Origin of the sequence: Flavobacterium agrisoli (assembly GCF_016522065.1) — a bacterium.
Lineage (GTDB): Bacteria > Bacteroidota > Bacteroidia > Flavobacteriales > Flavobacteriaceae > Flavobacterium > Flavobacterium agrisoli.
Genome location: NZ_JAEHFV010000003.1, coordinates 461373 through 503439 on the forward strand (window position 1 = coordinate 461373; position 42067 = coordinate 503439).

General features: G+C 33.3%; 33 protein-coding genes and 2 pseudogenes. 25 read left to right on the forward strand and 10 right to left on the reverse strand.

Annotation, left to right across the window (positions count from 1 at the left end; all coding sequences use genetic code 11):
- Window positions 1-2 precede the first annotated feature (2 nt).
- The gene (locus I5M07_RS10220) at window positions 3-383 is read left to right on the forward strand and encodes a response regulator (RefSeq protein ID WP_200106338.1); all 381 of its coding nucleotides are present in this window, start codon (window positions 3-5) and stop codon (window positions 381-383) included.
- Between the two features lie 16 nt (window positions 384-399).
- Here I5M07_RS10220 and I5M07_RS10225 read toward each other — a convergent pair whose 3' ends face one another.
- Together I5M07_RS10225 and I5M07_RS10230 are read right to left on the reverse strand one after the other, a co-directional pair.
- Entirely contained in the window at window positions 400-3114 is a 2715-nt protein-coding gene (locus I5M07_RS10225; RefSeq protein ID WP_200106339.1) for a PAS domain-containing protein, read from the reverse strand.
- 17 nt (window positions 3115-3131) lie between these two features.
- Window positions 3132-3512: a response regulator gene (locus tag I5M07_RS10230; protein WP_200106340.1), complete on the reverse strand. Its 381-nt coding sequence runs from the start codon at window positions 3510-3512 to the stop codon at window positions 3132-3134.
- Window positions 3513-3709: 197 nt separating this feature from the next.
- Here I5M07_RS10230 and I5M07_RS10235 point away from each other — a divergent pair, with 197 nt between their 5' ends.
- Window positions 3710-4279: a DUF6642 family protein gene (locus I5M07_RS10235; protein WP_200106341.1), complete on the forward strand. Its 570-nt coding sequence runs from the start codon at window positions 3710-3712 to the stop codon at window positions 4277-4279.
- A gap of 159 nt (window positions 4280-4438) precedes the next feature.
- Here the strand turns inward: I5M07_RS10235 and thrC are convergent, their stop codons facing one another.
- The 3 genes from thrC to thrA all read right to left on the reverse strand — a co-directional run bounded on the left by thrC (window position 4439) and on the right by thrA (window position 9233).
- Window positions 4439-5737 (reverse strand): threonine synthase, encoded by a 1299-nt coding sequence (gene thrC, locus I5M07_RS10240; protein ID WP_200106342.1) that lies wholly within the window; start codon window positions 5735-5737, stop codon window positions 4439-4441.
- A gap of 38 nt (window positions 5738-5775) precedes the next feature.
- Entirely contained in the window at window positions 5776-6696 is a 921-nt protein-coding gene (locus I5M07_RS10245) for a homoserine kinase (RefSeq protein WP_200106343.1), read from the reverse strand.
- An 89-nt stretch (window positions 6697-6785) separates the two neighbouring features.
- On the reverse strand, window positions 6786-9233 hold the full coding sequence (gene thrA / locus I5M07_RS10250; RefSeq protein ID WP_200106344.1) for a bifunctional aspartate kinase/homoserine dehydrogenase I: 2448 nt from the start codon (window positions 9231-9233) through the stop codon (window positions 6786-6788).
- A 633-nt stretch (window positions 9234-9866) separates the two neighbouring features.
- Here thrA and hutH point away from each other — a divergent pair.
- From hutH to I5M07_RS10275, 5 genes are all read left to right on the forward strand, one after another.
- Complete coding sequence (hutH, locus tag I5M07_RS10255; RefSeq protein ID WP_200106345.1) at window positions 9867-11381, forward strand: histidine ammonia-lyase; 1515 nt, start codon at window positions 9867-9869, stop codon at window positions 11379-11381.
- A gap of 59 nt (window positions 11382-11440) precedes the next feature.
- Entirely contained in the window at window positions 11441-12085 is a 645-nt protein-coding gene (locus tag I5M07_RS10260; protein WP_200106346.1) for a DUF47 domain-containing protein, read from the forward strand.
- Window positions 12086-12115: 30 nt separating this feature from the next.
- On the forward strand, window positions 12116-13450 hold the full coding sequence (locus tag I5M07_RS10265; RefSeq protein ID WP_200106347.1) for an inorganic phosphate transporter: 1335 nt from the start codon (window positions 12116-12118) through the stop codon (window positions 13448-13450).
- Between the two features lie 82 nt (window positions 13451-13532).
- A complete protein-coding gene (locus I5M07_RS10270) occupies window positions 13533-14387 on the forward strand; it encodes a DMT family transporter (protein ID WP_200106348.1) in 855 nt (284 codons plus the stop codon).
- A gap of 101 nt (window positions 14388-14488) precedes the next feature.
- The gene (locus I5M07_RS10275; protein WP_200106349.1) at window positions 14489-15565 is read left to right on the forward strand and encodes a BamA/TamA family outer membrane protein; all 1077 of its coding nucleotides are present in this window, start codon (window positions 14489-14491) and stop codon (window positions 15563-15565) included.
- A 70-nt stretch (window positions 15566-15635) separates the two neighbouring features.
- Here I5M07_RS10275 and I5M07_RS10280 read toward each other — a convergent pair whose 3' ends face one another.
- Complete coding sequence (locus tag I5M07_RS10280; protein WP_200106350.1) at window positions 15636-15980, reverse strand: heavy-metal-associated domain-containing protein; 345 nt, start codon at window positions 15978-15980, stop codon at window positions 15636-15638.
- Window positions 15981-16299: 319 nt separating this feature from the next.
- On the reverse strand, window positions 16300-17388 hold the full coding sequence (locus tag I5M07_RS10285) for a M42 family metallopeptidase (protein WP_200106351.1): 1089 nt from the start codon (window positions 17386-17388) through the stop codon (window positions 16300-16302).
- A 413-nt stretch (window positions 17389-17801) separates the two neighbouring features.
- On the opposite strand from I5M07_RS10285, the pseudogene I5M07_RS16125 reads away from it, so the two are divergent.
- From I5M07_RS16125 to I5M07_RS10345, 13 genes and pseudogenes are all read left to right on the forward strand, one after another.
- Window positions 17802-18595, forward strand: a pseudogene (locus tag I5M07_RS16125) (IS982 family transposase); the annotation flags it as partial.
- 460 nt (window positions 18596-19055) lie between these two features.
- Window positions 19056-22103: a SusC/RagA family TonB-linked outer membrane protein gene (locus I5M07_RS10290; RefSeq protein ID WP_200106352.1), complete on the forward strand. Its 3048-nt coding sequence runs from the start codon at window positions 19056-19058 to the stop codon at window positions 22101-22103.
- 11 nt (window positions 22104-22114) lie between these two features.
- Window positions 22115-23560 (forward strand): RagB/SusD family nutrient uptake outer membrane protein, encoded by a 1446-nt coding sequence (locus I5M07_RS10295; RefSeq protein WP_200106353.1) that lies wholly within the window; start codon window positions 22115-22117, stop codon window positions 23558-23560.
- A 24-nt stretch (window positions 23561-23584) separates the two neighbouring features.
- Window positions 23585-25237, forward strand: coding sequence for an arylsulfatase (locus I5M07_RS10300; RefSeq protein ID WP_200106354.1), 1653 nt, complete (start codon window positions 23585-23587; stop codon window positions 25235-25237).
- A 47-nt stretch (window positions 25238-25284) separates the two neighbouring features.
- Window positions 25285-26001 carry a rhodanese-like domain-containing protein gene (locus tag I5M07_RS10305; RefSeq protein ID WP_200106355.1) on the forward strand — a complete coding sequence of 239 codons (717 nt, stop codon included), beginning with the start codon at window positions 25285-25287 and terminating at the stop codon, window positions 25999-26001.
- A 405-nt stretch (window positions 26002-26406) separates the two neighbouring features.
- Window positions 26407-27693 (forward strand): Glu/Leu/Phe/Val family dehydrogenase, encoded by a 1287-nt coding sequence (locus I5M07_RS10310; RefSeq protein WP_233622022.1) that lies wholly within the window; start codon window positions 26407-26409, stop codon window positions 27691-27693.
- A gap of 114 nt (window positions 27694-27807) precedes the next feature.
- Complete coding sequence (locus I5M07_RS10315) at window positions 27808-28674, forward strand: sulfite exporter TauE/SafE family protein (protein ID WP_200106356.1); 867 nt, start codon at window positions 27808-27810, stop codon at window positions 28672-28674.
- Window positions 28675-28800: 126 nt separating this feature from the next.
- On the forward strand, window positions 28801-29643 hold the full coding sequence (locus I5M07_RS10320; protein WP_200106357.1) for a restriction endonuclease: 843 nt from the start codon (window positions 28801-28803) through the stop codon (window positions 29641-29643).
- A gap of 557 nt (window positions 29644-30200) precedes the next feature.
- The gene (locus I5M07_RS10325; RefSeq protein ID WP_200106358.1) at window positions 30201-30866 is read left to right on the forward strand and encodes a DUF2461 domain-containing protein; all 666 of its coding nucleotides are present in this window, start codon (window positions 30201-30203) and stop codon (window positions 30864-30866) included.
- Window positions 30867-30972: 106 nt separating this feature from the next.
- Window positions 30973-32238: a putative DNA modification/repair radical SAM protein gene (locus I5M07_RS10330; RefSeq protein WP_200106359.1), complete on the forward strand. Its 1266-nt coding sequence runs from the start codon at window positions 30973-30975 to the stop codon at window positions 32236-32238.
- The gene (locus tag I5M07_RS10335; protein ID WP_200106360.1) at window positions 32235-33002 is read left to right on the forward strand and encodes a TIGR03915 family putative DNA repair protein; all 768 of its coding nucleotides are present in this window, start codon (window positions 32235-32237) and stop codon (window positions 33000-33002) included. The genes I5M07_RS10330 and I5M07_RS10335 overlap by 4 nt, the downstream gene beginning before the upstream one ends.
- A 125-nt stretch (window positions 33003-33127) precedes the next feature.
- Complete coding sequence (locus I5M07_RS10340; protein WP_200106361.1) at window positions 33128-34024, forward strand: AraC family transcriptional regulator; 897 nt, start codon at window positions 33128-33130, stop codon at window positions 34022-34024.
- 104 nt (window positions 34025-34128) lie between these two features.
- Window positions 34129-34869, forward strand: a complete 741-nt coding sequence (locus I5M07_RS10345; RefSeq protein ID WP_200106362.1) for a DUF429 domain-containing protein — start codon at window positions 34129-34131, stop codon at window positions 34867-34869.
- Window positions 34870-35036: 167 nt separating this feature from the next.
- Here the strand turns inward: I5M07_RS10345 and I5M07_RS10350 are convergent, their stop codons facing one another.
- On the reverse strand, window positions 35037-35816 hold the full coding sequence (locus tag I5M07_RS10350; RefSeq protein ID WP_233622023.1) for an SDR family NAD(P)-dependent oxidoreductase: 780 nt from the start codon (window positions 35814-35816) through the stop codon (window positions 35037-35039).
- A gap of 120 nt (window positions 35817-35936) precedes the next feature.
- Here I5M07_RS10350 and I5M07_RS10355 point away from each other — a divergent pair, with 120 nt between their 5' ends.
- From I5M07_RS10355 to I5M07_RS10370, 4 genes and pseudogenes are all read left to right on the forward strand, one after another.
- Window positions 35937-36521, forward strand: a complete 585-nt coding sequence (locus I5M07_RS10355) for a TetR/AcrR family transcriptional regulator (RefSeq protein ID WP_200106364.1) — start codon at window positions 35937-35939, stop codon at window positions 36519-36521.
- A gap of 187 nt (window positions 36522-36708) precedes the next feature.
- Window positions 36709-37509 carry an SDR family oxidoreductase gene (locus tag I5M07_RS10360; protein ID WP_200106365.1) on the forward strand — a complete coding sequence of 267 codons (801 nt, stop codon included), beginning with the start codon at window positions 36709-36711 and terminating at the stop codon, window positions 37507-37509.
- A 6-nt stretch (window positions 37510-37515) separates the two neighbouring features.
- Entirely contained in the window at window positions 37516-38520 is a 1005-nt protein-coding gene (locus I5M07_RS10365; protein WP_200106366.1) for an NADP-dependent oxidoreductase, read from the forward strand.
- Between the two features lie 18 nt (window positions 38521-38538).
- Window positions 38539-39486: pseudogene (locus tag I5M07_RS10370) on the forward strand (NADP-dependent oxidoreductase).
- Between the two features lie 91 nt (window positions 39487-39577).
- Here I5M07_RS10370 and I5M07_RS16005 read toward each other — a convergent pair.
- Together I5M07_RS16005 and I5M07_RS16010 are read right to left on the reverse strand one after the other, a co-directional pair.
- Window positions 39578-40039, reverse strand: a complete 462-nt coding sequence (locus I5M07_RS16005) for a universal stress protein (protein WP_233622024.1) — start codon at window positions 40037-40039, stop codon at window positions 39578-39580.
- Between the two features lie 15 nt (window positions 40040-40054).
- Window positions 40055-40384 carry a universal stress protein gene (locus tag I5M07_RS16010; RefSeq protein WP_317191321.1) on the reverse strand — a complete coding sequence of 110 codons (330 nt, stop codon included), beginning with the start codon at window positions 40382-40384 and terminating at the stop codon, window positions 40055-40057.
- Between the two features lie 667 nt (window positions 40385-41051).
- Here I5M07_RS16010 and I5M07_RS10380 point away from each other — a divergent pair.
- Window positions 41052-41741 carry a DUF4294 domain-containing protein gene (locus tag I5M07_RS10380; RefSeq protein WP_233622027.1) on the forward strand — a complete coding sequence of 230 codons (690 nt, stop codon included), beginning with the start codon at window positions 41052-41054 and terminating at the stop codon, window positions 41739-41741.
- The last annotated feature ends 326 nt before the right edge of the window (window positions 41742-42067 follow it).

A 42067-nucleotide genomic window follows, 5' to 3' on the forward strand; every position in this document is an offset into this window, starting at 1 on the left:
AAATGACAGTATTTATAATTGATGACGATCAGGACGACAGAGAGCTATTTCAAGAAGGATTAGAGTCTTTAGATATGGGATTGCATTTTATGGAAGCCAAAGACGGAGCTGATGCCTTAGCAAAACTGAACGACCCGAAATTACAACGCCCCGACCTTATTTTTTTGGATTTGAACATGCCTGTAATGACGGGTGAGGAATTTTTAGCCGAGGTCAAAAACCATAGTTCGTTTAAAGATATTCCGGTAATCATTTATTCTACAGCACCTCAAGTCGAAAAATCGCCTGTACTTAAAATGGCAGAAAAAATCATGACCAAAAAGAGTTCTTTTAATCAATTACGTTCTGATTTGGAACTGACTATAAAAACCTATTTAGTATAATTCTTGTACTTACGATTTAAATGGGCAAAATTATCGTAAAAACAGCACCACCATTTTGCCCGGGTTTTGCAGAAATATCGCCTTGGTGATTGTACACAATTTTTCGACACAAGGCCAACCCAATTCCGGTACCTTCATATTCGGTTTTGCCATGCAAACGTTGGAAAATTTTGAAGATGCGTTCGGCTTGATGCTCATCAAAACCAATTCCGTTATCGGCAAATGTAATGCAGTGATAGTGTTGATTTTCAAGCAATCCTTTTTCTTTAATTTCATTTTTAGATAAAATCCTGCTGCTAATGTCTATTCGAGGATGTGTGTTTGTCTGCGTGTATTTTAAAGAATTGGACAATAAATTACTAAACAATTGCAACATTTGAGTGGGAATTGCTGGTAGAGTAGGCAATCCTTTATAAGTGATTATAGCACCTTTTTTTTCAATCTGCAATTCGAAATCAATTTCAATTTCTTGGAGAAGTTGCTGTAAATCGACCATTTCCATCGAATCCAAATGATGGGATACTTCCGAAAAAGCCAAAACATCGCGAATAAGAGCGCTCATTCGTTCAGCCGAAATACTAATTTTGTCCAGATACATTTTGGCTTTACCATCGATAGTTTCGCCGATTTTAATTTCCAACATATTGGCATAGGTACTAATTTTCCGTACAGGTTCTTGTAAATCGTGCGAAGCAATATGAGCAAATTGTTCCAAGGCGGAGTTAGAGCGTTGCAAATTGTTGTTGGCCTCGGCTAATTCTTTGGTTCTTTGAGTAACGGCAGCTTCAATTTTCTTTCTAATTTCGACCTGATGTGTAACTTCAAAAGCCATTACGATAACTTTAGAAACCATTTGGCTAGCGTTAAGAATCGGAATGTATTCAAAAGTCAAGAAAATAGTTTCTTCAATTCCGTCGCGAATAAGCATCATTTTATGTTCCTCAGTGGTGTAGCGATTTCCGGTTTCAAAAACACGATTCATTTCCGACTCGAATAAATGTGCTACTTCCTCTAAAGTTTCCCAATAGGGCATCTCGTCATATTGTGCTCTTGTTTTGCCCGAAATATGTAAAAAGCGTTCATTTACTTCAACAACTTTAATAGGAGATCCTGTCACCACACAAATTCCGATAGGAGAAGCATTAATTAAATCACGTAGTTCTTTTTCACTGGCTTCTAATTTCTGGTTAGCAAGCACGTTTTCAGTAACGTTATAGGCCATATCCATGATGCCGTAAACCGCTCCATTTTCATCAAACAAAGGTTTGTAAGTGTAATTGTAATACGAAACTTGTAATTCACCATCAATTTCTAAAGTGGCGGGTGCTGCCGACTCGCTATAGGCTTCACCAGTAGCGAAAACCTGATCTAGAAGTCCTAAAAAGGGTTGTCCTATCAACTCAGGCACGGCATCTTTAAATGGTTTTCCTATTACAGAGGCATCTTTGCCCCATTCTTTTAGCATCATATCATTGGCAATAACCACCTTCATTTCGGGTCCCATAAAAAGACAGGTGGCTACTGGAGCTTCTTCTATAAGCGAACGAAAACGGTGTTCACTCTCTCGAAGTGAAATTTCTATTTGTTTACTTTTGGTAATATCAGTGGCATGCACGATAATACCTAAAATTTCTCCTTTTGTATTAAAATGTGGCGTGTATACAATGCTCAACCATCGTTGGGGACCAATTCGAGAAGGCGCAGTCATTTCATATTGCACGTTTTGCCCTGCATAGGCTTTTCTAAGTTGAGGCATTACTTTTTTATAAGCATCAGGACCAATAAATTCTAAAACCGTTTTACCAATGGCTGTTTCCGAATCGACTTTATACCATTCCATAAAAGTACTGTTGTAGGATTGGTAGCGCTGTTGGTTATCCAGATAAAAAATCATGGCGGGTACTGTATCACGCAAAAGTTCCAAATGCGCTTCACTTTCTTCAAGTGCTTTCCGGGCTAAAACTTGTTCGGTAACATCCATAGCCGTTGTCATCACTCCATTGATGTTACCGTTGGAATCTCGTACCGCTTCGTAAATAAAATTGAAATATCGAAAATTAGCAGTACCAGTTGGATTTAGATTCACACCAAATTCATCGCTTGTAAAAGTATTTCCACTTCGTATTACTTCTTCAATAATAGGAGCAACTGTTTCTTTTATTTCGGGTAGCGAATCAAATAAAGGTTTACCCAAAAATTCATTTTTACTTTTCCCAACAATAGGAAAATAGGCTTCATTTGCAATTTCGGCGATCAAATTTTCACCTCGAAAAACCGCTATCGGAAAAGAAGAATTCAGAATTAATTTGGTAAACTTAATTTCTATTTCTTCGAGTTGCTGGTTTCTGTTTGCTATTTCTGTTGCTAAGTGTTTGCTATCCTCAATATCCATAGCAGTACCCACCCAAAAGGATATTGTGCCTGCAGCATCTTTAACGGGTTCAAAATAATTGCTAAACCAGCGGTAAGTGCCATCTAACTGAAGGTAACGGTTTTCGATTTCAAAAATTTTTCCTTTATGAATTTGTTTCAGAAACTGCGTGTTAGAGTTTCGTAAATCTGTAGGATGTGTAATTTCTTTGGGTGGCCATTCTTTCCCTTCTACCAATTTTGCACCTGTATATTGGTTCCATTTTTTATTATAAAAAAGAACCTTTCCATCAGGCAATGCAATAAAAACCATATTCGGTAGATATTGTAATAAATCAAGGTGAGGATGAGAAACTATCATGTGAGTAAGGCCGTTTTTTAGGTCAATATTGGAGTGAGGCTTGCTACTAAAAGATGCAATCTGTTGGGTTTTGTAATGAAATCAGAAGCACCTAAATCGAATGCTTTTTGCATGGTTTGTTGGTCTGATGAAGTTGAAAAAATAATAATCGGAACATTTTCCATTCCCGAAATTGATTTTAGCTGCATTAAGATTTCATAACCGCTACTTCCCGGTAAATTCCAATCCAAAAAAACGACATCTACTTCAGTTTGATTTTCCTGTAGTTGCCTCAAAGCTTCATCCGAATTATGGCAAATAATACACTTCAACTCACTAGAAATTTCCTCCACTGCCAAGACAAAAATTTCTTGATCATCCAAGTCATCGTCAATAAGCAAAACCTTTTGGTACTTCATTCTATAAAAATATACAAAAAAGGGATGATTGTATGGAAAAGGGAAGAGTATTTTTAAATAAATTGTTGTTGTATTAAGAGGTTGATTATGGTTTTATGAGCTATACTAAATGCTATTACAAATTTATTTTTTAAAATAGATTTAAATAAAAAAACCAACATTTGTTTTATTTTTGAACGAAAGTTGAAAAGCGTTTTATGGAGGAAGAGAAATTTATATATTGTTTAGAAGCAGTTTCCGATGTTGATGAAAATATACAGACCGCTGTTCAAACGAGTTTAGAAGAATTGGCCATGCAATTCGGAATTGCCAGTATTCACAAAACCTGTGATACTATTGAAGGTTTTGAAGAAAGTTTAGGCGCCTTAGTGTATGATGACCACCATTTTAAGGACTACGAAATTATTTATTTGGTAATGCCGGGACAGCACAATTCCATTTGTTTACACGATTATTTTTATAGTTTGGAAGAAATTGCCGAATTGTTTGAAGGCAAATTAAAAGGGAAAATCATCCATTTTGCCAATTTGAAAATTTTAGATTTAACTTCTGAAGAAGCGCAGTTTTTTTTAGATGTTACGGGAGCTAAAGCAATTTCGGGTTACGGTTTGGCCTTGCCTGCAAAAGTGAAAAGTACGGCTTTAGATAAAGTTTTTTTTAGTTTGTATCAAGAAGAAGAAGATGTTATAGAAGTTGTGGAATTGATGCATCAAAAATGGTACACGGCTTGTAAAGCATTGGATTTTAGATTGTATTATACCGCTTAACAAAAATATTTTAACATTTGTTAAAGAAATATATAACGAATCCTTACCAACTTCAATCGTATGACTGACGTATCTTTGTAGAGTAATAAACTGGTTATTTATTATTTTGGTTTGGTTAGGTTATAAAAAGCCGGAGATTTTTAAATCCCCGGCTTTTTTTTATGCTATCGAATTCAAAAAGGCTTTTAATTCCTCGTATGTAGCAATTTTGGTACTTTCTTTTTCTTTCCCTAAAACGCTTTCTATTTGTGTCGGAATTGGTAACGTAATATCTAAAGCAGGTTCTACCACATCTAAAAATTTAATCGGATGAGCCGTTTCTAAAAACACACCTACCCCTCCATCAAATCGTTGTAACTCTTTTTTCAAACCTAAATAACCCACAGCGCCATGAGGTTCGGCTATGTAGCCATCCGTTTTGTAAATGGTTTTCATTGCTTCTAAAGTGTCTGCATCAGTATAGCTATAGGAAGAAAAATCTTTTTCAAATGCTTTTAAATCGTTGTTGTACAATTCCTGAATTCGGATAAAATTACTCGGATTTCCAACATCCATCGCATTTGAAATAGTGGCAATAGAAGGTTTTGGCTCGTATTGTCCTTTTTCTAAAAATCGTGGAACCGTATCGTTTACGTTTGTCGAAGCCACAAAATGAGCGATAGGCAATCCTAATTTTTTTGCCATAATACCTGCGCAAATATTCCCGAAATTACCACTCGGACATGAAATTACCAGCGGTTTGTTTTCTTTTTTCAAAGCTTTATAGGCAAAGAAAATATAAAACATTTGGGGCAACCAACGTGCAATATTAATCGAATTGGCAGAAGTAAGGTTTTTGTGAGTTAACGAAGGATCCAAAAAAGCCTTTTTTACCATATCCTGACAATCATCAAAAACACCATCCACTTCTAGGGCTTTTACATTTTGTCCCAAAGTCGTCAACTGTTTTTCCTGAATGTCACTTACTTTTCCCGAAGGATATAAAATAACCACATCAACGCCTTTTACGCCTAAAAATCCACTGGCAACCGCACCACCAGTATCGCCCGAGGTAGCAACCAATACCGTGTTTTTGGCATCTTTATTGTCTTTGTTGAAATAACCCAAACAACGCGACATAAAACGGGCACCGACATCTTTAAATGCCATGGTTGGTCCGTGAAATAATTCTAATGAATAAATGTCTTTTTCGACTTTTACCACCGGAAAATCAAAACAAAGTGTTTCGTTAATGATGTTTTTTAATTCAGTTTCCGGAATTTCATCACCTACAAATTGTTGAATAGCGGCAAAAGCAATTTCTTCGTCACTCAAATTTTCGATATTTTCAAAAAATTCGGGTGCAAGCGGATGGATTGATTCTGGAAAATACAACCCGCGATCACTGGCCAACCCCTGTATTACAGCCTCTTTAAAAGAAGCCTTAGGAGCATTATGGTTTAAACTATAATATTTCATTTTTCTTTTTTAACATTAACAACTTTAGATTTTTCACCTTATAAAACGCGCATTCCTTCATCATTCACTTTACAAACGTGAATTTCGTAAGGTAAATGAATTTCATCATACACAGCACACATGGCTTTGGCGATATTTTGGGCATTTTCTTTGCCTTTACTCAAAGCAAAAATGGAAGGACCAGAACCCGAAATACCCGAACCTAAAGCACCACTTTCATAAGCTGCTTTTTTGATCAAATCAAATCCCGGAATCAAAACACTGCGTAACGGTTCTACAATTTCGTCGTGTAAGGAACGTCCAATTAAATCATAATCTTCGGTATACAACCCAGCAATTAATCCGCCCACATTTCCCCATTGCGTGATGGCACTTTTAAGCGAAACATTTTGTTTTAAAACCGAACGGGCATCCGAAGTTTTCAATTCAATTTGAGGATGAATAACGGTGGCGTATAGCAAATCGGGACTTTTAATTTTAATAATATCCAAAGGATTTGAACTGCGAACCAATGTAAAACCGCCTAAAAGGGCAGGGGCTACGTTATCGGCATGGGCATTTCCTGAGGCAAGTTTTTCGCCTTGCATGGCAAATTGCACCAATTCTTTGCGCGTAAATGGGTTTCTTAATAATTCATTAGCGCCAAAAACAGCACCCGCCGAACTTGCCGCCGAACTTCCAATTCCACTTCCGGCTTTAATATGTTTGTAAATTTCAATTTCAAATCCAAAATCGGGCTTTGTAGCCTCTAACATAGCCAAAAGTGCTACACCCGCCACGTTTTTTTCAGTTTCTAAAGGCAAAGTAGCGCCTTCAATTTTGGTAATTTTAATTCCTTTTTCTTCCGTTTTTCGGATAATCATTTCGTCACCAACATTATCCAAGCACAATCCCAAGACGTCAAATCCGCAAGAAAGATTGGCAATGGTCGCCGGACAAAATACTTTTATTTCATTCATTTGTAATGAGTCTTAATGTCGAAAGTCTTAAAGTCGAAAATCAAAAGATTGGAATTCTTTTGACCTTGGACTTTGGACTTTCTGACCAATTATATATTTCCAATTCGAATTACATCGGCAAAAATTCCCGAAGCAGTTACTGCTGCTCCAGCTCCTGCACCTTTAATCAATAAAGGTTGGTCAACATAGCGATCAGTATAAAACAAAACGATGTTGTCTTTTCCTTCTAAATTGTAAAAAGGATGGTCTTTCGGAATGAGTTGTAAACCAACGCTTGCTTTTCCATTTTCAAATTGAGCCACAAATTTCAAACGACTGTCTTTTTCTAGCGCTTCTTTTAAAAGTCCTTCAAAATGACTGTTGTGCGTGATTAAGGATTTGAAAAAGTCTTCGTTATTGGTAGTTTCCATGCAGGCTGCTGGCAAGAACGAATTGTTTTCGATATCTTCAATATCCATTTCGTAACCACTTTCACGAATTAAAATCAATATTTTGCGAGCCACATCGACACCACTTAAATCAATTTTAGGATCGGGTTCGGTAAAACCTTGTACGCCCGCTTCTTTAACCACATCGTGAAACGAATTTTGTTCGTCAAAATTATTGAAAATAAAATTCAAACTTCCCGATAAAACGGCTTGTATTTTATGTACTTTATCCCCCGAGGCAATTAGGTTTTTAACAGTATCGATAATTGGTAATCCTGCACCCACATTAGTTTCAAATAAAAAAGGCGCATTGTATTGGCGTGATAAACTTTTGAGTTTTTTATAATTGCTGTATGCAGAGGAACAAGCAATTTTGTTACAGGTTACCACCGCAATACTTTGTTTTAAAAAGTCGGCATACACGTCTGAAACGGTAGCATTAGCGGTAATATCTACAAAAATGCTGTTGCGTAAATTCAACTCTTTGGCTTTATTGATGAAGTTTTGAATATGTGCTGTTTCTCCATTTTGCAAGCTTTCTTTCCAGTCTTTTAATGAAATTCCCTCTTCGTCAAAATGCATTTTTCTGGAATTTGAAAGTGCAATTACGCGAACATTAATTTTTAAATTGTCTTTTAAAAATTTGCGTTGGGTATGAATTTGCTCAATGAATTTTTCACCCACATTTCCAACTCCCATTACAAAAAGGTTTAACTGTACGGTATTTTCTTCAAAAAAGTTTTCGTGAAGTGTATTCAAGGCTTTTTTAACATCACGTTCATTAATCACAGCCGAAATATTTCGCTCGGAAGCACCTTGCGCAATGGCTCTAATATTAACGTTGTTTTTACCTAAGGTGCTGAACATTCTACCGCTCAAACCTTGATGGTTTTTCATATTTTCACCAACCAAAGCAATAATGCATAAGTTACTTTCAACAATGCATGGATCAATTTTGTTTTGTAAAATTTCAACTTCAAAAACCTTATTAATGGCAGTTGCAGCTTTTTCGGCATCCGAATTTAAAATTCCAATACAAATTGAATGCTCCGATGAAGCTTGGGTAATAAAAATAACATTGATGTGTTCGGAGGACAATACTTCAAACAAGCGTTTTGATGAGCCGGTAACGCCAATCATACCCGAGCCTTCTAAAGTTAACAAAGCAATATTGTCGATGTAACTTATTCCTTTTACCGGATTCGTTTGCGCCATTTCTTTGTTGGAAATGTATGTTCCTTCCGCTTCAGGCTCAAAGGTATTTTTTATAATTATCGGAATGTTTTTGCGTAAAACAGGCTGTATTGTGGGCGGATACAAAACTTTTGCTCCAAAATGCGATAATTCCATTGCTTCTTGATACGAGATATTCGAAATAGGTTGTGCTTGCTTTACAATTTTTGGATTAGCTGTGAACATACCGTTTACATCTGTCCAAATTTCCAATTCAGAAGCATCCAAAGCACTAGCTAAAATGGCTGCGGTATAATCAGAACCTCCGCGGCCTAAAGTTGTCGCAATTCCTTCGGTAGAAGAAGCAATAAATCCAGGAAGCACCACCACTGATGCATTTTGGTGACTAAAATAACTTTGAATTAATTGGTTGCTAAGGTCAAAGTTAACGGCCGCTTTTCCAAATTGATTGTTGGTTTTGATCAATTCACGACTGTCTTTGTACATGCTATTCGGATTGGATTGTTTTAAGGCTTCGGCAATCACAAAAGAGGAAAGTAATTCGCCAAAACTCAAAATAGTATCTGCAGTTCTGTCCGAAAGTTCACCTAACAAATAACAGCCATCCAACAAGGTTTCTAAATGATTTACAATGCGTTTAACGTGACTCAACAAACTGCTTTGCGCGCTAACCGGAATAAATTCTTTTAAAATATCTAAATGTTTTTTTTCTATTTCTGCAACGATTTCTTTAAAACTATCATCATTTGCTGCTGCTTTTGATGCCGCCATTTGTAACAAGTCGGTTACTTTACTCAAAGCAGAAACCACCACCACTAAAGGTTCTTTTTGTGATTTTTGATTAATAATATCCAGAACTAGTTTTATATTTTGTGCATTGGCTACCGAAGTTCCACCAAATTTTAATACTCTCATTGTAATATAATTTTATAAATGCAATAGTTTATACGTACCCAAGAACTTTCTTCTTTTTGAAAAAAGGACAATAAATAATAAAGATGATATGTGAAAAAGTATACCCCTAAGGGGTAGTAGTAGTTGTAGTGGTCATAATAGCAGCGGCAATCCCATTTGGAACTGACAAAGTAATCGAATATGTAATGCTATTATTTTTCATTTTGAAGTTCCAAAAATACAGTTTTTTAGAATTTACCGAAAGTAATACTTGTTTTTTTGTGAATATTTTATTTATAAGTACTTAAGAAAAAATATTTTTGAGTATTTTGTTTCTAATTGATGCTTTGAGTGTCATATTCGTATAATTAGTAGCTGAATTTTCATCCGAATTTACAGATTAAATCTATCTTCTAACTAGAGTTTTATGCTAGAGAACGGCTGTAAATACAATACTTCGGATATAAAACCAGAGTGGCTTTTATTTTTTTTGAAGGCATTTTTATAATAAGCGAGATTGTATTTATAATATCATAAATAGTAAATCTGCAATATTAAGAAGTAAAAGTGGTAATAACATAAATTCAAATACTGTTATATTTATTTGTTTTTCACCTACCTTTTGTTGAATTTTGGCGTCGAAACGCTAAAAAAATGGATGCAATACATTATATAACTACCGAAGTCCTTCACTTTCATACGATTTATGAAATCATAAACAGGCAAATGAAATTGGAATTATCGGAAGAGGCCAAAGTAAATATTCAAAAATGCCGTGACTATTTAGATAAAAAAATGGCCTCCGATCCTACACCTATTTATGGTATCAACACGGGTTTCGGGTCACTTTGTAATGTTAAAATTTCAAATGAAAATTTATCCCAACTGCAAGAAAATTTAGTTAAATCGCATGCTTGCGGTACAGGAGAAGAAGTTCCTGTGGAGATTATCAAACTCATGTTGTTACTGAAAATTCAGTCACTTTGTTATGGACATTCGGGTGTTCAATTGCAAACGGTAGAGCGTTTGGTTGCGCTTTTTAATCACGAATTATACCCGGTTATTTATACGCAAGGATCGCTAGGTGCTTCGGGCGATTTGGCTCCTTTAGCACATTTGGCTTTGCCTTTGATTGGTGAAGGCGAACTGTGGCAAGATGGAAAAAAAGTAGCCGCAACCCAAGTTTTACTAGAAAAAAATTGGGAACCCCTAGTTTTACAATCCAAAGAAGGCTTAGCGTTATTAAACGGAACCCAATTTATGAGCGCTTATGGGGTACACCTTATTATTAAAGCCCAAAAATTAGCTTATTGGTCGGATTTTATAGGGGCTATTTCATTAGAAGCTTTCGATGGGCGTATCGAACCTTTTGACGAATTGATTCATTTTGTGCGGCCACATAAAGGGCAATTGCTCACAGCAAAACGAATAAAAGAATTTTTGGAAGGAAGTGAGATTATGGCACAGGAAAAAAAACACGTGCAAGATCCATATTCGTTCCGTTGTATACCACAGGTTCATGGCGCCTCTAAAGATGCTATCGAATATGCGCAAAAAGTGATTAAAACTGAAATTAATTCGGTTACCGATAACCCCAATATTTTTGTTGAGAGTGATCAAATTATTTCTGGAGGTAATTTTCACGGTCAACCTTTGGCTTTAGCGCTGGATTTTTTAGGAATTGCTTTGGCCGAATTGGGTAGTATTTCCGAAAGAAGAACGTTTCAATTAATTTCTGGTCAACGAAATTTGCCTGCTTTTTTAGTAGATAATCCAGGATTGAATTCCGGTTTTATGATTCCACAATATACGGCTGCAAGTATTGCAAGTCAAAACAAACAATTGGCTACACCAGCGAGTGTAGATAGTATTGTGTCGAGTAACGGTCAAGAAGACCATGTAAGTATGGGAGCCAATGGAGCTACAAAGACCTTGCGTATTGCAGATAATGTAGAACGTATTTTGGCAATTGAATTGATGAACGCTTCTCAAGCAATTTATTATAGAAGTCCTTTAAAATCAAGTGATTTTATTGAGAGTTTTATCAAAATGTACCGTTGTGAAGTGCCTTTGGTTACGAACGATCGGGTGTTGCATCACGATATAGAAAAAACCATTTTATTCCTGAAAACGGTTGAAATAGATTCAGATTTATTAACCCTGACTTAACATTGACTTAACATTGAAATTTATTTTTGAAGTAATTTTGTAGACTTAAATTGTATAAAATGTCGATAAACAGTATTTTCCAATTTTTTGTTCCTAAGGATAAAAAATTCTTTCCTCTTTTCGAAGAAGCATCAAGTAATTTAATCGAATTGGCTTCAAATCTTCACGAAGCAGTAAACTTACCATTAAAAGAGAGAGAACTTCTTTTTAAAAAAATTGATGAATTTGAACAAAAAGGGGAGGACATTACACGTCAAACCAATTTAGAATTAAGCCGAAATTTTATCACGCCTTTCGATAGAGAAGACATTCACTCTTTAGTAACTTCTATTGATAACGTTGCCGATAGGTTGCATGGTGCCTCAAGTATTATGCGTTTGTATCAAGTAGATAAAATCACCAAATCGATCCGAAAATTAACCGAAATCAATTTGGAAGCTTGCCAAAACATACAAACAGCAGTAAAAGAATTAAGAGATTTTAAAAATGCCGATAAAATTAAAGCGGCTTGTGTGCGAATCAGCAAATTAGAAAACAAATCGGATAACGTTTATAATAAGGCCGTTTTCGAGATTTTTGAAAATGAGACGGATGCCAAAAACATCATTAAATATAAAGAAGTATTATCAGTTTTAGAATCGGCCACCGACAAATGTAAAAGTGTAGCCAGCGTTTTAGAGTCTATTGCGGTAAAACATTCTTAAAACTTAATTCATTCTCTTGAAGTATTTCTTATGACATTACTTATCATAATTATAGTATTAGCGCTAATTTTTGATTACATCAACGGTTTTCACGATGCGGCTAATGCTATAGCAACCGTAGTCGCTACCAAAGTATTAACGCCCTTTCAGGCGGTGGTTTGGGCTGCATTTTTTAATTTCTTGGCCTATTGGGTTTTTGGATTTGGGGTAGCCGATACGGTAGCCAAAACAGCACACACCATCGACATTAATTTAGCTGTTATTTTAGCGGGAGTCATTGCCGCAATTTGTTGGAATTTAATGACTTGGTGGCTCGGTATTCCGTCTAGTTCCTCGCATACTTTAATCGGTGGATTTGCGGGCGCAGCCGTGGCACACGCCATATTTATGCACGGATTTAACGATTATACCGTTATTGATGGAGGCGAAACCATTACGCGCCATTGGTACAATATCGTAAATTGGTACGATCCAGGTAAACCAGGCGGTATGCCATCGGGTGTATTTATTATTATTATTTTCATCTTTTTAGCTCCATTTTTAGGTGCTTTAGCTTCTTATTTAATTTCCATTTGGTTATTGCATTCGGCTCGAAAAAGCATTTACCCCAAAATCTTCACCATCTTGTTAATGATTAGCACCGTTTGGTTTATCAGTCACATGATTATCAACGATGTAGGTGAATCTCGTTTTGAATCTCATTTTTGGAATGTTGCTACAAATGCACATAATATCAAATGGTTTCTAGTAGGATTTATTGTTTTGGCTGTGAGTCTTTTTTGCTTGATTTTTAGTAGTTTGAGCCACCACCAATCTGAAAAAATGCTAAAAAGAATGCAGTTATTATCTTCCGCAGCTTTTAGTTTAGGTCATGGTGGCAACGATTCGCAAAAAGTAATGGGTATTATTGCCGCTGCCGTTATTGTCTATATTAATAGCGAAGGTGTTCATTTAACCGATATGCCAACTTGGTTACAAGTGGCTTTGCCTGATGGCGATACACCGGGAATTATGCCCGAGTGGATTCCGTTAGCGTGTTATTCTGCTATTGCGGCTGGAACTTTGAGTGGGGGTTGGAAAATTGTAAAAACAATGGGTTCCAAGATTACTAAAGTAACTTCATTTGAAGGAGTGGCTGCAGAAACAGCTGGAGCTTTGACCTTGTATTTCACCGAACATTTAAAAATTCCAGTAAGTACCACCCATACCATTACGGGTTCTATTATTGGTGTGGGATTAACCAAACGTGTATCGGCTGTACGTTGGGGAGTAACCGTTAGTTTGGTTTGGGCTTGGATTTTAACCATTCCGATTTCAGCATTGTTAGCGGCCTTTTTCTATTTTATATTGCGTATTTTTATCTAATACAAACAAATATAAGTTTTTAAAAGCCATTCATTAAATTGAGTGGCTTTTGCTTTTTTATTGATCTTAATTTTTTCACTAAATGTGGTATCTTTTTTTTAGTATTATATGTAGCGTAGCAGTAGGAATTGCCTTTAAAATAAGTCGTCGGTATGAAGTGAGTAGTTTTCAAATAGTACTGGTAAATTATGTGGTGGCCTTGCTACTTTCGATAGGTGTTTTTAAACCAGATTTTGAGTTGATTTCTTCCGAGGCTCCTTTCGGAATTTATATCGCTTTGGGTATTTTGCTACCATTGGTTTTCATTTTTTTATTTTATGCGATTAAAAATATTGGTATTGTGAAAACCGATGCTGCCCAGCGATTATCATTGTGTATTCCGATTTTGGCTGCTTGGTTATGGTTTGATGAAAAATTTACTTTTTATCGCCTATTCGGAATTGCACTTGGTTTTTTGGCTTTGTTTTGTATTCTTTTAAAACCACAACTTTCGGGCACCACTAAAATAAAATATCCTTTGTTGGTTTTTATAGGTTATGGTATTATTGATATTTTATTCAAAAAAGTGGCTTTGTTTACTCAAGTTAAATATAGTACTTCTTTAGCCATTGTTTTTGCTATTGCTTTGTTGATGATGGTAGCGGTAGTCACAATTCGAATCGTAAGAAATAAGGAAAAAATTAACGTAATGAATGTCTTATTTGGTATTTTAGTCGGCTTCCTAAATTTCGGAAATATTTGGTTTTATCTCCATGCACATAGTTATTTTGCGAGTAGTCCATCTACCGTTTTTGCCGGAATGAATATGGGAGTGATTACCATAGGAAGTTTAGTGGGAGTGGTCTTTTTTAAAGAAAAACTTTCTAAATGGAACTATCTTGGATTGCTTTTGGCATTGATATCGGTTTTTGTGATTGTTTGGTCTTCTTTTTTCTAAAAGGCAATGAATTACAGTTTTGACTAGTCTTTCATTTTAATCCAATAAACTGTGTAAGAATTTTTTGTATCTTGCTCAGATTAAAAAATAATACTTTTGCTATGAAAAAATGCTTGTTGGTTATACTTCTTTTTGGGAGTTTCGTTTCATTTACTCATGCACAAAAGATTCCGGCAGACAGTACCACTGCTAAACCCCAAAAGAATAAAAAATTTGAACTAAGTGTCATGCCTTTTTTGAGCTATAACCGAAATTTAGAGTTTATGTTTGGTGCTATTCCGATGTTGATGTATAAAACCAATCAGCAGGATACGATTTCTCCAAAATCATTATCGGGTATTTCGGGCGTGTACACCACTAATAAATCGTATTTTTTTAGTTTTTTTAACCGTTGGTACTTTAAAGAAGATACTTGGCGTCTTAAATTATTTGCTTTAACAGGTGATTATAACAATCAATTTTATTTAACGGATAATGAAGTTCCTGGATTTTATGATTACGGAACAAAAGCTACCGTTGTTAGTGTAGGAGCACAGCGAAAAATTAGACCGCATTTGTTTGGTGGATTAACCTATACCTATGCCCATTATGATACCAATTACGAAGATGAAGTGCAACCAGAAGATGTAACCCAAACCAATGCTTTGGAGTTAAATATGTTATGGGATTCAAGAAATGCTGTTTATTACCCAACAAGTGGAATCAAATCGCAACTACGGTACATTAGCTACCCAACTTGGATAGGAAATGACGCTTCGGCAAATAAAATTTTAGCCGAATACAACCAATATTTCCCGATGAAAAACGGAAGAGATATTATTGCGGCTCGTTTTGCTGGAAAATTTGGTTTAGGAGATATTGCTTTTCAACAACAATCTACAATTGGAGGGAAAGACATTCGAGGATACTCGGAAGGAAAATTTAGAGGAGATGGCGTAATTGACTTGCAAGGGGAATACCGTTACAATTTTAATGATAAAATGGGGTTAGTAGGTTTTGCAGGAATAGCTACTTTATACGGTTCGGATACGGAAGATTTTAACTGGAAAGCGTATCCAGGTGCTGGTGTAGGTTACCGTTACAGAGCTTTCAAAACGGTAAAATTCAACATCGGTTTGGATGCTGCCGTAGGAAAAGAGGATTGGGGCATTTATTTCAGAATTGGAGAAGCCTTTTAAACTTTTAAAATTGATAATAAAAAAGCGAATTTGTAATCAATGCGAATTCGCTTTTTTGTTTTTATATACTTTATTTTTTCTTGCAGCAAGAATCTAAATTTTCATACGCCAATGGATTTGCTTTAAAATCATCGGCATCATAACCTAATTGTGTTATTCCGGTTTTTATTAGTTCTAAATTGGTTTTTTTAGGATTATAATAAACGGTTATCGTCATTGATTTTTCGTCAAGTTCATACATTTGAACGCCATTTATTTTTAACATTTTCGATTTGAAATTTTGCCCGCAAGTTTCGCAAGCTTTACAGTGATCACAATAAATAGTAGTGTGAATAACGGCTTTTCCTGGTTTATTTTGGCTAAATGAAAAAGCAATAGAAAAAAGTGTAAAAAGCAAAGAAATATATAGTTTCATAGAGTAAATAATAAGTTGAATGGGGTAAAATTAGAAAAATTAAAGAGTTTTAAGGTACGGTTTTCAAAAGTTTTTTATTAAAAGTAGCGAGGTCGTTTTATTAAATCATCCATCAAGTATGTAATTATCTATTAATTCAATGATGACTAAGATGAATTCAAACTAAAAATGATGAAGTTAAGTTTAGTAAATCTAATTTGGAATGATCAGCTATAATTTAAAAGAAAACCGAGAATGTAGTACTAAAAAGTAAACAGTTCTCGGTTGTAGTCTTCAAAGTAGTAACCACCAAATAAAAAAGAGGTGGTTTAAATAAATTTTATTTGAAATACGAAAAAGTATCTTCGTTTTCTATTTTGAGTAAAGTCTCGTAAATCAATTTGATGACATTTTCTACATCATCGCGGTGTACCATTTCGACTGTAGTGTGCATATAACGCAAAGGCAGAGAAATCAAAGCCGAAGCAACACCACCATTACTATAAGCAAAAGCATCGGTATCGGTTCCGGTTACACGAGAGGAAGCCAAACGTTGAAACGGAATTTCGTTTTGTTCCGCTGTGTCGATGATGAGTTCTCTTAAGTTGTTTTGTACCGCTGGAGCATACGTAATCACAGGACCAGCACCAATTTTGGTTTCGCCTTCAATTTTTCGGTCTATCATTGGGGTAGTCGAGTCATGGCAAACATCGGTTACAATCGCTACATTGGGTTTAATGGTTTTGGTAATCATTTCAGCTCCACGTAAACCAACTTCTTCTTGAACCGAATTGGTAATATACAAGCCAAAAGGTAAATTTTTGTTGTTTTCTTTTAATAAACGAGCGACTTCTGCAATCATAAAACCGCCTACGCGATTGTCAATAGCGCGACATACAAATTTGTTTTCATTCAAGATCATAAAATCATCAGGGTAGGTAATCACGCAACCTACGTGCACGCCCAGTTTTTCAACTTCTTCTTTGGTCGAACACCCAATATCAATAAACAAATTGTCAATTTTAGCCGTTTCTTCTTTTCCTCTCATGCGAGTGTGAATGGCTGGCCAACCAAAAACACCTTTTACAATACCTTTTTTGGTGTGAATGTTGACGCGTTTGGAAGGTGCAATTTGATGGTCTGATCCGCCATTTCGAATAACATAGATTAACCCTTCTTCGTTGATGTAATTGACATACCAAGAAATTTCGTCTGCGTGACCTTCAATTACTACTTTATAAGGAGCGTCTGGGTTGATAACGCCCACTGCACTTCCGTAGGTATCGGTAATAAAAGTATCTACATAGGGTTTTAAGTAGTTCATCCAAAGTTTTTGCCCGCTACTCTCGTAACCTGTAGGCGAAGCGTTATTGAGGTAGCTTTCTAAAAAAGCCATTGATTTTTCATTTAAAATTGACTCTGTACTCATACAATTTTTTGTTTACTAAATTATAAATATGGATCATATTCGTTTAATATGTCCGATTTTACTGGGTTTACTGTTATAATTAACTTGTTTTTTTAATTATGAATTGTGATAAATTGGTTATTGATAATACTAATTATGCGCGAACAAAAATAAACTTAATTTTAGGAAAGACAAACGTGAGCATTTAGGTTTTGTTTATGTGAACATAAAAGAAGCGGTCAACTTGTATAAACATATATCTAGATCTTATTTTGAAAATAAAAGAATTAAGAGAAGGTGTTTAAACGTACTAAACTATAAACCCTTAGTGCAGTATAAAAGTAATTGCGCAAAACACCAAAATGTGTTGATTTGTAATGATTATCAGTTAATTACAACTATGAGCAACTTAAAGGTAAATTAAGAATTAATTCTTACTAAATTTAAGCAAAACCGAAAATTTCTATTTTAAACCGTAAAATCTAAATTATTTGATATTGAATTAATTAGCTTACTTTAGAGAAATACAAGGTCTTGAAATTAATTCAAAAATCGAACGCAGTGTTTATAATAGAAGAAAACGACAACTATTTCCTTTTATTGAAGAAATTAGAATGAAAATGGTTGAAAAATTTAACAAGTTTGAAAATTATTTTGTGGTCTATAGTATTCCTTTAGAAGTTGGTAAAATAGCCCGTTGTTAAAGAAATAAAATATGTAAAGAAGAAGATTATGCAAGGCCAAATAAAGGATTTTGTGCTTCTAAAAATTTACATTATTAATGTACAAATTACAAGCAGTATGTTCAATAGAAGGTGTTTTCAAAGTTTTGATTTAACACCCGCTTCTGTTCACGTCATTCATTATTTAAAAGATATAAAATAACAATTTGAAGATTGTGTGTTGTATGGAGACAGAGGCTACCTATCTCAAACTATTCAGCTTGATTTGTTTAATGAAGTCAATATTCAATTAGAATCCCAAAAAGAATAAATCAAAAAAACTAAAAACCATAGTCTATCAATTTAAAAAATTCAGAAAAAGAATAGAAACTTTGTTCTCTCAATTATGTGACCAGTTTATGATTAAACGAATTTAAGCTAAATCTTTTGTTGGATTTAAAACAAGGATTCTTTCTAAAATAACCACATTAATAATCATACAATATTTGAATAATTTTGTCTTAGATAGAAACATCAATAATCTGAAAGTTAATCTAATTCAATAAAAGTACGAGTGTGCTTTTAAAAAAATTAAATAAAAATTTGGTGGTTAATATTTTTAACATATATTTGTTCTACTATATTAGTAGAATTAATAGAGTATAAAATTTTAAAAAATTGAAAACTTTCAAATACCTCTCATTTTTAAATAATAAAGAATCGTTTTTATTAGGCAATTTATGTCAAATGTGTTGTTGCTGTTAAGACCTTCACTTAAAAACCCTCATTTATTTTAAAAAGAAATTATCCTGAATTTAGGGATTAAAAGCTATACATATAAACTCAAAACGAATAATAATCCAAAATAAATAAAATGAAAAAACGAATGTGTTGTAGTTAAAAAAAAGCCATTTCTGCGGCAACAGAAATGGCGAAGTTTAAAAAAGAAATGTTCATCTCAAAAGGAAAAGAAAGCTAAAAAAAATGGCCTTCAGGGCTCCTTATTTATTAAACCAAAGCAAAGTAATGAAAAAAAATATCAATATTCTCATATGGATTACTATTTTATTTATTTCAATAAGAGCTAATGCTCAAGATACTAAACCACTTATACAATCTACACTCAATGGAGTTGTAGTAGATCAAGTAACTAACCAACCTATCCCAGGTGTAAATATTCAAATAAAAGGTATTACCCATAATGCCATGACAGATATGGATGGGAAATTTTATTTTCAAACCGGTCAAAAATTTCCATATACATTAATAGTTTCTTATATCGGTTATGAAACCCAAGAATATATAGCGAATACCGATTATGTTCAAATTTCATTAAAAGAAAGTCGTACGGAATTAGATGAGCTTGTCATCATAGGTTATGGTAGTACTACTAAAAAAGATTATACAGGTGCTGCTGAAAATGTTTCTTCAACAGCATTAAAAGCGACACAAAGATCTTTAGAGAGTTCACTTCAAGGATCAGTGGCCGGAGTAAATGTAACTCAGACCTCTGGTCAACCTGGTGCGGGATTAAGTATTCGTGTTCGTGGTGGAAGTTCTATTCAAGGAGGAAATGAACCACTTTATGTTATTGATGGGTTTCCTATTTACAATTCAGAAATTACTTCTGGAGTTTTAAGTGGCACACCAACTAATCCTTTGTCCTCTATAAATCCTTCGGATATAGAATCGATTACGGTTTTAAAAGATGCTTCTTCTACTGCTATTTATGGATCTAGAGGTGCGAATGGAGTTATTATAATTAAAACCAAAAAAGGGTCTTCTACGGCGATGACAGTGAATTATGATTTTACTATTGGTCAACAACAAGTTCGTAATAAAGTTGATGTTTTGGATGCTAAAGGCTTCGCTAATTTAAGAAATGCTGCTCTTTATGATACGAATCCTACATTAGGAACCAATCAATATTTGAGCGATGCACAAATTGCAGCATTGGGTAAGGGAGTTGATTGGCAGGAAGAAGCTTTTCAAAAAGGAATTACACAAAATCATCAATTGAGTATTTTAGGTGGTAACAACCAAACCAAGTATGCAGTTTCTGGAAATTATTATAATCAAGAAGGAGTTATCAAAAATACGGGTTTCGAAAGATTAAGTGTTCGTGTAAATCTTGATTCAAAAATAAGTAGTAATGCAAGGTTTGGTCTTAATCTCACCATTTCTGAAACCAATGCAAAAGTAGCTCCAGCAGGATTAATTACCTCTCTTTTGAGTATGCCTCCAACTGCCACAATTTATGAGCCAGATGGAAGTTATACTTTACGAAACCCTTTTGAAAATATTTTTGCAAATCCAATCGCCACTCTTAATGAACGTAAAAATGAAGCAATCACAGATCGTGTTTTGGGAACCATCTATGGAGAATATGATCTTTTGAAAGATTTAGTATTAAAAGTTTCTTTTGGATCAGACCTCATTTTCAATAAAGAAAAAAGTTATCTCCCTTCGACTATTTATGAAGGGTTGATAACTAATGGTGAGTCAAAAATTGGAACTACAGATTCTAAGACATGGCTAAACGAAAATACACTAACTTATTCTAAGATTTTTGGTGAAAAACATAGCTTAAATGTTTTATTAGGTTATACACAACAACATTCAACAAGAGAATTTGTTACTTCTGGATCTCAGCAATTTGTAAATGATATCACTTATTATTATAGTTTACAAAGTGGAAATGTAGCGTTAATTCCTTCTTCGGGAGAAAGTACATGGGCTCTTAATTCCTATTTGTCAAGGGTAAATTACAATTACAATTCAAAATATTATTTGACAGCAAGTTTAAGAGCTGATGGATCGTCAAGATTTGGTCAAAATAATAAATGGGGATATTTTCCATCTTTTGCGTTAGCATGGCAAATAAGCAATGAGGATTTCTTTTCATCTTTAAAAAATGTGATTAATAGCTTAAAAATCAGAAGCAGTTATGGAGCTACTGGAAATCAAGAAATCGGCGAATACCAATCATTAGCAACATTAAGCAGCGTGAAATATCTTTTTGGAGATCAGATATTTACTGGTTTTACACCAACAAGAATCTCAAATGATGATTTAGGTTGGGAATTAACTAAACAATTTGATGCAGGAATTGATGTTGGTTTTTTTGATGATAAATTGAACTTGACAGCAGATGTTTACCGAAAAACAACAGAAAATTTATTATTAGCCGTTCAGATTCCACATACTACTGGATTTACATCTTCTTTACAAAACTATGGTTCGGTACAAAATCAAGGAATTGAATTAGGAATAAATGCTTCTCTTGGTAATACTTCATTTTCATGGACTTCAAATTTTAATATTGCATTTAATGACAATAAAATTATTGCGCTAGGAAATGATGCCGAATTTTATACTTTCGGAAATTATATTCTAAAAAAAGGAGAATCATTAGGAACTTTTTATGGAGCAATAACCGATGGTATATTACAGCCAGCTGATATCGCGACAAAAGGAGCTTATACCGGAAATGCAACTCCTAAAGCAGGTGATCGTTTGTATAAAGATATTAATGGAGATGGTGCTTTTACAACTGCTGCAGACAGAACCAGTATTGGTGACGCACAGCCTGATTTTATATTTGGTTTTACAAATACTTTCACATACAGAGGTTTTGAATTATCAACACTAATCAATGGATCTGTTGGGAATAAAATTCTAAACGGAAATGCTCAAGCTTTAGAATTATATAACGGACAACAAAATGCCTCTACCAGTGCATCAGATGCTTGGACTCCTACAAATCCAAGCACAACAACTCCGCGAGCCAAATTAGATCCTGCTCCAGTTTTTTCTGACCGATTTGTTGAAGATGGTTCTTTCGTAAGAATCAAAAATATCACATTCAGTTATAATCTACCGAAAAAGTTTTCAGAAAAGCTGCTTTTAAACGCTGTAAAATTTAGAGTAATCGGAGAAAACCTTTTCACATTCACCAAATATACAGGATATGATCCTGAAGTAACCAATGGAACCACAATTTCTCCGGGAACAGATACAGGGATTTATCCTGCGACAAAAACAATTTCGGGTGGTTTAATTATAACATTTTAAAAATAACAATCATGAAAAAATCAATCCTATATAGTTTATCACTTCTTTTTATAATAAGTGCTTGTAATCCTTTGGATGAAAATCCAAAAGCATTTATTGCAACAGATAATTTTTATAAAACAGATGAAGATGCTGATGCAGCTGTAATCGCTGTTCATAATGCGATTAACAGTTCGACACATACACTTTACAATCGTTTAATTCAAATTTCTACAGAAATGGCGACAGACGATTATGAAGCGGGTCCAAGGGCACGAAATGCACATGTTAGAGCCTTATCCAATTTAACTCACGATGCTTCAAATGATAGAATGTTGGAAATTTGGCGTCAAAGTTATGATGGAATAAATCGAGCCAATGTAGCAATTGATAATATTGCTAATAATCCAAATTTAGATTTTCAAAAAGCGAAAGATTTGATCAATGAGGCTAAGTTTTTAAGAGCTGTGTTTTATTTCAACATTGTGAGATGGTTTGGTGATGTTCCTTTGGTTTTACATGAAGTCAAATCGCTGTCACCAGAAACTATAAATATTAGTAATACTCCTGAAACTGAAGTTTATGCACAAATTGAAAATGATTTAATTGATGCTGAATCTTTGCCTGTTACACAGCCTATCAAAGGAAGAATAACTTCCGGAGCAGCAAAAAGTCTTTTGGCAAAGGTTTATTTGACTCAAAAAAAATGGCAAAAAGCGGCTGAAAAAAGTAAAGAAGTCATTGATAGTAAAATGTATGATTTATTCGAAAATTATGCTGATGTTTTCAATGTAGCTACCAAAAACGGCAAAGAACATATTTACTCTGCACAATTTAAAGGTTTTACCAACTGGAACGGAAATATGCTTGCTTCTACAGCTGCACCAACATCGGTTCCAGGAATTGCCGGAGATCAGGCGGATGCTCTCCATAAAGAGGGTGGGCTTTTTGAAGCTTTTGCAGAAAATGATACTCGCAAATACATCACTTTTGCGGTTGAATTTGTAAGCCCGACGGATGGGAAAACGTATAAAGTAGCACCACATTTTAATAAATATTTTGATCCGGCAACTCCAGCTTCGCCTGGACAATCTTCAAAAAATACACCGATTATTCGTTTTGCAGAAGTGTTATTGATTAATTCCGAAGCTTTAAATGAACTTAACGGGCCATCTGCTGAAGCTTTTGCAGGAATAGATCGTGTGAGACAAAGAGCTGGAATAGATTTATTATCGGTTACTTCTCCATCAATCAGTAAAGATGATTTTAGAGAAACTGTTTTTGAAGAAAGAAGAAAAGAGCTGGTTTACGAATACCAACGCTGGTTTGATCTTGCCAGAAGAGGTTCAGATTATTTTGTAGCGAAATTAAAAGCTGCTGGTAAAAATAATGCACAGCCTAAGCACATTCATTTCCCGATTCCACAACGAGAATTGGATTTGAATCCTAATTTAAAACAAGTTCCAGATTGGAGATAAAATCAATTTTTAATTTTAAAAGAAATGAAAAAAACATTTATTACACTAAATATTCTGCTTTCATCAATAGTATTGATTAATGCGCAGGATAAAAATAATGCAGGAACATCAAAACCTAACGTAATCCTGATTATGGTAGATGACATGGGCTATTCTGACTTAGGAAATTATGGTTCCGAAATTAACACGCCAAACCTCGACCGATTAGCAAAGGAAGGAACGCGTTTACGTGAGTTTTACAACAACTCTATCTGTGCGCCAACTAGAGCTTCATTATTAACAGGACAATACCAGCACAAAGCCGGTGTAGGATATTTTGATGTAAATTTAGGTTTACCAGCTTATCAAGGATATTTAAACAAAGAATCTTTAACGCTTGGAGAAGTTTTCCGTTCAGGCGGTTACAGCACGCTGATGTCTGGGAAATGGCATGTTGGTTCTGAAGATAAAGCACAATGGCCAAACCAAAGAGGGTTCGATAAATTTTACGGAATCCTGAAAGGTGCTGCCAATTATTTTAATACGGATGGTTTGCCTTTCGGAAAAACAGCTTATCCAGTAGCATTAATTAGAAATAATGAAGAACTGCATCCGAAAGCTGATTCCTATTATTTTACAGATGAGATTGGTAATAACGCAGTAGAATTTTTGGATGAACAGAACAAAGAGAATAAACCATTCTTCTTATACATTGCTTTTACAGCACCTCATTGGCCTTTGCAGGCAAAACCTGCTGATATTGCCAAATACCGTGGAAAATTTGATGAAGGCTGGGATGTTTTAAGAGAAAAAAGAATTAAAAAATTAAAAGAAAATGGCATTCTTCTAGTTGACCAAACTATTGCTCCAAGAGATCCCGAAGTACCGGAATGGAATAAATTAACCTATGATGAAAAACAGTTTTGGAAAGCCAAAATGGAAGTTTATGCCGCAATGGTTGACAACATGGATCAAAATGTTGGTAAGGTATTAGACAAATTAAAAGCCCTGAAAAAAGATAAAAATACTTTGATTGTTTTTATTTCGGATAATGGTGCGCAAGGCGGATTCAATACGTACAATCCTTTACGAAGAGGTTTAGTGAAAAATGACGGACCGATCGGAACTTCGGGTTCATTTGATTATCAGGAACAAAACTGGGCATATTTGTCGAATACGCCTTTGCAGGATTATAAAAATAATATGCATGAAGGAGGATTTAGTTCTCCATTTATTGCTTGGTTTCCATCAAAAATTAAAGCAGGAAGAATTGATAAAGGAACTGGACATTTAATAGACCTTGCGCCTACTTTTTATGAATTGGCGGGAATTCAGTATCCAAAAGAACTGAATGGTATAATTTCAAATCCGTTACCTGGAAAAAGTTTATTACCTGTATTAATTGACGGCGCTCCACAAGTTAACCGTGGTGCTCCGATATTCTGGGAAAGAGCAGGGAACAGAGCTGTAAGAGAAGGCAAATGGAAGTTAGTTTCGATTTATCCTTCTTACCAATGGGAACTTTATAATTTAGAAAGCGATAGAGGTGAAACCAACAATGTCGCTCAGCAAAATCCAGGTGTAGTAAATGACCTTTCTGCAAAATATTTCGATTGGGCTGATAAAACAGGAGTGGTTGAGTATAGTAAATTCAAACAGAAAAATGAACTGATTCCTGGTGCAGCTTCAAAAAAGTAAAAATATTATTTAAAAGAAATGTATTTGTATAATCAAGGAAAAGAAAGATGAATCTAAAAAGAATCTTAAAAAATAGTATAACAGCAATTGTATTCTTATTTGCAATTGCTGGTTTTTCTCAAAGTCATAATGCATTTACATTACAATTAGAAACTTTTTATGCTAAAATTAAAGAGCAGAAAAGTCCACAAATTATAGATGCAAGAGGTACAGAAGAGTTTCTTACAAACCATATTAATGGAGCAATTAATTTTAATCTTGAAAGTAAGAGTTGCGCTGAAAATATAGCACGATTAGATAAAACTAAACCCGTTTTTGTTTATTCGATCAGATCGGGTAGAAGTGGACAATTGGCAAATGAATTATTAAAAAATGGTTTCTCAGAAGTGTATGATCTGCAAGGAGGAATTGCAGCTTGGATGGGAGCAGGAAAGCCATTTTATTCGAATTCAAAAAGTAAATTGACATTAACAGAATACAATAAAATCATTGCTGAGAATAAGACTGTTTTAGTAGATATTGGTTCTCATTATTGTGGGGCTTGCAAAAAAGTTAAATCTGTTTTAGAAACGATTAATGCCGAACATGGTGCTTATCTAAAAATTCTAGAAATTGATTTAGAAGACAACCCACAACTCATAGCTGAATTAAAAATAGTAAAGATTTTTCCAACATTGATTTTTTACCAAAATGGTAAAATTGTTTTCAAAAAAGAAGGTTTTAACAATTTAAAAAAAGAAGTTGATATGGCTTTCGCTCATTAAAAAGTGATATTCTTTAAACTTGTCAAGCATGAATTATAGATTTCTAAATACTTTATTCTAAATTAAATTTCACAATGCAGATTTAGTGTGTTTTCACTGAGTATTTTTTTAAATCGCACGAATCTGTTTTTAAATAAAAAACTTTTTTAATAAGATTACTTCTTAATTTTTTTAGCCTTTTATGTCAAAGTGAAATGCTTTTTTAAAATTTTTTAAAACTAAACCATGAGAACCAATAGAAACAAAAATAGAATGATGCCTTGCTGTCACATGAAAATCCCTCCATGTTGTTGCTAGTCGATCTTTTTTGTAAAATAATTAGAGCTCTTTTGTAACAACTCAAAAGGGCTTTTTTATGGAATTTATTTAAAAAACAATCAAACAAAATTTAAAAAAAATAGCATCATGAGTACAGAAATTATAAAACAGAACTCCTTTCAATCTATGATTGATCGATTTAATATAGCTGCGGATATCTTAAAATTGGCAGGACCCATTCGCCAAAAATTACAACGTCCAGAAAAACAAATTTTAGTCAACTTCTCTATTGTGTTGGACAATGGAAATGAGCAAAATTTCGAAGGCTATCGCGTTATACACAATACGGCTTTGGGTCCTTCAAAAGGGGGTATCCGCTACGACAATGCGGTGAATTTAGAAGAGGTAAAAGCATTAGCCGCCTGGATGACTTGGAAATCGGCAGTAACAGGAATTCCTTTTGGAGGTGCCAAAGGCGGAATTATTTGCGATCCAAACACGCTTTCTAAAAGAGAATTAGAGAAAATAACCAGAGCCTACACCAAGAGTTTGGCAGATATTTTTGGTCCCGACAAAGATGTTCCAGCACCCGATATGGGAACAGGTCCCGACGAAATGGGATGGTTAATGGACGAGTTTTCGCTAGTACATGGCAAAACAATTCACGGAGTAGTAACGGGCAAACATTTGCATTCCGGAGGATCTTTAGGACGTGTAGAAGCTACGGGAAAAGGAGTGAGCATCATCACACTTTTGGCACTTGAAAAATTAAAATTGAAACCAGCCAAATCTTCTGTAGCCGTTCAAGGTTTTGGAAATGTAGGCTTGCATTCGGCTTTGTTTCTTTACGAAAAAGGATTGAAAGTACTTGCCGTGAGTGATATTTCCGAAGCCTTGTACAATCCAGAAGGAATCAATATTCCAGAACTGATTTTGTATTACAACCTCAATGGTAAAAGCATCAAAGGTTACCCGAATACCATTTCGATAAAACACGAGGAATTATTGCTTTTAGAAGTAGATGTTTTGATTCCAGCTGCCAAAGAAGATGTAATTACGAAATTAAATGCCAATGATGTTCGCGCTAAAATTATTGTAGAAGGTGCCAACGGTCCCGTTTCTTCGGATGCCGATGAAATTTTGCAAGAGAACAAAGTGTTGGTAGTTCCAGATATTTTGGCCAATGCAGGTGGGGTTACGGTTTCCTATTTCGAATGGGTTCAAAATACCTTGGTCGAAACATGGGGAGTGAATCAAGTAAACCGACAGCTTGAAAATATTTTGGAGAAAAGTTTTGATACTGTTTTTAAAACTGCCAACAAATATAAGGTTTCACCACGTATCGCATCATACATTCTTGCTTTGCAAAAAGTAGCCGAAAGACAAGCTGTGAAAGAAGTTATTGTACCAAAGACTAACTTCAAACAAAATTAAAATTAGAAAGAGATATTGTATCTGTTCGATTAATGGATACAATATTTCTTAATTAAAAAAATCATTAACCCTTTAATCATAAGTTTTTAAAAAATAAATAATACACAAATCAAAATGGAAAAAATTAGATTAAGACATATTTCAATTGTAATTGTTGCTTTAAAATTGCTGTTAATTTCAGTTGTAATTATTAAATACCTACCCGAAGCTACAGCAGAAGATTTGACATTCGACCAAACTTTTTTTTGGTTTTTATTAGCCGGATTTTTGGCTCAAATTGTAGATGGCGCTTTAGGAATGGCTTATGGAGTGACTTCAAATTCTGTTTTGTTAAGTTTTGGACTTTCTCCAAAATTAGCTTCAGCAGCAGTACATACCGCAGAGGTTTTTACTACAGGAGTTTCAGGATTGTCGCATATTAAATTTGGTAATTTTAATAAAGCATTGTTTTTGAAGTTAATTATTCCAGGGGTTTTAAGTGCTGTTGTCGGAGCTTATTTATTAGGTTCGGTTGTCAATGGAGATTTTATTAAACCCTACGTAAATGTGTATTTGCTTTTTTTGGGAGGGATCATTCTTTATAAAGCTTTTAGAAAAAAAGAGGAAAAAGAAAAAGCTAATTTAAAAAATGCACCGATTTATGCTCTTTTTGGTGGTTTTTTGGATGCTATTGGAGGAGGGGGTTGGGGGCCAATTGTAACTTCAAATTTAATAAGCCAAAGAAACTCACCTGGTGAAGTAATTGGAACTGTTAATACAGCAGAATTTTTTGTAACCTATTTTAGTGCTGGAGTTTTAATTTATTTTACAGGTATTCAAAGTTGGGAAATTATTTTAGGTCTTATTGTGGGAGGTACTTTGGCAGCCCCATTTGGAGCTTATGTTGCGAAAAAATTGCCTACCAAAATCATGATGGTAGCTGTTGGGATTTTGATTATATTGACTTCACTTTTTACGCTTTCGAAAATTTTTCTTAAATAAATAGAATGATAGTTTTGGATTGATTCGTTTAGAAAAGTTATAGATTGGATATATGAGTTTAAAATCTATAAAATATATTTATGAAAGAAAGTAATTGGTTATTTATGTTTTAAATAGATAAGTAATATGTACGAAGATTATATAAATCCAAAATTTACCGCGGACAGAGGACATAATCGCAATTGTATTTACTGTGAGGCTGAACTTTCGCTTCAAAAAATAGATCAGATCTTAAATATCTCTTTTGTTGATATTGAAAGACGATTCCATGGTCATCGAATAGTTATGGAGAATATTAATGGATGTTTTGATGAAAATTATTTTAAAATTTTGACTGAATTAAACTATGAGAGCACAATTTTTGGTAAATGTCTTGTTTGTGGATGGTGGAAAATTTTAGAAAGATATTGGATGGGAGCTGAGTGGCAAATGTGGGATGTCTTTTTTGGATTAAATGGAACTTTGAAGAATCTAGATTTAAACAAATCGGACTTACCATTATCTGAAGTGAGGAATTATTTAGTAAGGAATTATCAAAATAGATTTAGTTTAAATCCAAGAATTTTTGAAAAATTGGTTGCTGACGTTTATAGAGATTTTGGCTATGATACTATTTGTACTGGATATTCAAATGATGGTGGTATTGATGTTATTTTGTCGAAAAATAATTTAACAATAGGTGTACAGGTTAAAAGATCAAAGAATAAAATTAAAGTGCAGCAAATTAGATCTTTATTAGGTTCATTAATTATAAATGGATATAAAAAAGGTCTGTTTGTATGTGCTTCAGATTTTCAAAGAGGTACTTATCCTATTGCAGAAAGGTTTTCTATAGAACTTGTAAATGGAAATAGATTTTATGATCAGTTAAAGGAGGTTCAAATACTTCGAAATCAACTATTTAATATTGATTTCAGTAATATTAAAAATCTTTATTATGATGATTGTTATCCAATGAACAGTTTGTAAAAATAAATATTTCAGATTCTTTAATTTGTATTATAGAAGTTTTTGTTTTTATAAGAAATGAAATAATATCACTTTATTCCAGATTTAGGTTGTTATTGCTCATATTTTAATATTTTTACTAATTAAGTTAATTGTTTAGGACTAGATTTATAAAAAGAAAGAACTTAAACAAATTAGATTTTAGATTTAGTTTTGTAGCGAGGACGTGAGTTCAACCCGCCCTGAAAATTGAAACTTCAATCTTTTAATTTGTTAAACATCTGATTATCAATTTTTTTTTTATTTTTAAGTAAAATAGGTTTTTGATGTTTTTTTCTATAAGTTGTTTTCCTCACTTGAGCGTTTATATTTATTTTTTTATTCATGTCTATCTCAGTCAGAATAAAACCTCTTTTTTAAGAAAAGTAGTTTTTCTATTTTAAATTTACAATAAACTGTTTTTTTGTTGCTTTTTTTTTTAGAATTACAACCATTACTTTTTGGACAAATATTAGAGTCTTTTGGCAAATTTAGCCAATGAAAAATGTCGTAATTTTGAATAGTAATATTAGAAAATTATGATCAAGAAATCAACTTACACTTTTTTAAAATCTTTAAGAGCGAATAATTCAAAAGAGTTTATGATTGAGAATAGAGATAAGTATGATGATGCAATGGCCGATTTTACAAATTTTACTCAGAGGCTAATCGATGAGATTAGTTTGTTTGACAATGAAATTGGGAGGGCAGATTTGAAAGCAAAAGATTGTATTCCTAGGCTAAACAGAGATCTTCGTTTTAGTAAGAACAAAGCACCTTATAAAACTTATTTATATTCAATTATTTGTAGAAAAGGACGAAAAGTAAATGATGTGAACTATGGTGTTTTTATAGATCCAGAGTCTTCTTTTATTTATTCTGGAGCATGGCAACCTGAACCCACACATCTTAAAGAGATAAGAAGTAAAATTAATTACGACTATAACGAATGGATAAAAATTGCAGAAGATCAAAAACTTTTGAATTCTTTTCCCGATGGAGTAATCGCCAATGAGTCCCTCAAGCGAATGCCAGCAGGTTATGATGAAGATAATCCAGCAGCAAAATATTTAAAAATGAAAGGATTTGTAGTCAAAAAACAACTTGATAATTCTTTCTTTCAAGAAGAGAAAAATTGGACAATACTCCTAAATGATTTTAAAGTTTGTACCTATCTTAAGGATTTTTTAAAAAAAGAAGAATAGTAATTTTCAAAATATTATGATCTATAAATTTAGATTATTAGCTTAACGAAAATGTTAAAAATTTAGAAAATATATTTAAGTAATCTAGCAAAAAAAAACAGTAGTTATGATTCAGCAAAGAGTGATGGAGAAGTTAGAAATTTTAGCAGATGCTGCTAAATATGATGTTTCATGTTCGTCGGGCCAAAGTAACCGAAAAAATAAAGATAAAGGGATAGGAGACTCAAAGGGTTATGGCATTTGCCATGCCTTTACCGAAGATGGAAGATGTGTTTCCTTGCTTAAGATTCTGCTTACAAATTATTGTATTTTTGATTGTGGTTACTGTGTTAGTCGAAAAAGTAACGATGTAAAGCGAGCAGCTTTTACTGTGGATGAAGTAGTGGAACTTACGATTAATTTTTACCGTAGAAATTATATTGAAGGTCTGTTTTTAAGTTCAGGAATATTTGATAGTGCCGATTTTACCATGGAACGCTTAATTAAAATTGCTAAGAAACTGAGAACAGAAAAAAATTTTAATGGATACATACATCTAAAAGCGATACCAGGGTCAAGTGACGATTTGATAAGAGAAGCAGGTCTTTACGCAGATCGTTTGAGTTTAAACATCGAGATGCCTACCGAGACTAGTTTAAAACTACTGGCTCCAGAAAAAAAGCATGCAGATGTTATCAGACCAATGGAATTTCTTAGGGAAGAAATTTTAGGTTACAAAGAAGAGAAAAAACTCATAAAAAATTCACCACTCTTTGCACCTGCTGGACAAAGCACACAAATGGTTATTGGAGCTACAAAAGAAAATGATCACGAAATTTTAGGAATGGCAAATTATTTTTATGAAAAAATGAACTTAAAACGGGTGTACTATTCGGGTTATGTTCCCATAAGCAATGATGATAATAGACTTCCCACAATAGGGACAGCAGTGCCAATAATTAGAGAAAACAGACTCTATCAAGCCGATTGGTTGATACGCTATTATGGATTTAATGTAAATGAAATAGTCGGTACAGAGTATCCAAATCTAGATCTTGATATAGACCCTAAACTAGGCTGGGCATTACGAAATTTGCATGTTTTTCCGATTGATATTAACACAGCCGATCTTGAACTGATAAAAAGGGTTCCGGGGATTGGGTTTTTGAGTGCTTCTAAAATTGTTGCTGCGAGGAAATTTAAAATGATTCTTCCAGAACATCTTAAAAAGATGGGCGTAGCTTATACAAGAGCAAAGTTTTTCTTAACTTTTACAAAATCATTTACTACGCAAAAAGACTTGATGGGATCGCAAATCAAGTATCAAATTTTGTCGCAGCAAAATAGTAAATACAAAGCTGATTTTTCTAACCAACTTTCATTATTTCAATGATTCAAGTGGTTTATGACGGAACTTATGAGGGTTGGCTCACGGCAGTTTTTGATATTTACCAATTCAAATTTAACGACGTTACTTTTGGGACAGAAGACCGCCCTTCTACAAGTTTATTCACGGGTACTCATACGGTGATTACCGATCAGCAAAAAGCATCAAGAGTTTTAAACGGACTAAAAGCAAAACTTACAACGGAAGGGTTACTTAGGCTATACCGTACTTTTTTATCTGAAGTAGACCAATCAGAGGAAATAATGCTGCAATTTGTGCTCCACGTTTTTGATTCTAAAGTTAATATTGAAGGTGATTTTGGTAACTCTAATGTGTGGAATCTTCGAAAAGCCGCAAGAATTGTAAAAAGGGAAAGTTATAGAATGAAAGCATTTGTCAGATTTAAGTTAACTAAAGATGAACTTTATTACGCTTTAATAGAACCTGATTGTAATGTGCTACCATTAATTAAAAGCCATTTTAGGTCCCGTTATGCTGATCAGCGTTGGCTGATTTACGATGCAAAACGGAAATACGGAATTTATTATGATTTAGAAACCGTTAGTACGGTTCAGCTACATTTTCATGATACTAAAGGAACTGCAGCAGATCTTACTGAAATTTGTGATGAGCAGGAAGATTTTTTTCAAGAATTATGGCGTAGGTATTTTTCAAGTACAAATATTGAAGCCCGAAAAAATGTAAAACTCCATTTACAACACATGCCTAGGCGGTATTGGAAAAATTTAATCGAGAAAAACGGTCAGTAATAAATGTATTTATAAATTGTTATGAAAACGATTTCACTATATTTTTTAGTATTACAAACTGTGTTGAAAGTAAAATATTGTAGTAGCTAAACGTACTATTTTGTAACTTCGCTTCAAAAATTTGTATGAGCCAGTTGCTATCAACCCTAGAATTAGATGATATTATAAAATCATTTAAAGTACGCCTGCAAATAGATGATTTTATGGTAGTTACCATTACTAAAGAAAATAGTTATTTCAAACTTAATACACCTACATTACCCAATTTTTTATGTATAATTTTAGTAGAGCAAGGAAGTATAGGTTATGCTGAAAACGGTAAGTCGATGGAACTTAAAAAGGGAGATATTTATTTTAGCCCTATTGCAGAAAAATTTTTTATAAATGAGATTTCGCATGATTATGTTGCTAAAAAAATTCTTTTAACGGATAAACTTATTATTAATTCAGCATTCACTTATAAATCGAATGATTTCTTAAAAAGCTTTTTCAATCATCCGTCAAGAAGAATACAAGGGCAGACGGAATTATATCAGAGAATTGCTTCCGAAATCAATGCATTAGAAGAACTGAATGATAAAAATAATGTTAATTATTACTTTAATGAAATGATTTGGCATCGGTTTTCAATTGTTATTTATGAGCTAGAGAATTATTTTAAAAAAGCAGAACTTCCAGTAAGTATCGAAAGTGTTAGGGGAGATGATCTAACAATGCAGTTTTTTACATTGCTACGCCAGAATTTTAAAGAGCATCACGAAGTTCAATTTTACGCAGACAAGCTCTGTATCACTCGCAAATATTTGAGTAAAATTATAAGAAAAACCATGGGTAAGTCTACTAAAGATGTAATTAATCATTTTTTGATAGTAGAAGCTAAACTTCTTTTAAGAAAACCAGGAATCACCCTTAACGATGTGATAACAGAACTTCAGTTTTTAGACCTGCCTTCTTTTAGTAAATTTTTTAAAAAGCATACCGGAAAAAGCCCTTCCAGTTATAGAAAAGATGATCTGTTTTAATAGAAAGTTATTTAAGAGTTATTATCAAAAATTGAAATGCTGTTTTATAAATTATTTTCAGATGTTTTAAAGTATTTTCTAAAAAAATAACTAGATTTTAAAGAATGAAATTAGTAGGAATAGACGGTTGCAAGTTTGGTTGGGTAGCGGTTTCTTTAGAAGACGATTGTGCAAAAATTTTCAAAAACTTGACTGATTTGGTTGCTTTTTATGATGATGAAACTATTTTTCTGATCGATATGCCAATTGGATTACCTAGTGAGGAAATAGAAAGAAACTGCGAAAAAAGCGCAAGAAGAGAAATAGACTCAAAACGGAAATCAAGCCTCTTTCCGGTTCCTTGTCGTCAGGCTGTATATGCCGAAAATTATGAAAAAGCAAACCAAATTAACCGTAAAGTTCTTCAAAAGGGAATCCCTAAACAAAGTTGGTTTATCTGTTCAAAAATTAAGGAACTGGATCAAATATTGCTTCAAAACGAAAAACTTAAAGCCAGATTTAAAGAATCGCATCCCGAGTTAGCATTTCATTATCTTAATCGGAAAGTTTCAATGGAGTTTAATAAGAAAACGGAATCTGGTCAAAAAGAACGCTTATTTCTTTTGTCGCAATTTTCTTCAAATATTGATTTTATTTACAAAAACACGCTTCAAAAGTATAAGCGAATGGATCTTGCTAAAGATGACATCATAGATGCTTTATGTTTGGCGGTCACTTTAGAAGAAATCAGTACAAACAATATACCTCTTGAATGTTCAAATGTAGATGAAAAAAAATTGCCTATGAAAATTAATATTTTTGATAGCTCACTTTTAAGTAAACACATTGAAAAAAATTTCACTTAAGAAATATGATTTTTTTGTCAAAGTGAACTTGTCGAAAAGCGTCATTGTTGACACTCTTCGACAAGTCAGATTGAGGTTTTAATGACTAGTATTCTAATCTGAAAAAAACTCATATCACTAAACAGATACTTGCTTTCAACAAGAATAAGTAAATTACTTTTCTTTGGTTAATGCGCATAGCGTTCCGCAGGCTGACCTGTTTGTGAAGCTTGTAACAATTGAATACGAGCAGTTTCATAAGCATCAATTAAACTTTGGTCGTTTACAGATGGATGTGTAGTTAATTCACCTTTGTCAAGTCCAGAAAGAATTGCATTTACACAATTTTCAGAAGTCATTATGGTTGATTGTTCCAATGCAGATAATGGAACGCCACCAATTTCCCATAATTCAGTTGCAGTGGTTGCAGGATTTACTAACTGAATACGAACATTTGTTCCTTTAACTTCTTCTTGTAATCCTTGAGTATATTGCACAACAAATCCCTTTGTACCGCTGTAGATAGCGCTTATAGGTAAGGCATAAAATCCAAGTACAGAAGCTATATTAATTAAAATGCCTTCATTTTTTTCTATAAATGAAGGTAAAACAGCATTCGATAAGAGCATAAGCGCTGTTACATTTACATTTACCATTTCTTTTTGTTTACTTACACTAATTGAGGTAGATGCTGAAAGGGTAGAGGTTCCTGCGTTGTTGATTAGTAAGGATATACTTTTATCGTTTTTTAGGTCTTCAACCACTTTTTCTAGGTCGGTTAATGAACCCAAATCCGCTACTATGTTGGTTACTTTAATTCCATATTTCGATTCTAATTTTTTTGCAATTACCTCTAATCTATCCTTACGACGTGCTACTAATTTTAAATCATAACCACGTTTTGCTAATCTATCGGCAAATATCTCACCTAAACCTGAAGACGCACCAGTAATTACTGCAGTTCCCATTTCATTTTTTTTATTCATTTTTTTAATATTTAAAATTTACATTTATTTATGTAAACTATTCTGTTTACTTCTTGTAAGTGTAAACTGTTTGGTTTACATTTGCAAGAAAATAATTTAGTCATGGAAAAAAAAATAACTCCAACTTCAAAAACACAAAAAAGAAACGAAATGATTAAAAGTGCTTTTGATATTTTTTATAAGAATGGTTTTCACGCCACTGGTGTAGATACTATAATTGATGGTACAGGAATATCAAAAAGAACACTTTATAAACATTTTTTATCAAAAGAAGGTCTAATTATCGCCACACTCAATTATTATCATGAAACTAGATACAAAGAAATAGCCGGTTATATAGAAAAAGCTGTAGTTGAGAATCCGGTAGATAAGGTTTTAATGATTTTTGACTTACTTATAAAGTTGGTGGATGCTGGTAATGTGAATGGATGTTTTGCAATGAATGCCAAAACAGAGTATGCACATAAAGCTGCAGAAATAGAAGCAGTTTGCGATTTGCATATCAATAAACTAGAAATGTTAGTTGAGAAATATTTATTTGAAGCAAATATCACAGATAGTAAAGCAATAGCAACTCAAGTTATTATGTTGTTTGAGGGTTCAATTTTACGAAGTAAAGCCATCCAAAGTTCTGCACCAATAAAACTAGCTAAGAAAGCAGCTAAAGTAATTTGTAGTCAATCTTAATTTTTTAATCAAAAAAAATATTGCTTGTCAGAAGTTTATAAAAGTTTAAAAAGAGTTAGAGGAAGGAATTTAAAAATATTTTTTAGTCTATAAAAAACAATCAGCTAATAAATAGAGATAGCTAAAAAAACGGTTCATTAGATATATTAAAAAGTTAAAACAATAAATATTTTACAAAAAAAATAACATGAAACAAACAATTTTAATAACAGGTGCATCATCAGGTTTTGGATTGCTAATTGCAAACGAACTGCACAAAAATGGATACAATGTGATTGGCACCAGTAGAAACCCTGAAAAGTATGCATCAAAGTTACCGTTCAAATTAATTGCATTAGATCTAGATTCAGAACAATCGATAAACACTTTGCCAGATAGACTCTTCAAAGAAAGTGTTAGGTTGGATATACTTATCAACAATGCAGGTTTTTTAGTTTCAGGTATTGCTGAAGAAACTCCCATTGAACTTGGAAAAAAACAGTTAGATACAAATTTTTGGGGAACTATCAGGGTTACAAATGCGATATTACCTCATTTTAGAAAACAAAAAATGGGTAAAATAATAACCGTAGGTTCAATTATCGGACTAATATCATTTCCTAATGCGGCATACTATGCGGCATCTAAACATGCTTTAGAAGGATATTTTAAAGCATTACGTTACGAATTGAATGGGTTTAATATTGAGGTAGCCATGATTGAACCTGCTGCTTTTAAAACAAGTATTTTAGATAATTCATCATCTTCAATAACCAAAATTGAAGATTACAATTTATTAAGAGGAAAGGTCGAAAAATTTAATAAGGCCTTAGCAGAACAGGCGGAAGATCCAGCAATGGTAGCAGCAAAAGTACTTAAAGTAGTCCAAGCGAAAAATCCTAAATTCAGAAACATTGTTGGAAAGGGTACGTCTACTTTGCTTAATCTTCAACATTTCTCTTATGGTATTTTAGAAAAAAATATTCTCAAAAAAATAAATAAAAATTAAATTAAGATGAAAGCATTTTATATTAAAAAATACAGTAAAAAAGACAAATTGCAACTTTCCGAAGTAGCAAATCCTGTTGCTAAAGAAAATGAAGTTTTAGTTCAAATTCATGCAGCAGCAGTCAATGTTTTAGATTTAATGATAAAAAAGGGAGAGTTTAAACTCTTGTTACCATACAAGACACCAATTATCAACGGACACGATATGGCTGGAACTGTAGTTAAAGTTGGGTCGGCTGTTTCGAATTTTAACGTTGGAGATGAAGTTTATTCAAGAGTGGGAGATTACCGAATAGGTACTTTTGCTGAATACATTTCAGTTAATGAAAAAGATTTGGCTTTAAAGCCAAAGAACCTTACAATGGAGGAAGCCGCATCTATTCCTTTAGTAGGTTTAACTTCTTGGCAAGCTCTTGTTGAAATGGGTAACGTTAAAAGAGGACAAAAAGTTTTCATTCAAGCTGGTTCTGGCGGTGTGGGTACATTTGCTATTCAATTAGCAAAACATTTAGGAGCTTTTGTAGCAACAACAACTAGTGCAACTAATATTGATTTAGTAAAAAGTCTTGGTGCCGATTTAATAATCGATTACAAAAAAGAAGATTTTGAAACCAAACTAAAAGACTATGATTTTGTTTTGCATAGTAATAAAGATCCTAAAATTCTTGAAAAGTCACTACGTATTCTAAAATCTGGCGGGCAATTAATTTCTCTAGTTGGCCCACCAACTCCAGAGTTTGCCGAAGAAATTGGTTTGCCTTGGTATTTAAAATTAGTGACAAAATTGATAAGTTCTGGCGCTAAGAAAAAAGCAAAAAAAAGAAATACAAAATATAAATTCTTGTTTATGAGAGCAGAAGGAAGCCAATTAGAAGAAATTACTGCTCTAATTGAGTTGGGCGCCATAAAACCTGTAATTGATAAAGTATTTCCTTTTGAAAAAACTAATGATGCTATGACTTATATAGAATCTGGTAGAACCAAAGGTAAGGTGATAGTAAAAGTAAAATAATATTAAAAATAAATAATAGTGAAAGCAATAATTTTAAACGAAGTAGGGAGTGTTGATGATCTACAATTTGTAGATATTGTAAAGCCAACTATAAAGGGGAATGAAGTTTTGGTAAAACCAATTTCATTAAGTATCAATATGATAGATCTTAAAGTAAGGTCAAATAAAGGAGCATTAAATTGGATTATTGGTCCAGATCGACCTGCTATTATCGGTTGGGATCTATCAGGAACAATAGTTGAAATAGGAGATGAAGTGGTTGATTTTAAAGTTGGTGATGCCGTTTTCGGTATGGCAAATTTCCCTGGAAAAGGTAATGCTTATGCCTAATATGTTGCAGTACCAGCTTCACATTTAACTCTAAAACCTGCTAATATTTCTCACGATGAAGCGGCATCGGCTGCACTTGCTGCTCTTACAGCTTGGCAAGCTTTAGTTGAAAAAGGGAATGTAAAAAAGGGAGACAAAGTATTGATTCATGCTGCATCGGGTGGAGTTGGACATTACGCCACACAAATTGCTAAATATCTTGGAACCTATGTAATTGGTACTTCATCAGCAAAAAACAAAGAATTTATATTACAAAATGGAGCAGATGAACACATCGATTATACTACAGAAAGTTTTCAAGAAAAAGTGTCAGATGTTGATTTTGTGTTTGATACCGTTGGTGGAGATACTGTTATAAAGTCATTAGATGTTGTAAAAGAAGGTGCAACAATTGTTACTATCACCAAGAGCAATCTATCTGATGAAGAGCTTGAAAAATCAAAAGAGAAAAATATAAATTAATCATTTTTATTAGTGCAGTCTTCAGGTGAAAACATGTTGCAGCTTTCAGAATTATTAGAAAAAGAAATAGTCAAATCGCACGTCTCCAAAATATTTTCTTTTGAAGAGATGCAAGAAGCTCATTTATATTTAGAAAAAGGGAGAACTGTTGGTAAAATTGTAGTAAATATTTAAATAAAAGATGGTATAAAACAGTAAAAGGGATTAAATCGATTGTGATTTAATCCTTTTTGAATTTGAATGTAATAACCTTTAAAGTTAAGTATTAATTAGGGAGTGATAAAAGTGGTATTACGAGTCCAGCAGCCATAGTTCTGGTTTTACTAATGTGTAAAAGAGAATCCCAAAAACCATATTTTTGAGGAACCATAACCAAAATATCTGCGTTATAATTTATAATTTCTGCCTGAATTTCATTCACAACATCGCTGGATTTAATCTTTTTGTAAAGATATTTGATGTAGGTAAGATTCGGATCAATCGTAGAATCAACATCTTTCTGCTGTTGAAGTAATGTTTCAACTTTTTTATCAACACTAAAAAATTCTATTTCAGACTTTAGTTTTAAAACTATTTTTGTAAACCATCTAAATCTTTTTACTGTTGACAAACTACTATTGTCTAGAGCAAAAAGTATCTTTTTTACGTTAGAAAAATGTGCTGCTAAAGGTACAGCTAATACAGGAATAGTAATGTTTTTAATTACAGAAGTGGTCGAATTACCCATTACTTCTTGTTCAAATTATTTTTCGGCCATGCCCATCACAACTAGTTCAATTTTTCTGTTTGCGATTAATAAGTTAAGTTCTTCTTCTAAAGGTGAAAAAACACAATGAACGTCTATTTCAATAGAAAATAAGTTAGAAAGCTCTGATGCTAAGATTTTAAGTTCCCACTTGGCTCTGTTTAATTCTTGATCAAATCCATTACTTGAAATTCTGGAATTCGCACTATGAATAGAAAGTGAAAAGGCGTGAAAAAGAAGTAGTTTTGATCCTGTTATTTCTGCCAAATTTGCTGCGTAATGTATTGCATTTGTGGCAATATCAGTAAAATTTGTTGTGGCAATTATTGTTGATTTGGAACTCGTATTGTAACTATTTTAAGTTATGAAATTTTGATTCTTTTTTAATTTGATTCGTTTAGGATTTAGTAGTTCAGAAAACCATATCAGTGAACGTTTTTTTCATAAACAGATGTTTTTTGATCATTTACCGTGTAACAGCAATGTCCTTTCTCTACTATAAGTATAGTAAAAAAGTCCATTTTGTGAGGAATATTTAATATAAGATTGTTATTGTTTTTATCTGTAGAACTAACAATAAATTATTTATTAATTAAATCAGTTTTGACTTGATTTATAAGCTCTTCAAGCGAGAGGTTATAGACTTGATAATTCATAAAAGCTAAAAGGTTATTGTTTAGTAAGGAACAACAAAGTTATTGTAAACTATTCTAATTTTTTCTAATTATTTAAACGTTCAAAATTAGTTTTTAGAAAGGAGTAGTCAAATATGTTTAATTTTAGCAATTCAAGGTTGCGTAAGTTATCTTTGAAATGTATAAGTTATCCGTCAAGTATTTTAAATCCGGTATAAAATTATTAGTAGAATGAAGCGAGCAAATAGTTTTTAAGATGTTGATGAATAGATGTAAAGTAGAAGTTTTTTCCTAAATTATAAATTTGGTAATAAAATTGTAGGGATAATGTATAATTTTACAATTTAATTCAAGTCTAAATGAGATTGATTTTTTATATAATGGCATTCTTTTTAATGGTTTCGACTGCTCAAGCACAAATCGGGCAAAATCCAGATGAACAAATGGGATATGTGCTAACCGAAACCGATTCGATTTTGAATGATACCATCGAATTACCCGAAATTATTGTTTCTAAAGGGAAATTGGATAAAGAAGCCCAAAAGGCGTATTTGATTCTGCAAAATCGAGTTTACAAAACCTATCCTTATGCTAAATTGGCGGCCGAGCGTTTGGTAGCCCTTAATAAAGGAATGGAACGATTGAATTCAAACAAAGAAAAAAAGCGATATTTAAAAATCGTAGAAGATTATTTAACGAATAGTTTCGAGGCTAAGCTTAAAAAGTTGTCTCGTAAGCAAGGTCAAATTTTAGTCAAGCTCATTCATAGGCAAACTGGAAAAACAACTTATGAATTAATTAAAAACCTAAAAAGTGGGTGGAAGGCTTTTTGGGCAAATGGAACAGCCAAACTTTTTGATATTAATTTAAAAGAAGAATACGCACCATTTGAAGTAAATGAAGATTACTTAATAGAAACAATCTTAGTGGAAGCATTTGCCACCGGCCGATTAGTAAACCAAAAACCAGCCAATCCAGTCAACTACGAAAAACTTACCCAATTTTGGGAAGACCTAGCCGAAAAAAAAGCAGCAGATAAAAAGGAATAACGCCTTTTTGAAATAATTTGACATTTACCCTGACAAACAAAACTAAAATAGTAAAGCATAGATAAAGCATAGATAGTGCATGAATAGTGCATGGATAATTTTCTCCTGCCTAAAAACAGTATCCAAGCATAGTAAAACCTTCTTTTTAGAATCTAGAATACTATAAAACCCCAAGTAACACAAAAACTTTTAAAAAAAGTTAGGATGTAAGTAATGCAGGTATAGCGAGTTAAGTAATTATATTAAATTACTATTAAAAAAAGAATAAAAAAAGGCTTGTTTAATTGAATAAAGTGTCTACTTTTGCACCCGCAACAGCGAAACGT

Bases quoted from the DNA above. Each gene is read 5' to 3' on its own strand.
- I5M07_RS10220 (WP_200106338.1), top strand. From the start codon at position 3: ATGACAGTATTTATAATTGATGACGATCAGGACGACAGAGAGCTATTT.
- I5M07_RS10225 (WP_200106339.1), bottom strand. From the start codon at position 3,114: ATGATAGTTTCTCATCCTCACCTTGATTTATTACAATATCTACCGAAT.
- I5M07_RS10230 (WP_200106340.1), bottom strand. From the start codon at position 3,512: ATGAAGTACCAAAAGGTTTTGCTTATTGACGATGACTTGGATGATCAA.
- I5M07_RS10235 (WP_200106341.1), top strand. From the start codon at position 3,710: ATGGAGGAAGAGAAATTTATATATTGTTTAGAAGCAGTTTCCGATGTT.
- thrC (WP_200106342.1), bottom strand. From the start codon at position 5,737: ATGAAATATTATAGTTTAAACCATAATGCTCCTAAGGCTTCTTTTAAA.
- I5M07_RS10245 (WP_200106343.1), bottom strand. From the start codon at position 6,696: ATGAATGAAATAAAAGTATTTTGTCCGGCGACCATTGCCAATCTTTCT.
- thrA (WP_200106344.1), bottom strand. From the start codon at position 9,233: ATGAGAGTATTAAAATTTGGTGGAACTTCGGTAGCCAATGCACAAAAT.
- hutH (WP_200106345.1), top strand. From the start codon at position 9,867: ATGGATGCAATACATTATATAACTACCGAAGTCCTTCACTTTCATACG.
- I5M07_RS10260 (WP_200106346.1), top strand. From the start codon at position 11,441: ATGTCGATAAACAGTATTTTCCAATTTTTTGTTCCTAAGGATAAAAAA.
- I5M07_RS10265 (WP_200106347.1), top strand. From the start codon at position 12,116: ATGACATTACTTATCATAATTATAGTATTAGCGCTAATTTTTGATTAC.
- I5M07_RS10270 (WP_200106348.1), top strand. From the start codon at position 13,533: ATGTGGTATCTTTTTTTTAGTATTATATGTAGCGTAGCAGTAGGAATT.
- I5M07_RS10275 (WP_200106349.1), top strand. From the start codon at position 14,489: ATGAAAAAATGCTTGTTGGTTATACTTCTTTTTGGGAGTTTCGTTTCA.
- I5M07_RS10280 (WP_200106350.1), bottom strand. From the start codon at position 15,980: ATGAAACTATATATTTCTTTGCTTTTTACACTTTTTTCTATTGCTTTT.
- I5M07_RS10285 (WP_200106351.1), bottom strand. From the start codon at position 17,388: ATGAGTACAGAGTCAATTTTAAATGAAAAATCAATGGCTTTTTTAGAA.
- I5M07_RS10290 (WP_200106352.1), top strand. From the start codon at position 19,056: ATGAAAAAAAATATCAATATTCTCATATGGATTACTATTTTATTTATT.
- I5M07_RS10295 (WP_200106353.1), top strand. From the start codon at position 22,115: ATGAAAAAATCAATCCTATATAGTTTATCACTTCTTTTTATAATAAGT.
- I5M07_RS10300 (WP_200106354.1), top strand. From the start codon at position 23,585: ATGAAAAAAACATTTATTACACTAAATATTCTGCTTTCATCAATAGTA.
- I5M07_RS10305 (WP_200106355.1), top strand. From the start codon at position 25,285: ATGAATCTAAAAAGAATCTTAAAAAATAGTATAACAGCAATTGTATTC.
- I5M07_RS10310 (WP_233622022.1), top strand. From the start codon at position 26,407: ATGAGTACAGAAATTATAAAACAGAACTCCTTTCAATCTATGATTGAT.
- I5M07_RS10315 (WP_200106356.1), top strand. From the start codon at position 27,808: ATGGAAAAAATTAGATTAAGACATATTTCAATTGTAATTGTTGCTTTA.
- I5M07_RS10320 (WP_200106357.1), top strand. From the start codon at position 28,801: ATGTACGAAGATTATATAAATCCAAAATTTACCGCGGACAGAGGACAT.
- I5M07_RS10325 (WP_200106358.1), top strand. From the start codon at position 30,201: ATGATCAAGAAATCAACTTACACTTTTTTAAAATCTTTAAGAGCGAAT.
- I5M07_RS10330 (WP_200106359.1), top strand. From the start codon at position 30,973: ATGATTCAGCAAAGAGTGATGGAGAAGTTAGAAATTTTAGCAGATGCT.
- I5M07_RS10335 (WP_200106360.1), top strand. From the start codon at position 32,235: ATGATTCAAGTGGTTTATGACGGAACTTATGAGGGTTGGCTCACGGCA.
- I5M07_RS10340 (WP_200106361.1), top strand. From the start codon at position 33,128: ATGAGCCAGTTGCTATCAACCCTAGAATTAGATGATATTATAAAATCA.
- I5M07_RS10345 (WP_200106362.1), top strand. From the start codon at position 34,129: ATGAAATTAGTAGGAATAGACGGTTGCAAGTTTGGTTGGGTAGCGGTT.
- I5M07_RS10350 (WP_233622023.1), bottom strand. From the start codon at position 35,816: ATGGGAACTGCAGTAATTACTGGTGCGTCTTCAGGTTTAGGTGAGATA.
- I5M07_RS10355 (WP_200106364.1), top strand. From the start codon at position 35,937: ATGGAAAAAAAAATAACTCCAACTTCAAAAACACAAAAAAGAAACGAA.
- I5M07_RS10360 (WP_200106365.1), top strand. From the start codon at position 36,709: ATGAAACAAACAATTTTAATAACAGGTGCATCATCAGGTTTTGGATTG.
- I5M07_RS10365 (WP_200106366.1), top strand. From the start codon at position 37,516: ATGAAAGCATTTTATATTAAAAAATACAGTAAAAAAGACAAATTGCAA.
- I5M07_RS16005 (WP_233622024.1), bottom strand. From the start codon at position 40,039: ATGGGTAATTCGACCACTTCTGTAATTAAAAACATTACTATTCCTGTA.
- I5M07_RS10380 (WP_233622027.1), top strand. From the start codon at position 41,052: ATGAGATTGATTTTTTATATAATGGCATTCTTTTTAATGGTTTCGACT.